Below are 57,671 nucleotides of genomic sequence, written 5' to 3'. Positions count from 1 at the left end.
AAGTTACGGGCGGTCGTCGGTTCGCACATGTCGATCTACACCGGTCGCGGCGACGACGGACAGACCGATCTCCGGGACATGACGCGCGTGTCGAAGGCCAGTGCCCGGATCGAAGCGTACGGGACCGTCGACGAACTCAACGCCCTGCTCGGGACCATCCGCCCGACCGGCTACGACGACGTCGACGAGCGCCTGCGGACGGTGCAGAACGACCTCCACGTCGTCCAGGCGGACTTCGCGAATCCCGACCCCGACGAGGACGACCCCGTCATCCGCTCCGAGCACGTCGAGACGATCGAAACCTGGATCGACGAGTACGACGAGGAACTCGAGCCGCTGATGTCGTTCATCTTGCCGACGGGAAGCGACACGGGGGCTCGGCTGCACCACGCGCGGACGGTGTGTCGGCGCGCCGAGCGACGGGCGGTCGCCCTCGCGAGCGAGGAACGGATCAACGAACAGGCTGTCCAGTACCTGAATCGGCTCTCTGACGGCCTGTTCACGATCGCTCGGGTCGTCAATATGCGCGACGGCGAACCCGAAGAAGCGCCGCAGTACTGACTTCTCTCCTACCGTACGTCGCTCTCGCGTCCCGATTCGTCAGAATCGAGGCCGACCGGCGATCGACCGAGCGCGGCGACACCCCGACGGCGGTAGGTTGAGCGCTGGACCGGCGCGAACGCGACGTCTGGTCGGTCATCAGCGACCGACCAACCCGCTCGTGTCGCGTCCAGCTCGATCGTCGGAGCGGATCTAACTGTCGGATGGGGGACACAAGACGTATCGTGCCTCGAACCTTCGGGTCCTCTCGAAATCCCTCGCTCGACCGCCGAGTATCCGACGGCGGTCGAATCGTCCGCCGACGCTCACCGAGACAGCCGCCAGTCCGATCAGCCGAATATTCTGTTGTCCACGAAAGGTCTATATTCGCCGGCGACCTACGGTCTGTGAGTCACACCCATGAACAAGCACTTCAGCGACAGCCTGTACTACCTCAAGCGCGCCGGCGAACACGCCCGACTCGGCCTTCGAGAGGCGCTCGATCGCGTCGAAACCCGCGTTCGAACGCTGACCGGCCGCGAGGCCGAACCCGAGACCCGACTCGACCGAATCCGCGGCGAACTGGAAGCGCTCGAGGCGCAAGTCGAGGGCCGAGCGAAGGCGGCGCTCGAGGAGGCGCGGACGTCGATCTCGGCGTACCGGCGCCGATCCGAGACGCCGATCGACCGATCGTGAAAGGAAGCCTTAAGTTGAACGCACGGAAAGATCACCCTGCGGGTTGGTGATCTAGTCCGGTTATGATACCTCCTTCACACGGAGGAAGTCGGCAGTTCAAATCTGCCCCAACCCACTACTTCTGTCGCGAGCAAATTCGCAAGCGACGGGATCGTGACGTTGGGCAGATTTGAACCCTGGAAGTCGCAGCTCGCGCAGCGAACATAGTTGGTGAGCAAGAACGTCTTCCTTCTTGACGAAGGTACGCCGTTTGATATCAGATATTATATGGTAACACCAACTTATAACCTAGTGGAATAATACACGGAATCCCTCTTCATGTTTTGATACTATCGGTTACCAATTTTAGAATAGAATAATGCGAAGCGCTGTAGCGGATGCGATCGCCTCCTCGCGGCGACGAGCCTGCGCCGATACTTCGGGAGACGGTTGTATCATGGCCGTCGGCGGTGCTGATGGGGACGATCGCGATCAGCGACGTCCCGACGAAACGGCCCCGTGAGATGCGGCGGGGACAACTCGAACTCCGCCGGAGTGCGATCCGGTTAGCGCGAAAAGAGCCCCTTGAGCCGATCGAGCAATCCCGTCGATCCGCCGGCGTCGGCTTCGTCCGCCGAACCGGTCGCGTCGGCGTCGATCGATCCCGCGAGCGGACCGGCGTCGTCGATCGACCCCGCAAGTGGGCCGGCGTCGTCACCGATATCGGCGCCCGTGGACGTCGGCGCGGAACCGGCCATGGACTGCGTCGCCTCGAGATCGTCGATCGAGAGGTCGATCTCGTCGACTTCGGGCGTTTCCTCGCGTCCTTCGCCCGTTTCTGCCGCTCGCACGTCCGCGCCGGTGACGGCGCCCCGGTCGATGCGAGCGGCGAGCGCGTCGTCGTCGATGGTCGTTTCCGCCTCGTCGGCAGCCGCTGCTTCCTCGTCGTCCAGATTCTGTGTCTCGGCGGTCGAGTTCGTCTCGTTGAGTGCGGCGGCCTGATCGTCGATCGACGCTGCAGACGACGTCGACTCGGACGCAGTCGATCGAGCGCCACCGGCGTCACTTTCGGGACCGTCGCCGGCCGGCGCCCCGTCCGGATCGTCGCGTTCGACTCCCGCCGTCGGTTCCGATTCGGACCCGCCTGCGTCGGCTGCGGAACCGCCGGAGGAAGCGGACGAGGAATCCGACGTCGGTCCGTCCTCGTCCGAGGGGTCCTCGGCGCCCGAGTCGTCGGAATCGCTCGGCGGTTGTGCGCTCGTCGTCGAGCCGTCTTCTTCGTTCCCGTCGGACGGCGTCTCGTCGAGCGAGTCGAGGATGTCGTCGACGCTCTTATTCGAGACGACTCGCCTGGGTCCGCCGCCCGGCTCGAGACTGTCCCCCTTCTCGGTCGATTCGCCGGACCCACCCGCAGATGATCGTCCGTCGCTCATGGTGAGTGAGTGTCGGTCCCGTACCCATAACGTTTCCCCCACGGTGACGTTCAGAGTATCTAACCGGACTCGGACGACGCGGACCGAACGCCGGGTTCGGACCCGGCCCGAAACGGTACGGCTCGGCGGCGATTAGTCGGAGGCGGCCGACTCGGCGGGAACCTCCTCGGCGAGTTCGGGCCTGGCGAGGACGACGTTGATCACGGCTCCCACGAGGATCAGGACGCCCGCGAAGTACAGCCACGTGACGAAGAGGAGGACGACGCCGACGGCGCCGTACGCCGCGTACTGTCCGGCGTTCGCCGCGTAAAGCTGGAATCCCAGCTGGAGGACGGTCCAGCCGATCGCGGCGAAGACCGCGCCGGGAAGGATCTCGCTCGCCGCGACCGGGATCGGCGGGAGGACGTAGTAGATCGGCAGGAAGACGAGTACGAGCCCGACGAGCAGGGCGACGCTACTCAACAGCCCGGTGAAGGGAATCGTCCCCGACGCAAGCCGAATGATCGCCCCGATCGCGATCATCAGCGCGAGCGCGGCCGCGCCAGCGAGGATCACGGTGATCCCGTCGCGGATCTCGTCGACCAGCGAGTCCTCGGCGACCTCGTCGTAGACCTCGTCGAACGCGAGGCTGAGGCCGCGAAACACCTTTAACGCACCCCACGCGGCGATCGCGAGCGCGACGATCGTCGCCTCGGTGCGACCGGCCTCGGTAGTGAGCGCCGCTCGGACCAGCTCTTCGCCCGCGGTCGGGAGGAAGTCGCCGGCGAGCAGGATGAGTCGCTCGGCGGCCGCCTCGCCGCCGACGAGGGAGCCGGCGACGAGCGCGAGCACCACCAGCGGGATCAGCGAAACGAACGCGTAGTACGCGAAGCCGGCGGCCAGAAACGTGACGTCGCGATCGCTCGCCGTCCGGTAGACGGCGGTCAGCGTGTCCGGAACCTCCATGGCGGTCTTAGGGCCTCCGCGACCAAATACCTGAAACGCCCTCGCAACCGGCGGAGGCGACGACTTGGACGGGGACGCGGTCCACTCGTGACAGGGGCGTTCACCACTCGTGACAGAAGTTGTGCGTCGCGTAGACGGCCCCGTCGTCCGCGATGTAGACGCCGACGCCGCCGCGGTCCCAGCCGTAGTCGGCGTGTTCCTCGAGGATCGCGGCCCGGTGGTCGGACGAGTTCATCCACTGGTCGACGAGTCCGACGGCGAGCGCCTCGGCCGTCCGGTACTCGACGGCGCCGTCACCGCCGGGTCGCTCGACGGGTCGGTCGACCCACGTCAGGGCGATGTTCTCGCCGTATCCCTGACAGTAGTTGTCGACGTCGGAGAACCGGTCGTAGGGTTCCTCGCCGTCGGGGTTCGTGTGCGCGAAGTAATCGCGTTGAGCCATGTCGGCGCTGTGGGCGCGGGAGACGGAGGCGACGGTGCCGTCCCACTCCAGGGGTCCGAGTCCGTGTTCGGCGCGGCGATCGTTGACTTCCGCGTGGACGAAGTCCTCGACCGTTACCGAGGAGACGGTTTCGACGTCGGTCACGTACGCCGATTCGCCGGGATCGGCCGGGTCCGTGACGTTGGGGTTCCGCTCGCCGGCCGGCGGGGGCTCCGAACTGGGTTCGGGCTGCGATCCGATTTCGACGTCGCCGATCTCGACGTCGCCGACGAACTGCGGGGCGACGAGGAGCGATCCGAGGACGATCGCACACACGAGCAACGCGGCGGCGAACACCCGGATCGCCGATCCGATGAGGGCCCGATCGCTGCGGTCGTCACCGTCCGAAGAGGCGTCGGGGCGGCCGATCATCAATCGGGAATATCATGCGATCGGATAAGGCTGGCGCGGTAGCTCGCAATCGCTGACACAGTTCGTGAATCGAGACTGTTCTCGAATCCTTACCGATCCGCGGTCGATTCCGATCCGAAGAGAGTCTCGTGGACGCCGATGACGAGGCCGGGGACGACGGCCATGAACAGGTGCTCCTCAAGCGGGATGCCGGCGACGTCGACCCCCGTTCGGAGTTTGATGTCGAAGACGCCGACGGCCAGCGTGTACCGGTCCCAGACGTAGGCGATCGGGTACAGCGCGAGTATCGTCACAGCCGCCTTCCGGAGGGCGTCGGCCCGCCGGAGCAAGAGAACGGCGACGGCTCCCCAGAACAGTTCCGTGGCGAGGTAGGTGTACCGGCCGAACACGCCGATGTCCGGTGCCATACGCCGGGTACGATGACGCCAGGGAAAAGCGCTTGGTCGGCGGAATCCGAGTATCCCGGGCGGTATCTTAAATACCTCGGCCGGCAAACAACCGGCCGTAGAGATGAATATCGCTGATATCGCCACCCAGGACTACATCGAAGTCGACGTCGGAACGCGCATGGGGAAGGTCCGTTCGACCTTCGAGAACGGCAACCCCAAGGGAATCATCGTCACGAACGATGAGGCGTACGAGGGCGTCATCAGCGAGCGGGAGGTCCTCCAATCGCACGTCGAGGACGACGCCAAAGTGGCGGCGCTGATCAAACCCAGTCGGAACTCGCCGGCTCCGAAGGTCGACCGCCAAGAGGATGTCCGGGAGACCGCGCGGGTGCTGATCGAGTCCAACACGAAGGTCGCGCCGGTGTTCGAACACGACGATCTCTGGGGCGTCATCACGGACGACGCGATCCTGGAGGCGGTTCTGGAGAACCTAGACACGCTCGACGTCGACGACATCTACACCGACGATCCGGTGACGATCCAGGAGGACGACGGGGTCGGCAAGGCGATCAACCATCTCCGGGAACACGGCATCTCCCGACTGCCGGTGCTCAACGAGAACGGCTACCTCACCGGCGTCGTGACGACCCACGACATCGCCGATTTCGTCATCCGCGAGAACCACTCGACGACGACGGGCGATCGGGTCGGCGACACCCAGCGACTGCTCGACGTGCCCGTCTACGACATCATGAACAGCCCGGTCGAGACGACGACGCTCGACGCCTCCGTGAAGGACGCCGTCGAGACGATGCTCGAGAAGGATTACGCGGGGCTGATGGTCACCCCCGAGGATGACGATCGGATCGTCATCGGCGTCGTCACCAAGACCGACGTCCTCCGGGCGCTGACCTACACCGAGGAGGACCACATGGACGTCCAGATCACGAACATCTCGCTGCTGGATACGATCACCCGCGAGTCGATCGTCGAGAGCATCCAGGACGTCTCGGACAAGTACCAGGACATGCAGGTGGTCCACGCCCACGTCCGCTTCAAGGAGCACCAGGAGAAGCTCCGCGGGACGCCGCTGATCCACTGCCAGATCCGCCTGCGGACCAACAAGGGCCAGGTCGCCGGCACCGGCGAGGGCTACGGCGCGGAGAACTCCTTCCGGGTGGCGCTGGACAAGCTCGAACGGAACGTCCTCGAGATGAAGGGCGTCACGAGCGACGAGGAGTACCGCGGCCAGCTCCTGCGAAAGCTCAACGAACTCTAGGGGCGATCTCTAAGCGTTCGGTTTTCCGAACGTCGACGCCGGAGCTGAGTCAGTACTACGGCAGTTCGTCGCCGCCTTCGAGCCCTGATCCCGTGATCCGGAACTGAACCGATTCGCCGACCGGCTTCGATCGGTGTTTTTCGAGCGTCGCGCGCCGGTTCCCGCCCCGGAAGCGGTCGATACGAACCACCGTGCCGGTCCAGTGTTCCAGGGTGTTCCCGCCGAGTGCGCGGGTCCGATCGGCGTCGGGATCCGAAAACACCTGGTTCGTCACCACGACGGCGAGGTCGTGCTTGCGCGACAGCGAGAGCAGGTGCGTTATCTGGCGAGCGACGCGGCGAAGGGCCTCGCCGTCGTCACTTTCGCCGGTGCGCTCGAGGCGGTAGAAGCCGGTCGCGCTGTCGAGGACGATCAGGTCGGCCCGTTGGGCGAACCCCTCGGCGTCCCGGACGGCCTCGGCCTGTTCCTCGAAATCGAGAGCCTCCTCGATGACGATTTGGGAGGCGATCGACTCGACGTCGGGTTCCTCGTCGTCAGCTTCCGCACCGTCGCTGTCATCCAGCGAGAGTTGACTCGCGCCGGCCGAGCCCTCGGCGCGAGCCGAGAGCAATTGCTGGAACCGATCGATCGAGACCCCCTCGGTGTCGATATAGACGGCGGTGCCGCCGTGGGCGGCCGCCTCGACCGCGCCCGAGAGTGCGAGATTGGTCTTGCCCGCCGCCGGCGGTCCGTACAACTGCGTGACGGTCCCGCGTTCGAATCCCCCGCCGAGTAACTCGTCGACCGGTTCACAGCCGGTCGGGATCGCCTCGTCGCTCACGGTTCCTCTTACACCGTGACGAGCAAAAAGGCCCCGAAACGGGATCGACGATCGCGGCTCGCGCTCCCCGACCGACACCGGACCCTCTGCGCGGGTCGCGTACGTTTATTCGCTCCCGCCGCGAAGGGCCGGGCGTGATCGTCGTCGCCACCGCAGACTTCGAAGTGTACCACGGCGTCGTCAACGAGCTGCGCGATCGCGGCACCGCGTTCACCACGATCGAGCCCGACGCGGCGCTGCCGGCGGAAACGTCGGTCGTCGTCACCGGCGAGGAATATGCCGACGAGTTCGCGGACGTGACGACGATCGTCGCCGATCCGGACGATCCGCGACGCGCCGTCGACCAGGCGCTGACGGCTGTGCGCGGCGGCGGCGGCCGGACGATCATCGGCGTCGATCCGGGTCGGAAACCCGGTATCGCCGTGCTGGCGGGCGAGATGGTCGTCGCCGCGTTCCAGGTCCCGCTGTCGGACGCCGTCGAGGTCATCCAGCGCGAGGCGAGCGAGGCCCCGTCGCCGGTCGTCCGGATCGGCGACGGCTCCCGCCTCGAGAGCGCGACACTGGTCAACGATCTCGAGGACGTTCGAGTCGAACTCGTCGACGAAACCGGGACGACCCCCTATCTCGGCACCGGATCGCGAGGGATGGGCGACGTCCTCGCCGCGGTCAACATCGCCCGTCTCGAAGGAGAAGTCGTCGACGCCCGAACGATCGAGCCGACCGACGGCGAGTTGCAGGTGATCAAGGATCGGTCCCGCGAGCAAAGCGAGACGAACCGGGCGATCGACGAACTGCTCGCCAGGCGGGTCGCGGCCGGCGAGTTGACGATCGAGGAAGCGCTGGCCGAACACCGCGGCCAAACCGGCGGTTCCGACGATGACGACTCCGAGCCGGCGGCTGACGAGCCGACCGACTAATCGGTTACTCGGCCGGAGCGGATCGCTCTTTGTCGAGACGGATCGCTACCAAGACGGCGGCGCCGCTCGTCGGCGATCGACCGCGCAGAAAATGATATGATTCGTCGACGCTTCGCGGTCACAGTCGACCGGAGTCGGTACGTCGGGAACGACGGGTCGGATTAGCTGCGTCGTGCGAGCATGGCCGCGGCGACCACCGCGACGAGCGCGACGCCGGCACCGAAGCCGGGCATCGATTCGTCGCCCGAGTTTCCGCCATCGTCGTCGCTCTGGGCCGCTTCGACGCTGTTGCCGTCGGTTCCGTTGGCTCCGTCGCTACTGTTAGTACCGTCTTCGCCGTCCGTGCCGTCTTCGCCGTCCGTGCCGTCCTCGCCGTCCGTGCCGTCCTCGATCGTGCCGTTGTTGACGGTCGTCGCGTTGGACTCCGTGATCTGGACGTTCTCGTTCTCCTGGATCGTCAGCTGGAGCGCGGACGCGTTGCCGTTGTCTTCGGCGACCGCGAGGGCGGTGTTCGATTCGAGGTTCAGCTGCGTGATGTTCTGGCTCTGTGCGACTTCCGCCGTCGAGTACTGATCGACGTCGTTCAGCTGTTCGTTCTGGCCGTCGTAGTCGAAGGCGACGGTATCGGTGCCCTCGATCGCGTCGCCGTTAACCGTCACGCCCGTCGTTTCGGTGATGACGGCGCCGCTGAGGTTCTGTCCTTCCTTGAGTCCTTTCTCCTCGAGCGACTTGTCGTGGGGGCTGAGATCGCCGAGGTAGACGTTCAGGGCCTGCGCCGAGGCGACCTGCGCGTTGATGTTCTCCTGGAAGGTCAGCTGAACCGCTTCAGCTTCGCTGCCGTTCGTGGCGATCGCCGCGGCCGTACTGTTGAGCTGAACGTTCGCCTGTTCGACGCTCTGGTACTGCGTGACGCTGGCTTCGGCGGCCTGTTCGAGGTCCGTCTCGCCGTCGTCTTTCTTCTTGTCGTGGTCCTTCTGATCGGCGCCCTGCGCTTTGACCTCCTGGTCGACGATGCTGGATTCGCCGTCCATGCTGGCGGTCGCGATGTTCATTCCCGGCGAGTCCAGCATGATGTTGATGGCCTCGGCGGTGCCGATCTGTTCGTTGAGGTTCGATTGTTCGGTCATCTGAACGGCCGTCGCGGTGGCGTTCTCGCCGACCGCGATCGCGACGGCGCCGCCCATTTCGTAGACGTTCGCCTGCTGGACTTCCTGGGCCTGTTCGACGGACGCGTTGGCGTTCTGGACAGCGCTCACGCCGTCGTGCTTCTTGTGTCGTTCGTGGTAGCTCTTGTTCGGATCGTTGTCGAGATCCTCCGCGTAGACGTTCGTCGCAACGGACGAGCCTTCCTGGAGGTTCTGGTTGGCCTGCTCGGTCACCTGGACGGCGGTCGCCGAGCTCTCGTTCTCCGCGAACGCGAAGGCGACGGTGCCCTGCTTGACGTTCGCCTGCTGGACTGCCTGGGCCTGGGAGACGGACGCCTGCGCCGTCTGCGCGACCGTCGTCTCGCCGTCATCATTAGCGACGCCCCAGCCGTTGAACTGCGGGTTATCGCTTTGGCCCATGACCACGTAGACGTCGCCGACGTCTTCGAACGACGTCTGGGCGTGGTTGCTGTTGTAGTTCTCGGCGTTCGCTTCGCCGGTCTGGGAGTTGGCGTTCCGCTGGTCCACGTCCTGGATGGCGGTCGCTTCGCCACCGCCGATTGCGACGGACACTGCCTCGCCCTGCTCGACGAGGTTCACCTGGCCGACGTCCTGGTACTGGATGACGTCCGAGACGCTGTCCTGCTGGGTCGCCATCGCGCTCGGGCTATCGGCTGATGCGCCCTCGGCGATCATTCCCTCTATTTCGTCTTGGGTGACGTCTCCTTCGACGCCGAACAGGAGGTAGAGATCCTCCCCGTCCTGGAGAGTGTGTACTTGTTTTGTCGGACCGGTACTACTGTTTGCGCCCACGGGGACAGCCATCCCAAGCATCGAGATGGCCACCATCGCGGCCACGAGAGCGGTCGTAAACTGTGATCGTCTGGTCATGGTCATTGTCGCAACGTCTTTGAAATGACCTGTGAGGGTCTTTCGTTGCTGAATGTTTGCGACGCAGACCGGTCTTCCCGGAAGAACGTCTTTGTTATCTGTCGGTTGCACCGAAGAAGAAGTCGCCTATCGATTTCGTGTGGCCTATTTATTCTCCGTAAGGGTCCGTTATCGCGGCGGATCGATCGCAAACAGTTCTCGATGCGCTACTCGTCCTCGAGCCGTCGAAAACCGCCCGACTGAACCGGTTTTAACCGGTCCGAAAACGGATTCAAATCACTTCTTGAGAGCGGTTTGGCATCGATTACTTCGGCGGTGGTCCAGTCGGCCGATCGGTTACGTTTCGCCGCGACGAGACGATCGCGAGGAACGCGCCTCGACGATCGATTCCCCCTCGGTAGGATTACCTTCGGGTGCCATTCGGACGACGGACCTCGCCGCGACTGTCGCCGGTGCCGACCGGGAGCCGATCGCCACCGAAACGCGATCGAATCGAGGTCGCCGACCGATACGCGATCGGCCAGGCGCCCCGGTCGACGCGCGATCGGGTCAGGGACGTGCTTTATTTGCCCGGTCGAATTACCCCCACCGACGGTTCGCACCGTCGAGCATCCGATGGCGCCCGCAATCGTGCACTTCCTCGTCGGCGCGGCGCTCGTCCTGCTGCTAGCGGCGCCGCTGGCGCTGCGCGGCGGCGCGTCCAGGCACCACCTGTGGTTCGTCGCGATCGGCGGTCTCTGGGGGATGAGCCCGGACTTCCACAAGATCGCGCCCGCCTTCCGCGCCGAATTGAATCGGGTTCACGGATCGCCCTGGGCCGACCTCTTCGCGTTCCATTACACGCTCGATCGGCCGCCGTTCGACACCAACCCGATCCAGAGCACCGCGGCGGCGGTCGCGCTCTTCGTCGTCGCCGTCTCCGTGTTCACGGCGGCGGATTCGATCGGCGCGCGGACGCGGCGCGGCACTCGATCCGGCCGGCACGCGCTCGCGGCGCGAGCGCTCGTCTCGAGTTACGCGATCGCGATCACGGGCGTCCTCGCGGGAGCCGTGGTCGGGGTCGCGTTCGCCCGGACCGGTCGAATCGACTCCCTGGCTGCGCTGTTCGGCCGCGAAACCAACGGCGTCGGCTGGGCCCTCCTACTGGCGCTCAGCTGGGCCGCGACCGCGGCGTTCGCCGCCCTCGTCGCGATCGTCGACGCGAGGCTGGGCGCGAGGAATCCGGTCTCGAGCGCGGTACTCGGGCTGTGCTTCGCCGTCGCCGCCTGGGCGGTCGGCGTCACGGTCGGCGTTCCCGTCTGGATGCGCGTGATGCTCGCCCGATCGCGACCGATCCCGTACGTCCACCGGGCGAGTTTCGTCGCGCTCGTCGGATTCGGCCTCGTCCTCGGCGTCGCCTATCCGATCGTCCGCAGACTCGTCGCGCCGCCGGACCGGGCGGGGTCGTAGCGATCGCCGCGCAGCGGAGACCGCGGCGTCGCGGTTACACCACTTCGACAGTCTCAAATACCCGATCGAAGACGTCTTCCTCGGTAAGTTCCTCGTCGAGGTACGCCTTCGCCCATTCGGACTCGACGTGCCAGTACACGTGGTCGCTATCGTCGTCCGAATCGACGCCCGTGACGTCCATTCGCTCCGTCTCGAGCCCGGCGTCCACGGTGTCGACGTACGTTCCGATGAGGTACGCCATCTCGTTGGTGAACCCCTCTTCGGACGTCGTGTTGGCGTAATACTCGACGACGAGTGCGTTGTCGGACAGCTCGACCGAACGAAGTTCCACGCCCCACTGCTGGACGTTCGTTTCGAAAAACACCAGGAGTTCCTCCTCCGATCGCGCTTGCTCTGCGGTGCCGTTGTCGCTCGTGGCGTCGATACTCGCCGGCTGGTCGGCGTCGGCCTCTCCGGAGTCGCCCGCGAGGTCCGCGGCTCCCATCCCGGCTCCGAGTACCGCTCCCCAAAGGGCGAAGACGTAGACGCCAGCGACGACGCCGGCTTGCATTCCGCCGCCGGAATCGACGCCGGGGAGTCCTGACAGTCGCGTCGCTGCGTCTCGATAGTTCGTCGCCACAGCTCCGACGGCGAGAAGCGGCGCTATCACGACGGCGATCGGGAGCAGGACGAGCGCGTATCCGATCCCCAGCGCCACGTTCCGGACGCGGTGGCCGGATCGCATTCCCGGGAGCTGTGCCACCCATGACATGCTCCCCACTGACGTCCCCCGACGTATTGTTAATGGTATTACTACACTTCGATAAGTCGGTCTTAGTGGCGGGCCCGCGTCGTGCGCCCATCGCGGACGTCGTCACGCCGATCGATTTTCGAACCGCGTCCTCCCGGCCGTGCCGGTTCGTCCACGCGGCGGTGGCGCCGATACTGAAACGAGAACGGGCGTCGGCGGCGAGAGAAAGCGAACGGGAGAGATCCGCCGGTCTCGCGCGGAAACGCCCGGTTTGCGATCGGTACGGTGCTCATATATAGTATGCTAGACCGGGTGACACAACGCGATGCTCACGCTCCGTGATACGCTGGATCGACCGACCGTGACCGGCCGGCCCGCACCGACGACGACCGACGCCGAAATCGGGACGGCACACGACGGTTCACTACGGGAGTTCGCGCCGGACCGCGGGACAGCTCTCCGATCGATCGCGGCCGACTCGACCGTTTCGAGAGGGTAGCGATGGTCGGATCGATCACGGCGACCGACGGCTCGGATCGACGCGCCTCGGTCGCGGGGCTCGCACTCGTCGTCGTCGCCGGGCTGGTGATCGGCGCGCTCGCCGGGCCGTCGATCGCCGCCGGAACCGCCGCGTCACCGTCGGCGTCCGGAGCGATCGCTCAGGGCAACGTCTCGGAAGCGGCCTACGACGAACCGGTCCCCACGGAGGGCGATCCGTACTTCGAGGAGGCCGCCGACGACGGAAGCTGGGTCAGTTACGTCAATCCGCGCGACGAGTATCGGGACCCGTATCTCGGCGAGGGCTCCGGGAAGATCTGCGTGACGCTGCTCAACGAGGCCGGCGAACCGATCGTCGGCGAGAGCGTCCCCAACACGAGCGTTACGATCGAGACGGGCGAGTCGCTGGCGTGGCACTCCCAGGCGGATCCGTTCGTCGTCGACTTCCCGCTGACCGAACACTACGTGCGCCCCTTCGACGGCGATCAGTTCGGGACGAGTTCCGACTATCCGCAGGGCGACGGCATCCTCGACGCACACTGCCTCGAGTGGCACGGCCTGCCGGAAAACGAAACCGTCGAGTTCGGCGAGGCGCAGGTCGAGGGCGAGCACGCCGACAAGATCAACGTCGTCGGCTACATCAAGCAACTTCCGGGCGGCGACGGCTGGGACACCGACGTCGATCCGATCGCCGACGCTGAGCCCTACGACGCCACGGAGGGCGGCTGGACCTACGAACCCAACGACTCGCACGGACAAACCGTCGTCGTGTTGCAACTCGAAGGGGGCGAAGGGGCAGGGGAGAGCCAATCGGACGACGGCGGCGGCGGGCTGCTTGACCCTGCGGGCGGAATCGGGTTCGGTACGGCGGCTGCGGTCGTCGCGCTAGCGATCGGTACCATGGCTTGGTATCGGCAGTATCGAGTGTAACGTCTTTCAAATTCGACAAGGGCGTTCCTGATGGGGGCAGTGATCGACACGGTATTGCGGAGGGCTATTTTGCTCAAGATGTCGTGTGAATGATCGCCTCCCTCTATCGAAGACGTTCTCTCTGTGAGCATGTGGCTGGCAGTTATGTCTGGTGACGATCAGTACGATAAAAATGATATAATATCTGTAAATTCATGAATACGGACGATAGATTATAAATATGTATTCCAATCGGGTATCCAGTAAGGGGATGAGATTTATACTTCTACTGCTCGACCAGCGATTATGGCATTGGTCAAACACTACTTCGAAAAAATAATTGAAACGATATATTCTGGATCGGCTAGAAATATAGCGGATCAAACGGGCCTTCATAGCAGTCTCTCAAACATCTATCACGGTCATCTCCGATCTTTTTTTCGGCGTATCGATTTACTTCGATTGCCGTTTCGGCACACCGAACGTATCGACGGAACCGAAGTCTCGTTCATGATCGATACCGAAGTCGAATACGCTCGGATGGACAGCGGTTTTGTCAGGGAAGAAAAACTAATCGGTCGATTTATAGAGCAGCTAGACGATAGCGACATCGTATGGGATATCGGTGCTAACATCGGGACGTACAGTTGTTTTGCCGCTTCAAACGTCCCGCGAGGTGCTGTTATTGCTTTTGAACCCCACCCGGAAAATGCGAGAAAAGTTAGAAAGAACGCGGCACTTAACGGTTACTCAAATATCTCCATTAAAAAAGTCGCGCTATCTGATTCGAACGGTCGTGTAGAACTGTCGCTCGAAAGCGAGAACGTTGGAACCGGTGGCCATACGCTAATACCGGAACAAAGCGATGAGACTGTACCCGTTGAGTCAGGAAACGAAATAGACGTTTCGCTGGTCCGGGGTGACGACCTCGTCGAACGGGACCTCGCCTCGCCAAACGCGATCAAAATCGATGTCGAGGGAGTAGAGGTAGCGGTTCTCAACGGTCTCTCAAAGACCTTGGCGAATCCGGATTGCAAATACGTCATCTGTGAGATACACAAAAACTACGGTGTAGACCCTGGCGAGGTAGAACGTATATTGGAATCGAACGATTTCGAGTGTGAAATACTGGATCCTCATTCAGTCGGAGTAGACTCCAGGGGGAAAGTCGTTTTTCTTGAGGCGCGTAAGGACTAGTGAACGGAGTTAGAACCGTCTTCTGAGACTCTCTCGAGTTCACCGGCGTCGGGGCGAGATGGCGCGTACCTCTTGTATCAGCTCATCGCACAGTATCCCATGCTTATTGGTCCGTCCGCGACATAGATGCGCCGTTACGGACCCAGTCTTTATCAGAATGTACATGGAGCAACGTGCCAATGGCCGACGCATCGGATCCTGCGGCAGTCGCCGAAGCAGCAGCGGCCTTCCGCGAGGAATACGAAGACGGTGATGCGATCCTCGACACCGTCCTCGACGTCGACGCCAAACACGATAGCTGGACCTTCGACGACGTACCGCTCGATTCGGGGACGTTCGGCGAGCTCGTCTCGCGCGGACTCGTGACGAAGGTCGACGGCGAGTATCGCGTTTCCAGTCGTCAGGGGGTGAAAGCGGGGCTCGCCGGCGAAGAGATCCCGGAGGATCGATCGACCGATCGATTCGAGTTTTCGATCCCGATCGCGTTCGACGCACGCGCGACGGCAGCGCTCGTGGGCGCCCTCGCGGTGCTGGTCGGAATGCGGCTGTTGAACTACCGATCGGTCTTTCGCGGAGGTGCCGTCGTTTCGCCGGGGAACGACCCGTACTACTACCGGTACTGGATGGAGAGGATGCTCGCCGAATCGGGCGGGATCACGGACGTGAGCGTTATCACGGATATGCCCGTGGAGGCGGCCGAACGGCGTCCGGTAACCCACGCCGCGAACTGGTTTTTCGCGGAGTTACTCGGCGGCGATCAGTGGGCGGCTGACATGGTCGCCGCCTGGTTGCCGATCGTCGCAACGGTCGTTCTCGGCGTCGTGGTCTACTGGCTCGCCGTGGTCGTTACCGACGACGTTCGCGTCGGTATCGCTTCGCTGCTCCTCTTGGCACTTACACCGGCACACGCCGCTTACACCGGCGTTGGCTTCCTCGAACATCGCCTGCACCAGTACCTCTGGCTCGGCGTGACGCTATTGACACTCGCCTGGCTCGCCGTCGATCTCGAACGGCGGTGGAACGGCGATTCGGCGGTGGAAGCGGTGACCGCCGGATACCTTCGGCATCCGTGGACGTGGATCGCTGCCGTCGTCCTTGGGATCGCCCTCTCCTTCTCGGCGCTTTCCTGGGGCGGATCGGTCCTGATGTTCATGCCCGTCGCAGCGTACGCGGGATTGAAAGTGGCGATCGACGTCCGTTCCGGGTTCCGGCCCGCGCTGGCTAACGCGCCGATTCTCGTCGGGTTGGTACTGAGCAGCGTACTCATCGCGCTTCTGCACGTCAGTTGGGGTTGGCACGAGGCGTTCACGGCAATTGTGCCCGTTCTGGTCGTGGGCGGTGCCGTCGTCACGATCGGTCTTGGAGAATTGTGGCGACGACTCGGCTGGCCGATTAGCGGATTGCTTATCCTCGAAAGTATCCTCGTGGGAGGGGGATTCGCGGCGTTTCGGTTTCTGCGTCCCGAGGAGTGGGCCCGGCTGCGAGCGGAGGCCGCCGACCTGTTCTTTCGGGAGGGCATTGCGGAGACGACCTCGTTGTTCACCCTCGACGACGCGATCGTCTTCGGCCCGTTAGCACAACTCGGTCTGACCTTCTATCTCGGGATCCTGGTCGTGGCGTGGGCCTGCTGGATCGCGTCTCGTCGGTACGAACCCGGATGGCTGTTGCTCTCGGTTTACGTCGTCTTCTGGCTCCTGCTGGCGACGTTACAGGGGCGGTTCGCAGCTCAACTGGCGATCCCGCTTTCCGTGTTCGGCGGAATGGGCTTCGTCTGGATACTCGCGTGGGCTGATCTCGCGCGGATTCCGGCGCCGTTGAGGGGGCGTGACGAGGACGAAGAGGATACGAGCGATCGGGCGGGTCGAGGTACGGTAACCGACGGCGGAACGCACTCCCGGAGTATCATCGTGCCGCGAAGCCGTTGGACGCTCGTCGCGATCGTCTGGATCGGGCTGTTGGTCTGTAGCGGCGGCCTGTTTTACACGCCGTCGTTAGTCGCGCAGACGGCTTACAGCGATTCGCAGTACGAAGCCGCGATGGCCATCGACGAGCACGCGACGGAGACCGGTCGAGAGTACCCGGAGAATTTCGTATTGAGTAAGTGGGGGGATAATCGGATGTACAACTACTTCGTCAGCGGAGAATCGAAGTCCTATTCGTACGCGATAAACAAGTTCGACGAATTCCAGGCCGACGGCGATCCGGACGAGTGGTACGAGGAATTCGAGCGGAACGGCGTCGGATACGTCGTCATGACGGATTCGGACAGCGAGTACTCGGAACCGAGCGCACAGGCGCGGCTTCACGACGACTACGGCGCTGGCGGTGACGACGCCGACCCGCTCAAGCACTATCAGGCGATCTATCTCGACGAGGATACGACGGCGTTCGCCGTCGTCCCCGGCGCGACGATCGTGACGACCGGCGAACCGGGCGAAACGATGACCGTCAAAACCGAAGCGACGGTTTCGGGGGAGACGGTTACGTACGAGCGGGAAGTCACCGTCGATGAAGACGGGACGCTGGAAGTGACGGTCCCGTATCCCGGCAAGTACACGGTTGGCGATCGGGAAATCGACGTTCCGACGGCGGCGGTCGAAAACGGATCGCGGGTCGAATCCTCCTAACCGGTTCTCACGCGCCGGATCCGCGAAAAATCGGAAGCGGACGCTCCGCTCGCATCTCTCCCGTTTCTAGTTGATTGATTTCTGTCTGATTGTGGCATTTACATCACATTATATTTTACAAAAACGAACCTCCACCACTGAATACGAAATATGTTATATCATCAGCGGTTGCCTCAAACGATGTATGTTAACCGGATGGCAGTATCGCACAGTAAGCTCCCTCGGAGTGATTCTACTGACGATCTGCGCGGTGCTCGTTGTAAATCACCAGTTCTCGCAATCTATTTTCACGACGTACGTCCCCTTGTTCAACCGTCTCGACGTCACCGTTTTATCCGGGAGATCGTTATACTGGGCGATCACGTTGAGCGCGATCGCGATCGCAGGCGTCCTGTTCCCGCTGTACAAACCGCAACCGCGGCGGATACTCGACACCGTATTTCTGGCGCAAAAGCGCGTCCTCGTCGGTGGGTTCGCGCTTGCGACGTTGGGCTATTTTCGCTGGTCGTATCGACTTCCGCGAGCGACGCTCACGATGACGATCGGGGTGTTGTCGATCGCGATTCCCGTCTGGTTCGTCTGGATTCGCCACCGGCCGGTCGAAGATCCCGGTCGAACGCTCGTCGTCGGCGACGACCTCGGGCAGATCGAACAGATCATCCCGTCGATCGAGGTGCCGGTTCTCGGCTATCTCTGTCCGTCCGTGGTGAGCGTTCGCGGTGAGTCCACCTTCGCAGAAACTGCGTCACACGACGGCATCATCGCCCACGATGGCGGCGTCAAATCGTGGGGCGGAGTCGACGCGTTGACCCGCTTGGGCGGTTTGTCACGACTCGAGGACGCGCTCGTCGAGTACGACGTCGACACGGTGGTATTAGCGTTTCGTCAGGCCGATCGAGCGGAATTTTTCGGCGCGCTCGACACCTGCCACGAACACGGAGTCGACGCCAAGGTCCACCGGGAGTACACCGACAGCGTGCTGGTCTCCGAGGGAGACGTGGACGAAATCGTCGACGTCGATCTCGAACCGTGGGACCCGCTCGATCACCTGTTCAAACGGGCGTTCGATTTCGCGTTTGCGCTCGTCGGACTCGTCGCGTCCGTCCCGCTGATGATCGCGATCACCGTCGCGATCAAGCTCGACAGTCACGGCCCGGTGCTGTACAGCCAGGACCGGACGACCGGCTTCGGCGAGACCTTTCCCGTATACAAGTTCCGATCGATGGTTCCCGAGGGCGAGTCGGTGACACCGACCGGGGATGAAAAGAACGATCGGATCACGCGCGTGGGCTGCGCGTTACGGAGGACTCACCTCGACGAGTTGCCGCAGCTGTGGTCGATTTTGGCCGGTAATATGAGCGTGGTCGGCCCGCGAGCGGCTTGGACCGAGGAGGAAGTGTTGCTCGAGGAGGATGCACCGGCGTGGCGGAAACGCTGGTTCGTGAAGCCCGGCCTAACCGGGCTCGCACAGATAAACGACGCGAAGAGCACCGATCCCGAAGAAAAGTTACGATACGATCTCGAGTACATTCGGCAGCAGTCGTTCTGGTTCGATCTGAAGATCGTGATCCGCCAGGTCTGGAAAATCGTCATATCCGTTTTAAAATAAGACGGCTAGTTGCCAGAGCGACCGTACGATGCGCGGACCTCCACTCCCCCGCACCTGTACGCACAGCGATGCGGGATTCAGGATTTGTGATACGCCGCGTGTAGATCGAACATGCTTTCTGCAAGGGAGAACTCGACGGGATCATCACGGGGAGAGGCGGATGAAGCCTCTGGAGAATGTACGATTACTTACCGGGTAGAGGGGTTTATACGCTTATTTGCGTAACAGCCCGTTACACGGTGGAAATCGACGGTGACGCTCACTAGACGGTCGCTCACGTCGTGGCGATGATCTACATCCTACCGACTATTGCCTCCGTACGCGCAAAGTAATCAGGCGTGATCACGCTGCAACGGTTCTTCACGAAGGTGAAGCGATCCGATTACTAAGTGAATCCCCCAAACATCACCTTCGAGGAGGAGCACTGGGTCAATACCCAGTTCAGGGAGTCGAGGCCGAAAAACGACTAGAGAGTATGTCTGACACCAACGATATCGACGTCGATCTCACCTGGCGGGAGAAAGGCGCGTCGCTGTATCGCGTTGCAAAGTTCCAACCTCGATTTGCCATCTTCGTTATCGGGCTGAGTGTCGTGGCCGCGTTGCTCGAGGGATTCGGGCTCAGTTTCATAATGCCGATCGTCGAAATCGCTCAAACTGATACACCGAAAAAAGACGCCAGCGGGCTGCTTGAGCTCTTTTTGGGCATCTACCAATTTCTCGGAGTTCCGTTCACACTCGGGTATCTGGTGACCGGTGTTGCAACCGTGATGGCCGTTCGATTCACACTATCGTTCGTTGTCGGCTGGTTTAAAGCATCGATCGTAACGAGATACGTCAAGCACCTGCAGGAGACCGCGTTCGACAACGCCCTCGACGCCGAGATCGCCTATTTCGACGAGGAAGGGTCCGACGACATCATGAACGCGATCGTCACTCAGGCTGAATACGCTGGACGAGTGATCAAATACGTGTTAAACTGTATTGAACAAGGGCTGCTCGCGCTGGTGTACGTCTCACTCGCGCTGTTCGTGTCACCGTTGCTTACGATCTTCACAGCTATTTTCCTCGGCGGAGCGACCGTCCTGTTTCGATACGTCCTCGACACTGGGTACGCACTCGGCGACGAAGTCGCCGAGGCCAAAGAAGGGATTCAGTCGCGCGCACAGGCCGGTACACAGGGCGTCCGAGAGGTGAAATTGTTCGGGATGTCCGACGAACTGCGCTCAGGATTCAGCGAGTCGGTAACGCGGTTCGAGCAGTACCGGATCAAACTGTTACGAAACAGCGAAGCGATCACGAACTTTTACCAGCTGACCACGGCGATCACGGTGTTCGTACTCATCTATTTCGGGCTGACGTTTTCCTCGATGACTCTAGCTGAACTGGGCGTGTTTCTATTCGCGATGTTCAAACTCGGGCCCAAGGTGAGTACCCTCAACACGGCAGTCTACCAGGTTGAGGGCGAACTCCCTCACCTCGTCCGTACCCAGGAGTTCATCGACGAGCTCCAGCGCAACAGCGAGTCGAACGCCGGTTCGAAACCGGTCCCGACGCCGATCGAACGGACGGAGTTTCGTGACGTCCATTTCAGCTACAATTCGAACGATGAACCGGTGCTTCGCGGCGTTTCATTCAGCCTCGATCGTGGCGAGTTCGTCGCGTTCGTTGGTCCGTCCGGCGCGGGGAAATCAACGATCGCGTCGCTGCTCGCGCGGATGTACGAACCGGACCGGGGCGGGATTCGAGTGCACGACGTTCCGATAACCGAATTCAGCGTCGACGAGTGGCGTTCGAGGGTGTCGATCGTTCGGCAGGACCCTCACATCTTCAACGATACGCTCCGACGGAACTTGACGATCGGTAACCGGGACGCAACGCGGGCGGAGATCGATCGCGTGTGCGAGGTCGCGCGGGTGACTGAATTCTTCGACGAGTTGCCGAACGGATACGAGACGGTCCTCGGCGATCAGGGCGTGAAACTGTCCGGCGGGCAACGACAGCGAGTCGCGATTGCCCGCGCTCTCCTGAAGGAGTCCGATCTTCTGATCCTCGACGAGGCAACGAGCGATCTGGATACCTCACTCGAGAAGCAAGTACACGACGGAATCGAGTCGATGGAACGGGAGTACGCTATGCTCGTAATCGCTCACCGCCTCTCGACCGTTACGAATGCCGATCGGATCTATACGATGGAGAGCGGCGAAATCGTCGAAGCCGGTAATCACGAGGAACTCGTGACGCGAGACGGGAAGTACTCCAATCTGTACTCGTTACAATCGTAATGCGTTCGAGATTAACGGTAAAATCACGGGATAGATCGATCATACTATGAACGTCTTGATGGTGACAAATGGTAAGTACGAACCCGATATTCGAGTCAGACGAGAAGCTGAAGGGCTCGTAACGGCAGGTCACGACGTACACGTTGTTTGTCGAGGACAGTACGACGAGAAATGCTGCTACTCGTTAAATGACGTCGCTGTCACTAGAGTTTGTGCAAATTCGAAAGTCGTCCACCACGCTGCAGAGCGAGTGTACGCGGCAACCTGGTATCACCCTATTTGGTTGCGAGAACTGGAGCGGATACTCAGCAACAAACATTTCGATACGATCTATTATCACGATATAGAACATGCGAAACTTGCGACGATGTTCGCGAACCAATACGATCTTTCTATCGTTGCAGATCTACACGAAATGTATCCGGAAGCGGTCAAGCTATGGAGAGAAGGGCTCTCGTTTCGAGATCGGCTGAACTCGAAAATCCTCTTGACTCCACCGTGGCGATACCAGCGTCTCGAACGATACGCCGTTAAACGGACAGACGCACTCATCACCATTAGTGAAGAACTCCTAAATTATTTCGCTGCTAGATACAACCGTCGTAATCTCACTTCCGGAGTAGTCCGAAACGTCCCCGATCTAGAGCGCTTGGATAGTATGGATGTAACTCCCCTCGACTACGACGCTGACTATGTCATTTCGTACATCGGCGGTTTCACGCCCCAGCGAGGGATCGAAACGTTGATCCAAGCGCTGCCCTCGATACTCGAGGAGATCCCCGACACGAAACTCCTCCTCGTTGGCGATGGAAACGATGAATACGTCGAATCACTTCGACGTCTTGTCCGGAGACGGGAGGTTAGCGACGCGGTCGAATTTACGGGCTGGGTCGATTTTGAGAAGGTGCCCGCCTACTACGAGGCATCCACGGTCACTGTGATCCCGTATCACCGGCGAAAAGCCTCGCAATACGCTCTCCCGAATAAATTGTTTCAGGCGATGGCGTTTCAAACGCCGATCCTTGCGACCGATCTGCCAACTATGCGTAGAATTCTCGCCGAGACCGGCGCCGGCACGACGACCGCGGAAACCCCCGGTGCGATCGCTACCGAACTCAAAAGACTGGTGACGCAACCGAAGATACTGTCCGAAATGGGAGAAAACGGCCGTCAAGCCGTCGAAAAGCGATTCAATATACGGGCCGAGTTGGAAACCGTTCTTACTATCGTGGAGAACAGTGACTCCGAACAATAATGCCAGAGAGTCACATGTATAAGGACGATCGAGTGTGTCACATCGATCTTCTGAATACGCGTGTGTACTTGAGTTGCTCTACGTGTTCTAAAGCGCATTCTACGAGAAGTATTCACCAATGTAACCCATCATGCAGAGTGGGTTGCTTACCGAAACCGGGGTACTAACTTTGTGGTATCGTTCCTAACTACTGATGTGAATCAGATTCGAATCCTTCTTATCACCTACAACTATCCGCCCGGCGGCGGGGTCGGTTCGATACGCGCGTCCAAATTCGCGAAGTATCTCCCGGATCAATGGAATATACACGTTCTTACTGCGGCCGATAATATCGGACCAAACACCGACATATCGATCGACGACGGCGGAAACGTAACGGTCCACGAGGTGTCGGAATTTCTGCCGAACTCGCCGAAAGAATTCAATAAGATACGATGGGTTCCGCCTCTGTGTTGGAAGATAAGGCAACTCCACGAGAGATACAGCTTCGATGCCATTTGGCACACGGCAGGACCGTTTCTCCCGCTTCTATCGACAGTGGTTATAACGTCCTCCGTAGAGGTCCCCTATCTCGTCGATTTCCGAGACGCGTGGACGCTCCAGCCGTACAGGCCGAAACGAACAGTCTTCGGACAGATGCACGATGTCGTTTCGACGAGCGCCGAACCGAGAATTCTTCGACGGGCAACTGCTGTGACGACCGCAACGAGCGGCATTACGCGAGCGTATCAAAATCGGTATCCGGAGTTATCTTCGAAGTTCAAGACGGTGGAGAACGGATACGATCCGGACGATTTCCCGGACGTCGACGTCGAACAACCGAACCGATTTACGATCGTCTACGTCGGTAAGTTCGGCCACTACAGGGACGTAGCTCCGTTCCTCCGCGCGCTCGCCGACATTAAAACTGAAACCGGAGTTCAGTTCGTTCACGTCGGGGAACCCGAGCAGGACGTCGTCTCGACCGTCGCGGAGTTCGGACTCGCCGATCAGTTTACGTGTACCGGGTTCGTCGATCGATCCGCCGTCGCTCGACACATCCACAGGGCCGACCTCGGACTGGCGGTCTCGGGCGGCTCCCCCCAAGAGATGACGACCAAAATTTTCGATTACATCGCGTGCGAAACGCCGATCCTTGCGTGCGGGCCATCGGCCGGGGCGATGGCGGAAGTCGTCTCACAGTTCGACCACGGCTACGTCACCGAGAACGAATTCCCGGCCATCGAGGCAGCGTTGTCGGATATTGTCGCCACGGATCCACGGTCGCTTGGAGAGGGGCCGTACGCCGAATACACGAGAGAACAAGCCGGAGAAAAGCTCGCGGAAATCGTACTCGAGGCGGTGTAAGTTGGCGAGGGGGTAGAGTCGGCCGGGTGCAATCGTCTCGCTCCGTACGGATACCCCCTAGTGCTCCGCCTGTATCTGGAGCGCCGAAACCGCAAGACCAAGGACGATCCAAAATAGCGGCATGAGAAACGCGTTGCTCGGACCCAACCCTGCGATCGGTAACGTAATGACAGCAGTGGCGCCCATCAAATGGACCGGCTGTCGCAGTGCTGCCGATCGGCACAGTCTACTGACTAGACCCCCGTAAAAGGCGAGAAATATCGTGAGGCCTATGATACCGGTATCGGTTAGTAGGGCGCCGTACCAACTGTGCGGAGAGCCGACGCCGTTTGTCCTGATGGGCGATCGTCCGATAACGGTGTAGCTCGAACCAAGACCGTTCCCAGTCAGCCCACCGCTATACGCGGCCGCCTTCTGCAACTGCCAACGGATCCAAAGGGACGAACTCGCCGTCGAAGCGGGGTTCGGTACGAGAGCGAAAATCAGCACGGCGAAGATCCCTATAAGCGGCGCTGCGGCCTGGCCAAAACGGGTCGGGAATCGACCTGCAACGTACCGAAGACGATCCGAATAGACGAAACCGACGACGACGAACCCCGCAACCGCGAACCCGAGTATCGACGCTCGAGCCCCGAGATGAATCGTGAGCGAAAATCCGGTTATCCACATCGCCAACCAAAATAGACGCGTAGTTGTCTTTCTGGCCGTAAAACCGAGGACCAACGCGGGGATCAGCGAAAGAACTAAGAAGAACGACATGTCATTCACATTTGTGAACCAAGCGGTAACGTAACTATCGTAGGGTGGCCGATTCGGTAACTGGTGGACTTGACTCAGACTCGCATGCCAGCCGGTCGTATATTCGAATGCAGCGACCACAAACGAAACGAGCCCTAATGAGCATACCGTCATCCAGCCGTAATATACCCATTTCCGAGTCGTGAGTGTAAGGATGATGCCGAAAAATACGGTGAAGCACGCACTGAATATTACCGCTCCACGGAGGACGTATCCCGCCGGGAACACGGAGATAGATGTCAATACACCGACTATGGCAAAACCCAATAGATAGAGGACACTGTGTGGGAGGAAAATGTCGTATCCTCTATATATGAACAGTAGCGATACCGACCCGGCGTAAAAGGGGAGAAGTAGGCGGAAGGGGAAGAGATTTACGTTCATCACCGATATTCCGGGCAAAATGGGGCCGAGAACGGCGAGAACCAGTAAAAGGATCGTCGCAGATCGTACCCATGTAGGGAGCGAACGAGACGTCGGTTCGACGGTTCGGTGCGAATTCATATATATCATCAGTTTGTCACTCAGCGGAGGGCAGGGTATCACCTCGTGAAACGCGCCGCTATAATTACTTTTTTATCGTTTTAGGAGTCATTCATCGCATCATACAGCGCCTACTTTTACTGCGCGATCGATCCCTCTTCGTACATGGATATCCTCTTCGTTTCGCATCTCTTCCCGACGCCCGCGGATCCGACGAACGGAATCTTCGTCGAGCGACAGGCGACCGCGCTCTCGGCGCGAGGACACACCGTCCGCGTAATCTCTCCCGTCCCCTACGTCCCCGATGCGGTGTCGCGAGTGCTAAACCGTTCGTCGTCACGGTCTATCCCCCGGACCGATCGTTACGGGGACGTTTCGGTTATCTATCCACGGTACCTCTCGCTCCCGCGGCCCGAAACGATGCCGATAGTCGCCTACTCCGTTCGGCGGGCGCTACGGAAGCGACGTGAGTTATTCACGTCCGCCGACCTCATCAACGCTCACGTTGCCGTTCCTGATGGCTTCGCCGCCGCCCCGCTTGCCCGAAATCTCGAGATTCCGCTAGTGACGACGATTCACGGTGCCGATCTGCAGCGATCAATTCACCGACCGTTGGTCGCACCGCAGGTCAAAACCGTGATAGATGCGTCCGAAAAGACGATCTTAAATAGTTACAAGCTACGTCGCATCTTCGTACAGGAGTTCGACGCGACGAACGATATCGAAGTCGTCCACAACGGCATACCTATCAAACGGATCTCGGACGCGGAACCGTACGAATCGTCGGAAACGCCTTTCAGGATAATAAGCGTGGGAAATTTGATCGAAACGAAAGGGCACCGTTACGTTCTCGACGCTATCTCGACGCTCGACGTCGACGTCGACTATCTGATCGTCGGAGATGGACCGCTTAGAGAAGAACTCGAAGCGCATGCGATCGAACTCGGCGTCCGCGACGCCGTTACGTTCACGGGGTCGGTTCCCAACGAGGACGTATTCGGGTACCTCAAGTCCGCAGATGTGTTCGTCCTTCCGAGTTACGAAGAAGCGTTCGGGGTCGCCTATCTCGAGGCGATGGCCTGCGGGCTTCCAGTCATCGGCTGTGAAGGTGAAGGGCCATCGGATTACATCACGGACCGCCGGACCGGATTCCTGGTACCGCCGCGCGACCAGGATGCGCTATCGGACGTCCTCCGAAACCTTCGACGCGATACGGAGCTGAGACGGCGAGTCGGAGATCGTGCGCGACGAACCGCGTTCAATGCGTTCAGTTGGAAGCGAAACGCGATATCGATAGAGCGGATTTTTCGCGAGGTGATCGAGCGCGGAGAATAGCGCCCGGTCAGTCGAGGTATCCGAGGTCGCGGAGATGAGCCTCGGCAGCGCCGCGTTCACGTGTTGCGGCCACGGCTCGTTCGTCGACGGCACCGCCTCGGTTGACCAGTTCTTCGTGTAACGATTCGTATTCTACAGGAACATCGATCGGCGAGGACGTAGCGCTCGTAGCGTGGATAACGTCCTCCGACCGATCGCCGACGGTTGTGCAAAGTACTTGATCTGTTGACTTCCGTCTCGCGCCGAAGTACTTCTGACCGGCGGCCGATCGAATTCCGCGGAAGGTTGTGATCGAACCGTCGTCGTGTTCCTCCCACTCGGAGACCATCATCGCCCGCTCACGGCGCAGATCAGCGGGATCTATACTCGTCGTTCGGGACACCTCCGCAGCCTCTAAGAGAAAGCGTTTGAGATCGAGCAGACTTACCTGCTCGTCGTAGTTTGCTGCGGACCAGCGCGGGTGTCCGATGATCAGCGGGACGTGAACGATATCCTCCCAGAACGCCGGCGGGACGTGACCGAGCATGTCTCGTTCGTCGCGATTTAGAATTTCCCCGTGGTCGGCCGTAACGACGAGTACGTCCGAAGTCGGATCGTAGTGGCCCCGGTTTTCAAGCGTCGATATCAAGGCAGTCAACTCGTCGTGAATGTACTCGCAACACGCTGCGTACGCCGTTTGTACGTCCTCGAGTTCCGACTCAGTTAGGTCGTCGCCGTTGGACTTGATCGCGTTCCGGGTGAATTCTCCCAACTCGCTTCGGGAACGACGGTCGTTGAATCGGCGGCGATCCAGATACTCGCTCGGGGGTTGATACGGATGGTGCGTATCCATGTAGTGAATCCAACAGAATAGCGGAGAGTTCGATCGGCGTTCTTCGAGCCACGTGAGCACCCGTTCGTTCAGCTCGTTCGCCGTTCTGTAGAAAGAATCACTCATACCTGCGACGTTCTGCATCGGCTGTACAACGTTGAAGTAAACCGTTTCGAAGAAACCGAACGCGGGCTCAAGCGGACCGTCTTTGACTCGGTTCGCGACGCGTTTTTTTCGGCTCGGCCGTCCGAGATTCCCGGCGTTGAATCCGCGGTCGTAATTATATTCCGTGCCGAAGAGGTAGTTGTCCGTCCACAACGCGCAGTCGTATCCCGCTTTCGTGAATTCCTCTGCGACGGGCGTTGGCCCACCGGACTTCGGGAGCCCCCACGCTGAAATTTCATCCGTGTGAGATCCGGTAACCAGCGCGGGCATCGACGAACTCGTAAAGGATGCCGGTGCGATCGCATCGGTGAAGTTCACGCCGTCGAGACGGTTTGCGAGCTGACGGCTACTCTGCTCGAAGCGCGAATACGGGAGCGAATCGATAGATAAAACGAATACGTTGGGCTGGTCGGGCATAGTCCGTTACTCACGCCCCAGACCAAGATAGCTACAGGGTACCTTTTCAGCAAGTGACAACTAGACGCAGAACTGAGTACTAGCACACCCCGACGATAAACAAGAGGGCCACGAGCTACTCTGTGTAGTACAACAATGGACGCAGTTCACCTGACGACCGCTCACGATCCGGTTGACACTCGAATATTCGATAAAGAAGCAACGAGTCTACTAGAGGCGGGTTTCAGCGTCGGGATTATGGCTCACAATCCCCCCCAAAGGGCGCAAAACGGGGTTACGTTCTACGACCTCGGAACTACCTCATCTCGCCTGGACCGATGGCAAAGTATCTCCCAAGTCGCACGGCGAGCGAAAGAGATAGATGCATCCATTTATCACTTTCACGATCCGGAACTAATCCCGGTAGGCGTGTACCTCTCATCAGTCACGGACAGCGCAGTAATATACGATGTACACGAAGATTTTGGTCACATTGTCACGATCAGGCCGTGGATCCCGAAACCGCTTGAACTGCCCCTCTCACACGGAATACCGCGGTTTGAGCAGATCGCCGCTAAGTGGTTTGACGGGGTCGTCGCCGTCTCCCAGGGAATCGCAGCGCCGTTTTCGGACACTGATACTCGTGTAATAGTTGCGCATAACTTTCCAAAAACAAAATCTCTTCCAACGATCAACGATCCGATCGAGCGTAAGGCCGAACACGTGCTTTGTTACGTTGGCGGACTCGAGCAGGATCGCGGAATCTATCGAATGATAACTCTGCTCAATACGCTGGTTAATCGCGGTATGGATGTTGAATTATGGCTGCTCGGTTCCTGGTCGCCTGCCGTCGATCAAGTGCGAGTACGACGTCACATTCGTCACTTCGATCTCGAGTCACACATTCGGTTCCCAGGACATCTAACATATAGCGAGATGTTTCAGTATCTCTACTCAGCTGACGTCGGACTCGCACTATTGGACACGGAACACTATCGAAACGGCGTCCCTACGAAACTTTTCGAATATTTGTATGCGGGATTGCCAATAGTGGCGACTCCCATCGAAGCTGTTGACCAATACATTCCAGACGAATACTGTTACACCGTATCACAGGAAGATACCGTCGCTGCCGCAGATGCCGTCGAAGAAGCAGTGAGGAGCGATTTCGATGTGACAGCAATGCAATCACTTGTCGAGGACAAATACAGCTGGGAAGCAGAAGCAGAATCGCTCGTCGCCCTCTACGAAGAACTACTGTGAGCGGGAAGGGTGGAGGGAACTGACCGATTGTTACTGAGCAGTTCCACCCCGTATGGTTTAGCAGTGACAGATGCCGTTGAAGGACCCTCACGGGCGCCTCAAATCCCGTCCGGGAACCAACGAGAACGTTCCTGCCCACTTCGACGGTTTCGGGCCGCTCCATTTCTTCTCGGAGCGGGAGACACAGTACGTTCGGAAAAAACGACTCCTTCCGCACGCTGCCCGATTGGTGCGACGATCGCTGCGTTCTCTTGGAGCGTGATGAAGTCGAGGTACTCGACGGGATCGATAACCGCCAGTTCCCGTTCGTCTCGTCAGTATCGCACGCGCGTCGAGACGATCGCGCGACACTGCAAAGCCGTTGATGAGCTGTGACCGCACCGACGACGGAAAAAGGTCTCGTACACGACCTGGCGGTACTCGGCCAGGTAGACCGCCTGTACCCAGCGCGATAACGAAATTCAGTAATCGATTTTTTATCCCCCTGAACATACGATTAAATCGAAGATCATCTGGCGACTTTATACCGCGCGCCGACACCAGAACTGACGCTAAATGAATAATGAATGAACTGACCACGATCGGGTATTCTTACGCCGAAGATTCGGCGGCGCCGGTGATCGGGGCGAACGCAACCGTTCGATCGGGGACGATCATATACGACGACGTCGTGATCGGAGATCGGTTCTCGACGGGCCACTACGCGCTTGTTCGAGAGCGGACCGAAATCGGTGACGACGTCCTCGTCGGGACGAGGACCGTTATCGACGGGGAGACGACGATCGGGTCGAGCGTCAGCCTTCAAACCGGCGGTTACGTTCCGTCGGGGACGGCCGTCGGTGATAACGTATTCGTCGGGCCACACGCGGTGCTCACGAACGATCCGTACCCGATCCGGCGCGAAACGGAGCTCACCGGGCCGACCCTCGAAGATCACGTCTCTATCGGCGCCGCTGCAACGGTGCTCCCGGATGTGACGGTCGGTACCGGCTCTTTCGTGGCCGCGGGGGCGGTCGTCGTCGACGACGTCCCTCCGGACACGTTAGCCACCGGCGTTCCGGCGGAGAACCGATCGCTACCGGAGTCACTTCGAACGAGGAACGATATCTGATGATTCCAATCGCAGACCCAGCGATAAGTGACGATGCGCGAGCCCGCGTCGAGAACGTTATCGACAGCGGAATACTCGCGGACGGATCGGAGGTACGGGAGTTCGAAGCGGAGTTCTCCGACTACTGCGGGGTCGATCACGGCGTCGCGACAGCGAACGGGACGGCCGCCCTTCACGCGGCCCTCGAGGCGGTCGGTATCGGCGACAGCGACGCCGTTCTGACGACGCCGTTTTCGTTTATCGCGACCGCCAACGCGATCCGGTTCGCCGGAGCTGAACCGGTCTTTGCCGACATCGATCCCGGGACGTACAATATGGATCCCCGCGACGCCGAGGCGATCGCTCGAGAACGGGATATCGATGCGATCGTTCCGGTCCACCTCTACGGACTGCCGGCCGAGATGGAGGCGATCTGTGAACTCGCCGCAGAACTCGACGTGCCGGTTATCGAGGACGCGGCCCAGGCACACGGTGCGACGTACGATGGTGAACGCGTCGGCGCAATCGGGGACGTCGCCTGCTTCTCGTTTTACCCGACGAAGAACATGACCACGGGAGAGGGCGGAATGGTCGTCACCGATCGCGAAGCTATCGCCGAATCGGCCCGCCGATTTATCGATCACGGTCGGACGAAGACGCACGAGCACGCGTCTCTCGGACACAACTTCCGGATGACGAATATTGCCGCCGCGATCGGCCGTGCGCAGTTCGAGCGACTCCCCGAGTTCGTCGAAACGCGTCGAGCGAACGCCGCGCGTCTGAACGCCGGCCTCGAATCCACCTCGGTGACCGCGCCGATCGAGCCGGCTCGGACGACCCACGTCTACAACCAGTATACGATCCGCTGCGATAATCGAGAGAGACTCGAGACACACCTGGAAAACCACGGCATCGACACCGGCGTCTACTACCCGACATGCATACACAACCAACCGGCATACGACCGGATCGACGCGACGGTACCGAACGCGGAGGAGGCCGCGAGGGAAGTCCTTTCGCTGCCAGTTCATCCGAACGTTTCGGAGAACGAACTCGAGCGTATCGTCGAGGTGATCAGCGATCATGACTCATGAACGGATCGACGTCGGCGTGATCGGCGTCGGCACGATGGGGCAACACCACGCGCGAGTGTACAACGAGATTCCCGGCGCAAACCTCGTCGGCGTCTCCGACCTCGATGAGGCTCGGGCGCGCGACGTCGCAAGCAAGTACGACACGGAAGCGCTGGATCGCGACGCGCTGTTAGCGGCCGCGGACGCCGTTTCCGTAGTCGTGCCCACCCGCTGTCACTACGAGATGATCGCGACGTGTCTCGACGCCGACGTCGCCACCTTGGTCGAGAAACCGGTCATCGAAGATCTCAGTCGGGCCGACGAGTTGCGATCGCGAGTGGCGTCGGCCGAGGTGCCCGTTCAAGTCGGGCACATCGAGCGATTCAACCCGGCGGTGAGCGAACTCGAACGGATCATCCGCGATCTCTCGATCGTGAGCCTTCGAGCGCAACGGCTCGGCCCGCCGATAACGCGGGAACTCGGGGACAATATCGTGTACGATTTGATGATTCACGATATCGACGTGCTGCTGTCGCTTATCCGGTCCGAGCCCGTCGAAATAGCAGCGACCGGTGTCCGCGGAAACAGACACAGCTCCGCGCTGGTCGAGTTCGATAACGGCGTAATGGCGTCGTTGACGGCGAGTCGAAAAACCCAGCGAAAGGTCCGAACGCTCGAGATCACCGCGGAAGAGTGTTTTATCGAACTCGACTACCTCGACAAGTCGATCGAGATCTACCGAAATTCGGTGCCGGAGTACATCGAGCGGAACGGGGACGTCCGGTTTAAACACGAGAGCATTATCGAACGGCCGACGGTCCCGAACGTCGAACCGTTGCGGAGGGAACTCGAATCGTTCCTCGAGGTGACTGCCACAAACGGGACGCCAGACGTGTCGGTCCAGGACGGTCTGAACGCGCTCTCGGTCGCCTTGGAGATCGAAGCGAAAACCGCAGAATCGGCGACGTCGGAACTGGCCAATCTGGGTGATGACTGATACGACAACGCGGACGCGCGTCGGGGCGCTGTACGGGACAGCGGTTGACGAGAGCGTTCAACGACGGTCGTTCACGAACGGAAACGTTCCCGTGGCGGTCTACGGGCTCGGTAAAATGGGGCTGCCGTTAGCGGCAGTGTTCGCGGACGTCGGGGGTAACGTCGTCGGGGTGGACGTCGATCCTAACGTCGTCGAGACTGTCGAGAACGGCGGCTGTCCCGTCGACCGCGAGCCCGGGCTCCGGCAACTCGTCCGCGACCTCGTCTCGACGGGCGCGCTTCGAGCGACGGCGGATCCGCGCCGCGCCGCTCGCGAGGCGTCGATCCACGTCGTCATCGTCCCGACGCCGATCACCAGCGACGACGAACCGGACTTAGCAATGCTTGATACCGCGATCGCCGACATCGCAACCGGTCTCGACGAGGGCGATCTCGTCCTGCTTGAGTGTACGGTCCCTCCGGGAACGACGGGCCGTCGCGTCTCGAATCTACTCGAAGCGGAGTCGGGCCTTTCGCGCGGCGACTTCGGCGTCGCCTTCTGTCCCGAACGAACGTCCTCCGGACGCGCCTTGAAGGATATTCGAGGCGCCTACCCGAAAGTCGTCGGCGGCGTCGATACGGAAAGTAGCCGGGCGGCCGCGGTAGTCTACGACGAGATAAACTCGAAGGGAGTCCTCGCGGTCTCCGACGCGACGACCGCCGAAGCGGTCAAAGTGTTCGAAGGCGTTTACAGGGACGTCAACATCGCGCTGGCGAACGAACTGGCTCGCTTCGCCGACGAACTCGAAATCGACGTTCTCGAGGCGATCGAGATCGCGAACACCCAACCATTTTGCGAAATTCACGACCCTGGCCCGGGAGTCGGGGGCCACTGTATTCCGTACTACCCATACTTTCTGATAGAACCGTTCGAGACGCCCGCTCCGTTACTCACAACGGCTCGCGAAGTGAACGACTCGATGCCGGAGTTCGCGGTCGGAAAGGTGCACCGCGGACTCGAAGCGGAAGGGATCGCGATCGAGGACGCGACCGTGCTCGTCCTCGGGTTAACCTACCGCCCCGGAGTCGAGGAAACCCGCGCGTCGCCGTCGATTCCGATTTCGAACCGGCTGGCGGAATTAGGCGCCGACGTGTACGGCGTCGACCCGCTGCTCGATAGCGTCGAAGAATTCGCCGTCGAATCGGTTGCGCTCGAGGGGATCTATCACCTCGATCTCGACGCCGTCGTAGTGGTAACGCCTCACGAGGAGTTCGACGGTATTCGGTGGTCGGAGTTGGTCGACGACGGCGGGGTCGCGATCGTCGTCGACGGAAGACGATCGCTCGAGTCGAACGAGATCCCGACCCGCGTGTACACGATCGGCCGAGGGATCGAGGAGCGATCCCCGTCGGAGTAACGGCGTTGGACCCGCTCGTGGGCAGTACAGGGTGATCGGACGCGTTCACGCGGCCAGCGATTCCAGGTTCCGTCGGTACTCGCGGGCGATGGTTTCCCACGAGTAGTTCTCCAGAACGTAGGCCCGACTGTTCTGCGCACACCGGTCGTACAGGGCTTCGTCTTCCCGGAACCGCTCGACTGCGGCAGCCAACTCCTCGCCGTCTTCCGGTTTGAACACGATCCCCGTATCGCTGTCTTCGATGATGCGTTCGGCCTCTCCGCGAACGCCGAGCGCGATCGGCGTCCCGCTCGCCAGCGATTCGAATATTTTCGACGGAATCGCCGATCGGAACAGGCTCCGATCTTTCAGGTGAACTACCGACACGTCGGTTACCCTGAGGAAATCCGGGACTTCCCGTTTCGGTCGCCGACCGATAAACAGGACGTTGTCGAGGTTCCGCTCCGACGCCTCCCGTTGGAGACGGTCCGCGTGAGCGCCGAACCCGACGAACACGAATAATAGGTCTTCGGCGGGGTCTGTTCCCCCATCGAATCGTTCCGCGGCGTCGAGCACGACGTCGAGACCGTGAGCGCGACCGAGCGTCCCGATATACGAAACGACGAACCGATCCGCTAATCTCTCCCGGAGTTCCGCGGAAATGTGCCACGAGTCATCGGATCGATCGAAGAACGACGGATCGACGCCGTTCGGATGCACCCAAATATCGTCCGTGTCGACTCCCGTTGACTCGATCCCCGGGACGAAGCCGCGGGAAACCACGGCGATCCGGTCCGCGCGCAGATAGAGGAACGTGACGAGGATATCGAGACCGGTGATGAGAGCGTCGTTATCGAGATCGCTCACAGCTGCGATGCTCTCCGGCCAGAGATCGCGAACCTCGAATACGAATTTAGCGCGGCGAAGGCGAGACACTATCCAGCCGATTACGCCGGTGAACGGTTGCGGTGAGGTGGCGACTACTACGTCCGGATCGAAACGACGAAGGCCGACAACGATCCCGATGAGCATGAACCACACGAACTTTAGCGAACGCCGCACGAACCCCTCGTTGGACGCGGGTATTGTCTTCGTCGTATAAACGGTTACACCGTCGCGTTCCGTTCGAGTGATCCAATCGTTATCGTACCCGTCGTACACTTCTCCCTCGGGGTAATCAGGGGCGCTAGTGAGAACCGAGACGTCGTGTCCGTCCTGCGCCCACCGTTTGGACAATTCACCTACTCGAGTCGGCGCAGCCCCGGTTTCCGGGGGATAATACTGAGTGATAAATAATATGGATAGTGTCTCATTCGATCGGTCCATCATCCCTCCCGTGACGAGCGACGGTCTTATTGTTAGGCATGGTATCTGATCACTATCAGTACCCCGTATGTTCTTTTACGTTTTTTGCTCGTCGTCCCGTCCTTCCCGCAGTTCGGGCGGTAGAAATGCCGATAGAAGCGTCCGTCCGAGATGAGTGTCTAATAGCTCGTCCGCACGCCGTCGCGACCGAAAACCGATGGCGGCGATTCCGGCGACCAGCAGGTGCCCGACGACGACCGCGTCCGAAGACTGGCCCGTCCCGCTCAGGAGCGAGACGAACGCTACCGAAAGGATGAGCCCGCATACCGCTTGGAGCGGATAGTTTCGTCCGATCGATGTAAGCCATTTCGAGCCGCGTACGACACTCGACGTAGACGTATCGACGCGAAGTCGATCGAAAATCCGATCCGCGATGCGGATGCTGAGCCCGCCGATCCGCGCCTCGCTGAGATCGATAACGATCGGTTCCGCGTCCGGTTCCGTCGTGAGCCACCGATAGCTGAACGAGGAGACGACGTATCGGTTGAGTCGCCGCCCGACGGTCGTTAGCCGTGCATGGTTTACCGCTCCTCGGAGCCCTCCCGTAACCGGCCATATCCGTACGATCGCGGAGCGAGCGATAGCCGCACGAACTCGATTGCTCCCCTCGCTAACCAGACGCGCGACGATCGATCGGTCCCGTGCGGCGTCGAACATACGTCGTATATCCTCGCGTCTCTACTCTATTCGCACGACCTCACCTTCCACGGTCATCGTCTCGAAGTTGAGATCGAGCATCGTCCCTACTTTGAGCGGTGTGCCTCTGAAATAGACGCCAGCCTCGGTCTCCGTCGTTCGCAATTCGACGGTTAGCGTCACGTCCTCGTTTCGGGGATGTTCTCGTTCGTAAATCTGCCCGTCGTCGCTCTCGAGCACGACCGCGGCCGGTTCGCTCTCGATCGACTCGATCGTCGCGATCGTTTCGCCGCGGACGGTCTCTGACAGTCCTTCCTCGAGACCGTCCACGACGGCCGTCGAGACGTTTCGAAGTTCGACGTCGACGGTGGTAGCCGTTTCTTCGATCGGGAGGGTCGAATTGTCCGTCCCGAGGTCCGTCACCGTTCCGTTCGTGGCGTACGCGTCCATATCGAGCCTGAGATCGCTTCCGAGTCGAAGCGGTTCATCGCCGACTCGAAACGCTTGCCGTCCTCCGGTCTCGCGGAGTTCGCCGTTGATCTCCGCTCGAATCAGTATACTCGGCCCGGAGAGGGTCGGCGTAATATGGACGTCCGTCACCGTGACGTTGCCGGTGGAGCCGCCGGCCACCGCGACGTCTCCTTCCTCGATTCGGTCAGCGACGTAGTCTGGTTGCTTCCCGAGGTCGATGGTCGCGTATCTCGTCGCCGGTTCGCCGCTCGGTTCCGCTCCCGGATCGTCGCCACCGCTCATAACGACGACGAACCCCGCGATGATCACGGCGAGCAGCAGGACGACTGCGAGTGCGTCGATGACGTTGACGACGCCGAGGAGATTGCCGTTTTCATCGATCAGTTTCATGGTTCGAACGGACGGGGGACGGGACGCAGCCCAGTTTCTCGGTACCGCTTGTTACCGAATCGTCCGCGGTGTCGACCTCGAGTAGCGGTTGTGGGGCGGGTGAACGGGCCGAACGGCGGCTCGAAACGGCGGTCTCGAATCGGGTCCTCGTATACCGGGTTGCAGTGAGCACCGTGAACCCGTTCGACGATCGCGAGCGGGTTTGAGGGGCCGCTGCGAGTCCAACCGGTTGCATAGCACAGGCCACATTGTTGGGTAGTAAATAAGTTCCCCTCGCTCGCAACCCAGAAATAATCCGCCGACCGACGAACAGTTCATTACCGGCCGCGAATCCGGCGGTATCCGACCGTCACACGCTCTTGGCGAGATTCCCCGGCTTATCGATCGACCTAGCCGCTTCGCGATCCAGTAGGATACCAGTTGTAGCTGAACGTTCGCGTCGCGAGGCACGAGCACCGGCGTTCGATCGGTCATGAGCGCCAGCGGTCCGTGTTTCGACTCGCCGGATTCACTCGGCGTGTTCGGAGGTAACCTCTCGTGCGCGAATCGTCCAGAAGCAACCGTGCCTGATCCGGTACGTTCCGCGACGTTCTGATGAACTTACGGGAGCGCTCGCCGACGAGCGCGCTCGAATGCATCGATAGTCCGATCTGTCGTGAGGCGAACATATTCGTCGCGGCGACGTAAACCAGTACTAGCGGCCTCGTTCGCGATCCGTAACTACCGTTCGTCGTCGAGCCATCTGGGCGCGGTGAGCGTGCCGAGCCGCACTCGATATCGAACAGGTACGTTTTCAACGGACCGTATCCGTAACGCCCGCGACGTCGAGGCGGTGGCCGGCCGTTCCGTTTCTGTACCGTTTCATCTCGGGTCACTCGCCCGATAACCGTCTCGAAACTGTCCGGGGGATTTATTGATCGACACCGCGATCCGAATCTATCGTCGAGGACTAATTTTCCGTCCTGAAAGACGCGGCCAACGGTCAGTAGTGCATACCGACGGGACGATCGCGACCGGAGCGTTCGGAGTCGAGTTGCGAGTAGACGCATCTAGCGTTCAGCATATTGTAGATCTCTACTAGATCAGCGGTTTCGGAGATGCAGTACGGGGTCTAGAGAAAGAAGGGAACGGCAACGGAACACATAGTGATACTGTAACGACAGTGGGGAAATACGCACGAAATATGGACATTCACACTCCACGACCAAGCGTTAGCCTTCGGGCGTCTAATCCCGTAATTCCCGCGAAACCGTTTGGCGGGTATAAGTCGGACCCAGTGATGAGAATCGACCGGGCAACGCATCACCAACACGGCACGATCCGCGGTGAGCGGTTGGTGTGATGCGTGGCCCGAAACAGTATCAGAAACTATGAAACTGCAACGGAGCCTCGCAATCACACTGACGGTAGCGCTGTTCGGTGGTCTCTTGTTCATGGGAGCCGCCGGATCGGCTGCGGCACAGGTCAACATCAACGTCGGCGACATCGATCAGGACGCCGATTCCAACGCAACTACGACCGTCGACGTCGACCAGAGCAACGACAACGCGCAGGTAGGCGTCTCCAACGCGAACGCTGATGCGGGTGCGATCTCGGTCGGTAACCACGGCGGTCACACCAAAGACAAGGGTGCTGCTCCTGCCTTCGCCGGTGCCGAAGCCAACTCTGCGGTGCTGCAGGATCAGAACGTCATTCAGGATAACGACGCTGACGTGACCGCGGTCTCGTTCTCCAACGCCGAAAACGAGATCGAATTCGACATCACTGAGGGCGCGTAACCGCTATCCGTAGCGGTTTTCAGCGATTTTTATTATTCGACGCGTTGGCACGCCGACTACGGGAACGACTACGCCGGATCCTCTTCGATGCTACGTCCGCGCTCCGAATCCCGCGGTCGGAACCCGCAGTCGCCGATCGGACGCGGAGTGGAATCCGGCGAGCGGGACGAAGTTTCGGCGCGTCGGCGAGCGTCCGATCGGAGTCGAGTGTCGAGCTCGGAGTGAAACGACGAACCGACGCCCACAGTTCGTACGGCTCCGCCCGCGGTCCGATACGTTCGGCCGCTCGACGCAGCCCGTCGAGAAGTCATTGATGGTTCGCTCGGTGGACCGTTCGACACGGATCGAATCGGACGACCGCCCGGCGCGCTATCTCGTCGAGCGTCCGGTTCGCGCAACGATGGGATTCGATCGGTCGTCGCTCGCGAATCGACGAGACGCGATCGCGCGCTCGTTGCGCGCTTCCGGAAGATGTCAGTCTGGAAGTCCGAGACGATCGGATCGATCCGACCGCGTTGCCGGGTCGAAACCGGTTTCAGGTGGTAGCTAACGGGCGGATACACCGGTTCGAACGGGTCTCCGGGGCGAGCAAACGGTTCTCCCCTATCGATGGAGGCGGTCAGTAACTCACTGTTCCGTCGGGACACATCAGCGTACAGTACGCCTCGTGGTGCGTGACTGTCCGCTTATCACGACTAAAAAAGCGTTTCACGCCCTAATCCGCTGCTTTTCTCGAAACTGTTTGCCGGGTATAAGTGGAACGCAGTGATGAGCCTCGACTGGGCATTGCGTCACATGCGTTTAAAGTCCGTAATGTGTCACCCCTCCATACTCGACTGTCGCGCGTTGGGGGAGGGACCGTGTGACGCGCCGCCCGAAAACAACTCGCCGTGATTCACCATGGAATTCAAACGAACGCTTGCGATTACGCTCACAGTAGCGCTGTTCGGCGGGCTCCTGTTCATGGGGGCCGCCGGAAGCGCCGCAGCACAGGTTAGCATCAACGTCGGCGACATCGATCAGGACGCCGATTCCGACGCGACCACGACTGTTAACGTCGACCAGAGCAACGAAAACGCGCAGGTAGGCGTCTCCAGCGCGAACGCTGACGCGGGCTCGATCGGTGTCGGCGGCTCTGGTGCCGCTGCTGCTGAGGCGAACTCCGCAGTGCTTCAGAACCAGGACGTCACGCAGAGTAACAACGCCGACGTGACCGCGGTCTCGTTCTCCGAAGCCGAGAACGAGATCGAATTCGACATCACTGAGGGCGCGTAACCGCTATCCGTAGCGGTTTCCGGCAGTTTTTCTTTCGGGTACCCCGCGACAGTACAGCGGCTGCGACGGGTGTCCGCTGAGGCCGCTACCGCTGTTACTGTCAGCCCAATATCCAATATATCACGGACAGTTGCAGTATCGAGATCGAGTCGAAAGACGCGATCGGCGCCGCGAATCGGCCGTCAACGGTCGGTACTGAACGGGAGCCGCTCTTCGGCCCGGATTCGGGCCGATTACCGGCGATCGGTCCACGCCGCCTCCGCGCGCGCGAGGATCGTTCGAACGGGAGCGCCCGCGGCCTGCGCGACGCGCGCGGCGTCGTCGTACTCCGCGCTCACGTCGTAGATCTCTCCGCCGGCGTCGCTGGCGATCTTGACCGTCACGTCGTAGCGATCGCCGTCCACCTCCAGCGTGACGGTCTCGAACGATCGCTCAGCGATCCAACGATGGGTCGCCCCCGCGTCTCGAACGCCGAGCGTGCCGGTCTCCTCGGCCAGCCGCCGGGCCACGCGCTCCCGATCCTCGGGCTTGCAGACGACTTTCACGAGGTGACCCGGCCGGGACTTCTTCATCGCGACGGGAAGGACCGACACGTCTCTCGCGCCCGCGTCCGCGAGGGACTCCTGAAGGCCGCCGAGTACTTCGGGCGTCGCGTCGTCGAGGTTGGTCTCGAGGACCGCGATATCGTCTCTCGCGAGTTCGCTCCCGCCGTCGCCGACCAGGACGCGCAGGACGTTCGGGTGGGGATCGAGGTCGTAGCCGCCGGCGCCGTACCCCGCGCCGTCGAGGTCGATCGAGGGAAGCGATTCGACGCCGTCGGCGTAGTAGCCGAGGATCGCCGCCCCGGTCGGCGTCAGGAGTTCCCGGTCGAGGGGACCGCCGCGAAGCGAGAAGTCCGATCGCGAGGCGACCTCGACGACGGCGGGCGTCGGCACGGGGTACTCGCCGTGGCTCATCGAGACGGTTCCGCCGCCGGTCGAAAGCGGCGTCGTGACGATCCGATCGGGATCGAGGTCGTGGACTAGCAGGACGGCCCCGACGACGTCCGCGATCGCGTCGTCGGCGCCGACCTCGTGAAAGTGGATGTCGTCGAGGGATTCGCCGTGGACGTCGGCTTCGGCCTCGCCGAGCAATTCGAAGATCGCGAGCGCGTCCCGTTCGATCGCCGGATCGAGGGCCATCGCGTCGACGATCTCGCGGACCTCGAGATAGCTCCGGTGCGGGCCGTGACCCTCGGCGTGGACGTGCTCGTTTGCTCCGTGCTGGTGATCGTGATTGTGGTGGTCGTGATGATGGTGATCGTGGCGATCGCCGTGCTCGTGGTCGTGATCCTCGTGTTCGTGACCGTTCTCTCCGTGCTGGTGATCGGGTTCTCGGTCGCGATCGCGGCCGTCCGATCGATCGGCGTCGGCGAGGAGGACGTCGACGGCGGTCGCGGAGATCCCGCTTTTGACCGCCTCGTCGATCCGGTATTCGATATCGAGTGCCGTCGTAACGGGATCGAGAACGTCGGGGTCCGCGCCGGCGTCGAGCAGGGCGGCGAGGATCATATCACCGCTGGCTCCCATTCGACCGTCGAAGGCGAGTGTCGTCATACGTATGGGAGAGCGGTGGAACGGCAAAAAGCCACGTCACTCCCGATCGGACGACTAGCCGCGACAAAACCGACCGATGCCGGTACAGCTATGTAGCTGCCTCCCTCATTCTGATATGGTATCATATAACACAGTGATTGGCGCTAGCAAAAGATCTATCCGGCACCGAATCGGAGTGACTGACATCGCCGTCCATCCCGAATCATGAACGAAGTCCAACTGGAGGTTGCGAAGGCATACCCGAACGACTCGGGTCGTGGTATCGCCCGACTCGACCCGGACACGCTGCTCCACCTGAAGCTGAGTCCGGGCGACATCATCGAGATCGAAGGTGCAGACACCACCGCCGCGAAGGTGTGGCGAGCGGATCGGCAAGACTGGAACACGGACACCGTCAGAATCGACGGCTTCACGCGCCAGAACGCGGACGTCGGCATCGGCGAGCGGGTCACCATCCGCAAGGCCGAGGCGACGAAAGCCGACAAACTGGTCCTCGCGCCGCCGGAGGAGGCGTCGGTCCAGTTCGGCTCGGACGCCGCCGGCATGGTCAAACGCCAGATCTTGAAGCGGCCGGTCGTCGGCCGCGACATCGTCCCCGTCATGTCCTCGACGAACCACCCGTTCATGCGATCGCCGGGCCAGGCCATCCCGCTGATCGCCGTCGAGACCGATCCCGAGGGCGTCGTCCTCATCACCGAGGATACCGACGTCGAACTCCGCGAGGAGCCCATCTCCGGCTTTGAGAAGACCGGCGGCGGGATCACCTACGAGGACATCGGCGGCCTCCAGGGCGAGATTCAGCGGGTCCGGGAGATGGTCGAACTCCCGATGAAGCACCCGCAGATCTTCAAGAAACTGGGAATCGAGCCCCCGCAGGGCGTCCTCCTGCACGGCCCGCCGGGCACCGGGAAGACCCTCCTCGCGAAGGCGGTCGCCAACGAGACCTCGGCAAGTTTCTTCTCGATCGCCGGGCCGGAGATCATCTCGAAGTACTACGGCGAGTCCGAACAGCAACTCCGGGAGATCTTCGAGGACGCGAGCGAGGAGTCGCCCTCCATCATCTTCATCGACGAGCTCGACTCGATCGCTCCGAAGCGGGAGGACGTCACCGGCGAAGTCGAGCGCCGCGTCGTCGCGCAGCTGCTGACGATGATGGACGGCCTCGAGGCCCGCGGCCAGGTGATCGTCATCGCCGCGACCAACCGCGTCGACAGCGTCGACCCCGCGCTTCGCCGTCCGGGCCGGTTCGACCGCGAGATCGAGATCGGCGTCCCGGACGAGATGGGCCGCGAGGAGATACTCCAGATCCACACGCGCGGCATGCCGCTGTCCGACGACGTCAACCTCGGCCACCTCGCCGACGAGACCCACGGCTTCGTCGGCGCGGACATCGAGAGTTTGACCAAGGAGGCGGCGATGAAGGCGCTGCGCCGGTACCTCCCCGAGATCGATCTCGACGAGGAGGACATCCCGCCGAGCCTGATCGATCGGATGATCGTCAAGCGCGAGGACTTCCGCGGCGCCCTCAACGAAGTGGAGCCGTCGGCGATGCGGGAGGTGCTCGTCGAGCTCCCCAAGATCTCCTGGGACGACGTCGGCGGCCTCCGCGACGCCCAGGAACAGGTCGAGGAGTCGGTCGAGTGGCCGCTGAACAACCCCGAACGGTTCGATCGGCTCGGGATCGATCCACCGGCCGGCGTCCTGCTGTACGGGCCGCCAGGTACCGGGAAGACCCTGATGGCGAAGGCGGTCGCCAACGAGACCAACGCCAACTTCATCTCGGTTCGTGGGCCGCAACTGCTCTCGAAGTGGGTCGGCGAGTCCGAGAAGGCTATCCGGCAGACCTTCCGCAAGGCGCGGCAGGTTTCGCCGACGGTGATCTTCTTCGACGAACTCGACGCGCTCGCGCCGGGCCGGGGTAACGAAACCGGCTCGAACGTCTCCGAGCGGGTCGTCAACCAGCTGCTGACGGAACTGGACGGGCTCGAGGAGATGGAGAACGTGATGGTCATCGGCGCGACCAACCGGCCGGACATGATCGATCCGGCCCTGTTGCGATCGGGTCGATTCGATCGGCTCGTCATGATCGGCGAACCCGACATGGACGGCCGCGAGCAGATCCTCGAGATCCACACCCAGAACACGCCGCTGGCCGCGGACGTCAATCTCCGGGAGGTCGCCGAGATCACCGACGGCTACGTCGGCAGCGATCTCGAGTCGATCGCCCGCGAGGCCGCGATCGAGGCGCTGCGCGAGGACCACGAGGCCGACGTCGTCGAGATGCGCCACTTCCGCAAGGCCATGGAGAACGTCCGCCCGACGATCACCGACGACATCCTCGACTACTACGAGCGGATCGAAGAGGAGTTTCAGGGTGGTACCACCGGACCGGACCCGACGGGCCGCCGCGGCAGCCGGATCGGCTTCCAGTAACCGGACGCAAAACGGCGATGCCCGATTTTTATCCGATTCATGTCACTGTCGGTTTTCGGCACCTTCAGGGCGGCGTATACCACGCTGAGTTGGCACCGAAGCGTTCGTCCGCCGTTACACAGCTCGCCGACGCCGAACGGACCGTGGCTCCGTCCGCCGATTGTCGTCGACCGAGTCGAGCCGTATTGTTCCCCTAACGGAGGACGATTTTCGGTAGGAGCCGCTGTCAGCCGGCGTTATCGCGTCTTTCCACCGATCTCTCTCCGCTCACAGCTGTTCGATGGCTGATAGGCCGCCGTTCGTTCAGTTCGCGCCTTATTCGTGTGAATTAGTACCAAACGATCGAAACGGTCGGGGCGATATATGTGTCCCACCGTGAAATCGTGGCGCGGGTCAGTCGTTCCATGTCGAAGTCCCCTGCTGTCCACGATCGGCAATCCGCGGCGCCAGACGAGTCCCACAAGAGCACCGGCGACCGAGGCGTCCTCGAACGCACCGTCCCCTCACTCGCAACCCCGATCCGGCGCACGGGATTCTGGGCGGCGATCGTCCTGCCGTTCCTGTACGTCCCGCTGCTCGCGACCGGGCTGTCGAGCTCGAGCGAAACCATGACCTTTCTCGCCCTACTCGCCGTGAATCTCGTCGCCCTCTACGTCGGGCACGCGCACAGACGCTGACGATCGCCGCCCCCGGGCGGCCCCGATTCGGCGACCGGACACCGTTACTCGCCCGAGTACTGTCGGCGAACGTGACCGAACTCCTCGCGGAGCGCCCGCCGTTTCACGAGAACGAACCCGACGGCGATGAGCAGGAAGCCGAACACGGTCGTCGCGTCGACGACCTCGTCCAGGAGGAGCCAGCCCATGACGGCGGCGAAGATCGGCGCGACGTAGGAGACCATGTTGATCTCGACGGCGCCGAGCCGTTCGAGCAGGTCGAAGTACAGCAGGAAGCCGAACGCGCTGGCCACGAGCGCGAGATAGCCCAGCGCGACGAGGGCCTCCGGACGAGCCCACGTCGCCGGCTCGATCGGTTCGCCGAGGCCGAGACTCGCGGCGTGCATCGCGAGCGCGCCGCCGAGCATCGACCACGCTTCCATCGTCTCGATCGGGAGCGAGGCGTCGATCCGTCGGGTGAGAACGCTCCCGAACGCGAACGAGGCGGCCGCACAAAAGACGAACAGCTTCGCCACCACGTCCGCCGCCAACAGGTTCGACGGATCGGGCTGTGCGATGACCGCGACGCCGGCCAGTCCGACGACGACGCCCGCGACGCCGACGGCCGAGAGCGCGTCGCTGGGAACCAGCGCGCGGGCAAAGCCGGTCGTCAGCACCGGCGAGAGGCTCACCAGGATCGCCGCGGCCGCGGCCGTCGTGTTCTGCTGGCCGACGAACAGGAACGCGTGGTACGCCGCGATCAGGAACACGGCCCCAACACCGACGACGGCCCACTCGGCTCCGCCTCGGGGGATCCAGTCGTCGACCGCGTACGCCGCGTAGGCGAGCATAAGGACGCCGGCGACGTCGTAGCGCAACGCCGCGAACAGCACCGGCGGAAAGTACTCGAGGCCGGCGCTGATCGCGACGAACGCCGTCCCCCACACCGCAGCGAGCGTCAGGAAGAGTGCGAGATTCCGGTATCGACTCACAGTGGTGCTCGTCGGAGTCGGCTCCTATGCGTTTCGATTCGACGTTCCTCGCGACGCGACGAGGGCGACGATCGAGAACCGGCGAGCGCTCGGACGGGGATGCGATCGAAAACGAGTCCGCACCGCGAAGAAACTGCTCGGGCGCGAGCCGAATCAGAGAGGCGGTCGCTGTCGGAGTTCCGGGACCTCTTCGGTCTGTTTGAACTGCTCCAGCAGCGGCCTGATATCGTCGAATCCCTCCGCGAGAACGACGTCTCCGCTTCGCAGGTCGTACTCGATGATGTCGTAATCCGCGAGTCGCGGGAGATGGTTGTGGACCATCGTGACGTACACTAACTGTCGGGCGTCTTTCCCGACCTGCGATACGGGCACGTCTCGCTCCCAGGCTGCAATCTGCCCCGTGAAGTCTTCGAGGTTCGCAGACTCAGTTTCTGCCAGCAGGTAGAGGAGGTATCGGCGTTCGGACTCCGCGAGCAGCGAACATGCCGCCTCCATTCGTGTGGCATTCGCCCGGTTCATACACCCTCCAGGCACCCACGGGTATTACACCCGTTGCCTAAAGAGATTGGATCGTGGCTGATCTCCCGGCGCCGTCCGGGCGCGGACGGCCGCGCCGGCTCTCGATCGAAACTGGCTCCGTTCGGCGGGTTACGGTCCGGATGCGAGCACCTCGACGATCGCGCTCGTGAGCATCAATCCCCCGCCGAACCCGCCGACCCTCGCCATCGCGCGCCGGGACTTCGCCTCCGTCCAGTCGGTGTTCGTGTCGAGGTGATTTTGCATCGTTTCGATTCCCCGGCCAGCCATCACCGATCCCGACCAGCCGAGCAAGCCGATGCCGAGCGCGAGCGCCCCGATCGCGAAGGCGAGTTCCGTCGCCCGGGTCGGCGTCGTTCCGGTTACGACCAGCGCGGCAATGGCGAGGGCGGCGACGCCACCGCCGACGGCGAGCGCGTCGACGACGAGTCGGACCCGGCGCATCGGTCCCGTCACTCGACCGTATCCTGCATCCGCGGGTCGAGCGCATCGCGCATCCCGTCGCCGAGCAGGTTGAACCCGAGGACGGTAATGGCGAGGAACAGCCCCGGGAAGAAGGACATCCACCACTTCCCGGTGAGCAGGCCGTTCTTGACGCCGTTCGAGAGCATCAGCCCCCACGACGGCGTCCCTGCCTGGGCTCCGAACCCGAGAAACGACAGCGCGGCCAGGTCGATAATGGCGAGTCCGAAGTTCAGCGTCGACTGGACGGTGATCGGAGCGAGCGTGTTCGGCAGGATGTGCCTGAAGAGGACGCGCGGATCTCTCGCCCCGAGCGCGACGGTCGCGTCGATGTACTCGTCTTCGAGTACCTTCAGCGCCGCTCCGCGGACGACGCGCGCGAACCGCGGCGTGTACACCAGTATCAACGCGATGACCGCTTTCCAGAGGCCGGCCCCGAAGATAGCCACGAGCGCCAGCGCCAGCAGGAGGGAGGGAAACGCCAACAGAACGTCCATCGTCCGCATGATGACGTTGTCGACCCAGTCCCCGTAGTACGCGGCAACGATTCCCAGCACGACGCCCGCGGCGGTCGAAGCCCCGACCGTGATCGTCCCGAGCTTCAGCGCGATCCACGCGCCGTACAGCGTCCTCGTGAAGATGTCTCGCGCGGAGGCGTCGGTCCCGAAGAGGCCGGTCGACTCGGCGCCGCCCGCCCAGTACGGCGGAGCGCGGCTCGGAATCGTCCCGCCGAGACGCGAACTCGCCAGGGCGTCGACGTCGTAGAACACCCGTGCGTAGATGGCGACGAGAAACATTCCGCAGATGATCGTAAGCCCCAGGAGGGCGAGTCGGTTCGAGAGCAGTTCCGAGAGGAACGGCGAGTTCCGCAGCCGATCGAGGGAGCTTCGGGTCTCGGTCTTGGGTGTCGCTGTGTCAGTACTCATGTTATTGCTGGATACGTGGGTCGAGGTAGCTGTACGTGAGGTCGACGCCGAGGTTGACGAGGGTGAACAGTAACGCAAACGTCAGCACGATACCCTGGACGACCGGGTAATCGCTGTCGCTGATCGCCTCGACGAGGGTCGTCCCGACGCCGCCGATTCCGAACACCGTCTCGGTCAACACCGCGCCGCCGAGCAGGGTCCCGAACTGGATCCCGATGACGGTCACGACCGGGATGAAGGCGTTCCGGAACCCGTGTTTTAGAACGGTGATCTTCGTGCCCTGTCCTTTCGCGCGAGCCGTCCGGATGTAGTCCTGTCTGATGACCTCGAGCATCGACGAGCGCATCATCCGGGAGATGAGCGCCATCGAGTAGACGCCGATGGTCACCGACGGCAGGAACATGTGGTGGACGGCCGACAGCCACGCGTCCAGTCGCCCGAGCAACAGCGTGTCGAGGAGGATAATCCCCGTCAACGGGAGCTCCTTCCCGAACAGACTCCAGGTGTCCGGGAGGAAGATCGTCGATCCGATGCGGCTCCCGGCCGGAAAGAGACCGAGGTAGGCGGAAAAAAGCAGGATGAGCAGCGGACCGGACCAGTAGATCGGAACCGAGATTCCGGTGAGCGCACCGATACGGGTGAGGTGGTCCGTAAGCGAGTCCTGCTTGACCGCCGAGAGCACGCCCAGCGGGATGCCCAGCATGATCCCGATCGCCTGGCCGTACAGCGCCAGTTCGATCGTCACGGGGAACCGCGTGGTGATGACTTGCCGAACCGGGTTCCCCTGGGAGACCTTGTACGATTCGCCGAACTCGAACTGCGCGGCGTCGAGCAGGAATCGCCCGTACTGGACGTACAACGGATCGTTCAGCCCGAGACTTTCACGCACCGCCTCGACCTGCGACGCCGGCGCTCGCTGCCCGACGATGAGGCGAGCCGGATCACCCGGCGAGAGGTGGAGGATGGCAAACACCAGCGACGCCACCCCGAACAACACCGGGACGAGCAACAACAGCCGCTTCACGACGTACCGCTTCGAAACCATAGTGTGAGTTTATATGAACGTATTGCGGACCGGATAAAGCGCTTATTATCCGGCGGTATCGACACCGGTCAGTTCAGCGAGACCTGGTTGAGGAACGGGCCGCCGACGGAACTGATCGTATACGAGTCTTCGGCGACTGCCTCGTTCGCGGCGCGCAGCGTCTGTGCGTAGTCGATGAACACCCACGGCGCTTCCTCGCGGACCAACTCGCTCGCCTGGTGATAGAGTTCCTCCCGCGCGGCGTCGTCGTAGGTCGCCTGCGCCTCGCGGACCAGTTCCATGTAGTCGGTGTTGGCCCACGCGGACACGTTGAGGGGGCTGTACCCCTCGGTGTCGAAGCTGACCCAGTCCTGGTCCTCGGGAACGGCTTCCAGATCGACTTTCGGGTCGAGCAGGACGTACATGAAGTTGTCCGGATCGGCGTTGTCCGTGTACCAGCCGAGGAAACACGCGTCGTGGCGGCCCTGATCGGTGTAGTCGAGGTACGAACTGAAATCCGAGAACTGATTGATCTCGACGCTCATCCCGATGTCCTCGAGGTCGGATTTGACCTGGTTCGCCGTCTCGACGGGACTGGGGTTGTATCCGCGGGGGTTCGAGAACGTAGCGAGTTCGAAACTGAGGCCGGTCGCGCCGGCCTCTTCCAACAGCGACTCCGCTTCCTCCTTGTCTTGTGAGTACGGGTCGAGATCGTCGTTGTGCCCCAGCACGTCCGGCGGGAGCGGCTGACTGGATTGGCTGGCGAACCCTTCGTAGATGTCGTTGACGATCGCCTCGGTGTTGACCGCCATGCTGACGGCCTGGCGGACGCGCCTGTCACGGAACTCCTCGACGCGCGCCATGTTGAACGCCATGTACCCGGTGTTGATGCCGCTCTTCGAGAGCAACTGCGCCGTCTCCGCGTCGTCGGCCTGCTGGGAGGACTGGGAGTCGAGGTTGTCGGTGATGTGAGAGTCACCGTTGATCACGTCCTGGACGCGCGTGGAGTTCTGCCCGATGGTCTTGAACACGACCTCGTCGACGTTCGGACCGTCGCCCCAGAAGTCGTCGTTAGCGGAGAGACGGACGCGCTCGTTCCCGTTATCGAGGTCCTCGAACGTGAACGCCCCGGTGCCCTTCGGATCAGTACCCAGGTCCGTCTGGTCGCCGAGCGACTCGATCTGCTTTTTCGAGAGGATCGCCGCGGCGAACATCGCCAGGTTGCGCAGGAACGGCGCGTACTGCTGGGTCAGCTCGATCGAGAGTTCGTAATCGGACTCGACCTCGACGCTTTCGACCCAGTTCCCGAACGTGAACGGCCCGTACCCGGATCGGTTCTCCTCACCCAGGTAGTGTTCGTAGTCCTCGTCGATGAACCGGCGGATGGTCGCGCGGACGTCCTCCGCCGTGAGCTCCTCGCCGTTGTGGAAGGTCACGCCCTCGCGGAGCGTTATCGACGCCGTCGTCCCATCGAGATTATACTCCGTCGCCAACCCGTCCACGAGCTGGCCGCCGCTGCCCGGCTCGAACTTGACGAGTTGGTCGAAGATCTGGTTCGTGACTTTCGCGACCTCGCCGCTCGTCGTCTGCTGCGGGTCGTAGTTCTCGGGGTGATCACCGCGAGCGTAGACGAGCGTCCCGCCGCCGTCGCTACCGGTCAGAGACCCGATACACCCCGATACCATCGTGGTTGCGACAGTCGTTCCTCCTGCAACTTTCAAAAAGTTTCGACGATCGATATCGCGTGGCATGCCCCGTGGGTTGCTGTAGAATAATTATAAATATACCGGTGAGCGTCTCGCGGGAAGGAAACTCAGCCGCTACCTGTCATATAGATGGCAAGACACGCGGTGTCGTCCCTCGCCCGCGCTGGGTTCATCGCGTTCACACGGGCTCTCGAGCCGTTCGCGCAGCAGTTCCGACGCCGCGTCCCAGTCGCCGGCGACGACGCGTTCGCAAGCTTGCCTGACAATGTCGCCGACCTCGCCCGTCGGCCGCTCCTCGAACTCCCGATCGAGCAGGCGCTCGACGGTGTCCGTCGATGTTCCGCCGTCGGGAGTCGCGACGGCCGTTGCTTCGTCCGTGTCGGACGCGGCCTTGCGGACCACGGCCACCTGGAGGTCGCGGTTCTCGACGCGCTCGCGGAAGTCCATCGCCGCCCGGTAGCTCTCCTGGTCGGTCTCTAAGTCGGCGGGCGGGATGACTTTCGGACATCGGGTCCGGAAGCTACATCCCGAGGGTGGATCGATCGGACTGGGGACGTCTCCTTTAAGGATGATTCGTCCGTCGGTCTCCGCAAGCGGGTCCGGCTGTGGGATCGACGACAGCAGCGCCTGCGTGTAGGGGTGTTGTGGGTTCTCGAACAGGTCGGCCGTCGGCGCCGTCTCGACGATCTCTCCGAGGTACATGACCGCGACGCGGTCGCAGATGTGGCGGACGACGCTCAGATCGTGTGCGATAAACAGATACGTCAGTCCGAACTCCTCCTGGAGGTCCTCCAGGAGGTTCAGGATCTGGGCCTGGACGGAGACGTCGAGCGCCGATACCGGTTCGTCCGCGACGATGAAGTCGGGATCGACCGCAAGCGCCCGAGCGATGCCGACGCGCTGTCGCTGGCCGCCGGACAGTTCGTGGGGATAGCGATCGATCTGGTCCCGCGAGAGCCCGACGGCGTCGACGAGGTCGAAAACGCGTTCTCGCCGGATCCGATCGCGCGACCAGGCGACCGACACGGACACGTCGACCGACGCGTCCCGTTCCGCGACGGACGCCTCCAGCCCGGCCGGGACGTCGACTTCGACGGGGCGATCGCCACCCTCCGACTCCGGCCGACGCACCGTCACCGGAACGCGGGCGGTGTCGTCCTCCGCGCCGACGATCACGTCCACGTCGTCGTCGAGGTCGACGGTCACGTCGTGGCCGGTTTCGTTCACGACGTCGGCGACGGGCTCGACGCCCGGGTCGGACTCCGGCAGGCCGTGGACCGTCAGCGGTTCGCGTATCGTCTGTCCGATCGTCATCCGCGGATCCAGCGACGAGAGCGGGTCCTGGAAGATCATCTGGAGGTCCCGCCGGTTCTCGCGGAGGTCGTCGCCGTCGATCGCGGTCAGGTCGTCGCCGGAGAAGACGACGGTACCGTCGGTCGGCTCGAGTAACCTGAGGATCGTCCGCCCGGTCGTCGATTTCCCGCAACCGGACTCGCCGACGAGCCCCAGGGTCTCGCCTTCGTAGATGTCGAACGAGACGCCGTCGACGGCTTTGATCGTCTGGGATTCCGTCGTAAGCCACTTGTCGAGCAGATCGTCCGCCTTGGAGAAGTGCTTGCGGAGGCCGTCGACGCGCATCAGCGGCTCGCCGCTGAACGTCTTCGACTCGGCTGACACCTGCGACGCGTCGCTCCCGTACTCGCTCTCGTCGAACGAGTCGAGGACGCACTTGGCGGCGTGATCGATGTCGTCCGGCCCGTGTTGGCGGTACGGAATCTCTCCGGCGGTACACTCCGCCGACGCCCACGGACACCGCGGGGCGAAGTGACAGCCGTCGGGCATGTCGATGAGACCGGGGACGTTCCCCTCGATGGGGTAGAGACGATCGGAGTCGTCCCTGGGAATCGACTCCAGCAGGGCGTACGTGTACGGGTGGGACGGGTCGTGAAAGATCTCCTCGACCGGCCCCTCCTCGACGATCTCTCCGGCGTACATGACGGCGACGCGATCGCAGGTCTCCGCGACGACGCCGAGGTCGTGCGTGATGAACAGCACGGACATATCGAACTCCTCCTGTAACTCGTTGATGAGATCGAGGATCTGGGCCTGGATGGTGACGTCGAGCGCGGTCGTCGGCTCGTCGGCGATGAGCAACTGGGGCCGACACGCGAGCGCGATAGCGATGAGCACGCGCTGACGCATCCCCCCGGAGAACTCGTGGGGGTACTCGTCCAAGCGCGTCTCGGGTTCAGGGATACCGACCGCGTCGAGGATCTCGACGACGTCGTCGACCACCTCGTTCGAGATGTCCCTGCCCGGGAACGCCTCGCGGACCGCGTTGACCCACGAGTCCGCCCGCTTGCCGCCGTACCGGTGCAACTGGAGGCTCTCGGCGACCTGGTCGCCGACGGTCATCGCGGGGTTGAGCGAGGTCATCGGATCCTGGAAGATCATGCTCATCTCCCCGCCGCGGATGTCGCGCATCGCCGTTTCCGGCGCGTTCGCCAGATCGACGGCGCCGTCGGTGACGAACCGGTCGGCGCGCTCGGGATACTTCTCGGTCAGGCGATCGGCGAGGTCGGCGTCCCGGAGCAACAATTCGCCGTCGACCACTTCACCCGGATCGTCGACGAGTTGCATCGCGGAGAGCGCAGTGACGCTCTTTCCGGATCCGCTCTCGCCGACCAGGCCGACGGTTTCGCCCCGCTCGACAGTGAGGTCGATCCCGTCGACCGCCTTTACCACGCCACGTTCCGTCCGAAACTGCGTCCGAAGGTCGGAAATCGACAGAAGATCGGGCATTACCCAGTCAGGTGTGCTCACGAATAATAACGTTTCGTATGTCAAGATCCGGATGTGATCGACGGCCGGCGGCGCGCGGAACCGATCTCCGAGCGGAAGGATTTTTGTCGGTGGCTCCCCCGGCCGAGAGTATGGACGAGTTCGAGGACGCCGAGGCGGTCGAGACCGTCGCGAACCGCGTCACGCCCGCGTGGGATCGGGTCGTGGAGGACATGGAGGCGACCGCCGACGCGTATCGGGAGGACGGCTGGGATGCGATCGAGTGCCACCCCGGCGACGTCACCGCCGTCGGTGACGGGGACGTCCAGCGCGACGACGCCCGCACCGGCGTCGACGTCCTCGTTCCCGACGACGAGTTCGATCGAGCCGCCGCGGCCGTCGACGGGCCGGGCGAGTTCGACGAGGTCAACGTGTTCCGAGCCGAGGAGAACGGCATCGTCTTCTTCGTCGCCGCACTGGAGAACGGCGTCGCCGAAACCGTCATCCTCGTTCCGGGGTACTACGGCGTTCGGCGTTCCGGATCGTTCCTGGAGACGGTCGAACGCGAGGATGAACTCCGCCTGCACGTCCGGCCGCTCGACCAGCGCCGAGTGCTCACGTTCACACAGCGCGATCCAGGTCCGTTCATCCCGTCCCGCGGCTAAGCACCCGGGAAACGCGGGCCGCCGGCGACGTGTGCGAACTACCCGCCGAAGTAGTCCCCGGTGATGTGATCGAGCGGGTCACTCGCCCCCGGGACTTCGACAGCGCAATCGCGAACTCGCCGCCGTCCCTCGCATCGTCTCCGAGGTGGCCACCGACCGCCACCACCGATGTCGCATCCAGGGTCGTCAATACGATCGACGGGTCGACCGGTGCGGACCGCCGTCGGTTGGACTATGTTATCGTGGACAGAACAATTAAGTTCCGCAGCGGCTAATGATACGCCATGGCCGCTCACGGCCGGCCCGCCCTGCGGGACTTGTTCGACGAGTCGCCCACGCCGCACATCGCCCATCCCCCTCGCACTCATCACCGTGACTTCTACGTCGCCACCGACGGATCATTCCGCGAGTCTGGCGGCGGACTGGGCGCTGTGATCGAAACGCGCGACGGCACCCGCGTCGCTCGCGCCGCGATACCGGACGCGCCCCCGGATAACAACGTCGCCGAGTATCGGGCGCTCCACCTCGGCCTCGACGTACTCGCGGCGCGCGCACCGCGGGACGCGACCGTCGGCGTCCTCGTCGATCACGACGCACTCGCCAGCAACGTCAACAACACCGTCCTCGCGGCGACCCACCCGCGGGGAAAACCGCTGAAACCGATCTCCGTCCCGCCCGCGACGCAATACCACTGGCGCGGGATCCAGGCGCGGCTCAGCGGCTTCGACGAGGTCCGCGCCGCCCAGATCGACAGCGACCAGAACCCCGCCCATCCGCTGGCGAACGCGCCGACGCGGTACGAACACGTCAACCGTGAACCCGATCGGTGCGTCCTCCCCGAACCGCCCGAACCCACGCGGTCCGCGGAGTTTCCGCCGCCGTCGCGAGCCGATCGGAACGGCAGCGGTCGCGCGTCAGATTAGGACGACCTCTCCGTTTTCGTCGGTAACGATACGGTATGCGAGCAGAGATGCGTGTAGATCACGCGTTCTCGGCGCTCCGACCGCCGACCTCGCGAATCGTGGGAATCGAGCGAGCCAGGGACTATCGTAGCGTTCCTGTCGATACCTGCTGACCGCACACATCCGATCACGAGCTTCAATCGGAACCGCTAGCGTTATTTCATCGCTCCAGAGAGTCGTCGTCGATGAGTCTTCGCGTGGCCGTCGCCGCGCCGTTCGTCCAGAACGGCACCCGGCGCCTTCGGGAGAACGAGTTCGTCGTCGCGCTCTCGCTCGATCGAGACTGGTTCTCGCCCGACCAGTCACAGCGGCTGATCGACGTCGCCACCCGCGAGTCGTTACTCGAACGCGACGGCGGCGAACTCGTCCTCGGGTTCGACCCGTCCGACGTGACGGTTCCGGACGAGTTCGTTCCCGACGACGAGTTGCTTCGCGAGCGATCGGCCTTCGAGCGCGTGCTCGACGCGCTCGTCGCCGAGGGGATCGAGAAGCAGGCGGCCGTCGGCGCGATCAACCGGTTGCAGGGCGAACTGGGGCTGACGATCGAGGCCGCGGCGGTGGTCTACGCTCGCCGGCAGGGAATCGACGTGTCGGACCTCGCTCCGATCGCCCGATCGGCGCTGACCGAAGACGGTTAAGCCCCGGCGCGCGGAGCGATCGACATGGTCGACGAACGGATCACCGACGGTCGTCGGATCGCCGAACTGCTCGCGTCGGAACTCGAGGGCCGCGAGGACGGCGGCCTCGATCGGATCGCCGTGACAAACGCCGATCGCGACGTCGAACCGACGGCCGACGGGGAGCGGGCGTACGACGTCGCGCGAGCCGACGGGACGGCGAACGGAAACGAAGCACGCCTCGCTCGCGTGTTCGTCCACGACGATCGCGCTCGCGTCGAGTTCGACGACGGCCAAGACGCCGCCGTGGATGCGGCGGCGGACGCCGGACTGCGGGTCCGACCGAAAGCGACCAGCCCCCCGAAAACGCTGGTGTTCGTCGAAAGCGGCGCGGAAGTCAAGCGGGCGACGGACGCGTTCCAGGCGGTCATCGGCGCAGTAGTAGGTGACGACCAGGATCGCCGCTGACCTGCCGCTCACTCCGCGGTTCCCTCGTCCCTCCCGTCGATCGCCCCGACGAGCCGCGGCACCGCCGTCGCCACGTCGGATTGGTCGACGTGGGCGATCGCTCGCGGATCGGGGTCGGGGCCGTCCTCGAGCAGCACCTGGATCGCGTCCATGCCGGCGTTCGTCGCGCCGGAAACGTCGGCGTCGACCTCGTCGCCGACGTAGACCGCGTCCTCGGAGGCGACGCCCAGCTCGGCGGCGATCGCCCGGAACGCTCGCGGATCCGGCTTGCCGGCCGCGAGTTCGCCGGTGACGAGGGTGGCGTCGAAGGCGTCCTCCCAGCCGAGCGTCGACAGTTTGTCCCGCTGGGCGCGAACGGGGCCGTTGGTCAGCAGGCCGACGCGGTACGATTCGCGGAGGTCCGCGAGCATTCCCTCGACGCCCGGCAGCGGTTCGAGCGCCGCCGCGATCGCCTCCCGATACGCGGTCGCGAGCGCAGCCGGGTCGGCGTCGGCATCGCGGTCGGCCAGCAGTTCCGCGAAGATCGGTTCGCGGCTCTCTCCGGTGAGGTGGCGGCGGTGGGCGTCGAGATACTCCGCCCGGGTGAGCGCGGGCGCACCGACGGCGGCGACGGCTTCGGAGAGGAGGGTCGCCCGGTCCCGGGCCGGGACCGCAAGCGTGTAATCGAGATCGAAGACGACCGCCTGTGGCATAACCGCTAGAGGGGGCTCGAGGCGTTTGAAGCTACCCCTTCGGTCGAACCGCCGGCGATCGGGCGATCCTTCGCGCCGACGTCTCGGTAACTCGCCGGCCCGAGTCCCCTCGAAAACGTAACAGATCGTCGACTTCGCGTAGCCGATGTCGCGGCGCGTGCGATCAGTCGGCGAGGCCCTCGATCAGAAACTCCGCCGACGCGAGGTTCGTCGCCAGCGCCGTGTCGTGGACGTCGCAGATCCGCAGCAGCGCCGAAATGTCGGGCTCGTGGGGCTGGGCCCGCAGCGGATCGCGCAGGAAGACGATCCCGTCGAGTCTGTCTTCCGCGACTTCCGCGCCGATCTGGAGGTCGCCGCCGTGGGGTCCCGACTCCTTGCGTTCGATCTCGAGATCGGTGGCGTCCATCAGGCGCCCACCGGTCGTCCCGGTCGCGATCAACTCGTACTCGCGCAACTGCTCCTCGTGGGTCCGTGCGAACTCGATCAATTCCGGTTTCCGCTCGTCGTGGGCGATGAGCGCAACGCGCGTCATACCGAACGGTTGGCCCCCGCGAAAATAACGCTAGCCCACGGACCGCGGTCCGCGTCGGGCCAAGCTATTTCGACGTCGGTCGGGTAGACCGGACGCGATGGGCTTCGATCCCGACGCGGTCGAGACGATCGCGTTCGACTCCTACGGAACGCTCGTGGACGTCTCCGCCGTCGCCGACCCCCTCTCGGCGCACGTCGACGGGTACGATCCCGAACTCGTCGCGGCGCTCTGGCGAGAGCGATCGCTCGCGTACGCGATGGTCGGCAACGCGATCGGCGAGTACGACGCGTTCTACGAGATGAATCGCCGCGCGCTGCGATTCGTCCTCGAGACGATCGGCGCCGACGTCGAGGAGGACGAGCGGGAGGAGATCCTCTCGACGTACCACGACCTGCCGGTCTTCGACGACGTTCGCGACGGCCTCGAGCGCCTCAGCGAGCACGGCTACGACTGCTACGTCGTCTCGAACGGCAACGAAGAGATGCTCGAGTCGATGGTCGAGAACGCCGACCTCGGCGACCTGCTCGCGGGGACGATCAGCGCCGACGAGATCGAGCAGTTCAAACCCCAGTCCGCGCTCTACCGCCACGCCGCCGACGAGATCGGCATGCCGATCGAGCGGATCGCCTTCGTCGCCGCGGGTTGGTGGGACGTGCCGGGCGCGATCGACGCCGGCATGCAGGGCGTCTGGATCGATCGGCAGGACGCGCTCTGGGGCCCCTACGAGCTCGAGCCGGATCTGACGATCGAGCGCGTCGGCGAGCTGGCGGACGAACTCGAGGGGAGCTGAACCCCGGCGCGCCGGTTCGTCCGCCTGACTGCGATCGCGTCCGCCGATCGGTACGGGGCGCGAGCCGACCGGTAGTCCGCCAGTACTAATAGGGGATCGACGTCAACCGGCGTGCGAGCACCGGCGGGCGACGCCGGACCCGCGATCGAACCGCCGTCACCACTGGATATGGACAGAGACCTCGGATTCACCCGCGCGGTACGAGACGCGCTTCCGGAATGGACCGTCCCGGTCTTCGACGCGGTGGCGCTCCTCGGAGACGAGTTCGTCCTCGCGTTCGTCTTGGTCGCGATCGCTGCGATCGACGCGTACCGATCCGTAAAGCGGGGCGACGAGCGCC

48 protein-coding genes and 1 tRNA gene (1 of these 49 only partly in view) are annotated in these 57,671 nt (G+C 62.3%); 29 read left to right on the top strand and 20 right to left on the bottom strand.

Going from position 1 to position 57,671, the window contains the following annotated elements:
* Nucleotides 1-27 precede the first annotated feature (27 nt).
* From MUH00_RS00855 to MUH00_RS00845, 3 genes are all read left to right on the top strand, one after another.
* Nucleotides 28-561 (top strand): cob(I)yrinic acid a,c-diamide adenosyltransferase, encoded by a 534-nt coding sequence (locus MUH00_RS00855; protein WP_247001731.1) that lies wholly within the window; start codon nt 28-30, stop codon nt 559-561.
* Nucleotides 562-960: 399 nt separating this feature from the next.
* The gene (locus tag MUH00_RS00850; protein WP_247001729.1) at nt 961-1,236 is read left to right on the top strand and encodes a DUF7553 family protein; all 276 of its coding nucleotides are present in this window, start codon (nt 961-963) and stop codon (nt 1,234-1,236) included.
* A gap of 40 nt (nt 1,237-1,276) precedes the next feature.
* Nucleotides 1,277-1,351, top strand: a tRNA-Val gene (locus tag MUH00_RS00845).
* 430 nt (nt 1,352-1,781) lie between these two features.
* On the opposite strand, the gene MUH00_RS00840 is transcribed toward MUH00_RS00845, so the two are convergent.
* From MUH00_RS00840 to MUH00_RS00825, 4 genes are all read right to left on the bottom strand, one after another.
* Nucleotides 1,782-2,648: a hypothetical protein gene (locus MUH00_RS00840; RefSeq protein WP_247001727.1), complete on the bottom strand. Its 867-nt coding sequence runs from the start codon at nt 2,646-2,648 to the stop codon at nt 1,782-1,784.
* A 132-nt stretch (nt 2,649-2,780) separates the two neighbouring features.
* A complete protein-coding gene (locus MUH00_RS00835) occupies nt 2,781-3,593 on the bottom strand; it encodes a YihY/virulence factor BrkB family protein (protein ID WP_247001725.1) in 813 nt (270 codons plus the stop codon).
* 100 nt (nt 3,594-3,693) lie between these two features.
* Nucleotides 3,694-4,446: a CAP domain-containing protein gene (locus MUH00_RS00830; RefSeq protein ID WP_247001723.1), complete on the bottom strand. Its 753-nt coding sequence runs from the start codon at nt 4,444-4,446 to the stop codon at nt 3,694-3,696.
* An 89-nt stretch (nt 4,447-4,535) separates the two neighbouring features.
* The gene (locus tag MUH00_RS00825) at nt 4,536-4,853 is read right to left on the bottom strand and encodes a lycopene cyclase domain-containing protein (protein ID WP_247001721.1); all 318 of its coding nucleotides are present in this window, start codon (nt 4,851-4,853) and stop codon (nt 4,536-4,538) included.
* Between the two features lie 103 nt (nt 4,854-4,956).
* Here MUH00_RS00825 and MUH00_RS00820 point away from each other — a divergent pair, with 103 nt between their 5' ends.
* Nucleotides 4,957-6,114 carry a CBS domain-containing protein gene (locus tag MUH00_RS00820; protein WP_247001719.1) on the top strand — a complete coding sequence of 386 codons (1,158 nt, stop codon included), beginning with the start codon at nt 4,957-4,959 and terminating at the stop codon, nt 6,112-6,114.
* A gap of 55 nt (nt 6,115-6,169) precedes the next feature.
* Here MUH00_RS00820 and MUH00_RS00815 read toward each other — a convergent pair whose 3' ends face one another.
* The gene (locus tag MUH00_RS00815) at nt 6,170-6,934 is read right to left on the bottom strand and encodes an AAA family ATPase (RefSeq protein ID WP_247001717.1); all 765 of its coding nucleotides are present in this window, start codon (nt 6,932-6,934) and stop codon (nt 6,170-6,172) included.
* A gap of 134 nt (nt 6,935-7,068) precedes the next feature.
* Between MUH00_RS00815 and MUH00_RS00810 the strand changes: the two genes are divergently transcribed.
* On the top strand, nt 7,069-7,851 hold the full coding sequence (locus MUH00_RS00810) for a hypothetical protein (protein WP_247001715.1): 783 nt from the start codon (nt 7,069-7,071) through the stop codon (nt 7,849-7,851).
* Between the two features lie 161 nt (nt 7,852-8,012).
* Here the strand turns inward: MUH00_RS00810 and MUH00_RS00805 are convergent, their stop codons facing one another.
* Nucleotides 8,013-9,887 (bottom strand): PGF-CTERM sorting domain-containing protein, encoded by a 1,875-nt coding sequence (locus MUH00_RS00805; RefSeq protein ID WP_247001714.1) that lies wholly within the window; start codon nt 9,885-9,887, stop codon nt 8,013-8,015.
* A 615-nt stretch (nt 9,888-10,502) separates the two neighbouring features.
* Between MUH00_RS00805 and MUH00_RS00800 the strand changes: the two genes are divergently transcribed.
* A complete protein-coding gene (locus MUH00_RS00800; protein ID WP_247001712.1) occupies nt 10,503-11,336 on the top strand; it encodes a hypothetical protein in 834 nt (277 codons plus the stop codon).
* Nucleotides 11,337-11,370: 34 nt separating this feature from the next.
* Here MUH00_RS00800 and MUH00_RS00795 read toward each other — a convergent pair whose 3' ends face one another.
* Nucleotides 11,371-12,087, bottom strand: a complete 717-nt coding sequence (locus tag MUH00_RS00795) for a DUF8159 domain-containing protein (protein WP_247001710.1) — start codon at nt 12,085-12,087, stop codon at nt 11,371-11,373.
* A gap of 480 nt (nt 12,088-12,567) precedes the next feature.
* Between MUH00_RS00795 and MUH00_RS00790 the strand changes: the two genes are divergently transcribed.
* The 8 genes from MUH00_RS00790 to MUH00_RS23060 all read left to right on the top strand — a co-directional run bounded on the left by MUH00_RS00790 (nt 12,568) and on the right by MUH00_RS23060 (nt 26,408).
* A complete protein-coding gene (locus MUH00_RS00790; RefSeq protein ID WP_247001708.1) occupies nt 12,568-13,494 on the top strand; it encodes a PGF-CTERM sorting domain-containing protein in 927 nt (308 codons plus the stop codon).
* Between the two features lie 489 nt (nt 13,495-13,983).
* Nucleotides 13,984-14,670 carry an FkbM family methyltransferase gene (locus MUH00_RS00785; protein WP_247001706.1) on the top strand — a complete coding sequence of 229 codons (687 nt, stop codon included), beginning with the start codon at nt 13,984-13,986 and terminating at the stop codon, nt 14,668-14,670.
* 179 nt (nt 14,671-14,849) lie between these two features.
* Complete coding sequence (locus tag MUH00_RS00780) at nt 14,850-17,297, top strand: MFS transporter (protein ID WP_247001705.1); 2,448 nt, start codon at nt 14,850-14,852, stop codon at nt 17,295-17,297.
* A gap of 184 nt (nt 17,298-17,481) precedes the next feature.
* On the top strand, nt 17,482-18,906 hold the full coding sequence (locus MUH00_RS00775) for a sugar transferase (protein ID WP_247001703.1): 1,425 nt from the start codon (nt 17,482-17,484) through the stop codon (nt 18,904-18,906).
* 475 nt (nt 18,907-19,381) lie between these two features.
* On the top strand, nt 19,382-21,190 hold the full coding sequence (locus MUH00_RS00770; protein ID WP_247001702.1) for an ABC transporter ATP-binding protein: 1,809 nt from the start codon (nt 19,382-19,384) through the stop codon (nt 21,188-21,190).
* 46 nt (nt 21,191-21,236) lie between these two features.
* Nucleotides 21,237-22,445, top strand: a complete 1,209-nt coding sequence (locus MUH00_RS00765) for a glycosyltransferase family 4 protein (RefSeq protein ID WP_247001700.1) — start codon at nt 21,237-21,239, stop codon at nt 22,443-22,445.
* A 195-nt stretch (nt 22,446-22,640) separates the two neighbouring features.
* On the top strand, nt 22,641-23,792 hold the full coding sequence (locus MUH00_RS00760; protein ID WP_247001698.1) for a glycosyltransferase: 1,152 nt from the start codon (nt 22,641-22,643) through the stop codon (nt 23,790-23,792).
* Nucleotides 23,793-25,238: 1,446 nt separating this feature from the next.
* On the top strand, nt 25,239-26,408 hold the full coding sequence (locus tag MUH00_RS23060) for a glycosyltransferase (protein WP_345780920.1): 1,170 nt from the start codon (nt 25,239-25,241) through the stop codon (nt 26,406-26,408).
* A 7-nt stretch (nt 26,409-26,415) separates the two neighbouring features.
* On the opposite strand, the gene MUH00_RS00750 is transcribed toward MUH00_RS23060, so the two are convergent.
* Nucleotides 26,416-27,801 (bottom strand): sulfatase-like hydrolase/transferase, encoded by a 1,386-nt coding sequence (locus MUH00_RS00750; protein WP_247001694.1) that lies wholly within the window; start codon nt 27,799-27,801, stop codon nt 26,416-26,418.
* Nucleotides 27,802-27,936: 135 nt separating this feature from the next.
* On the opposite strand from MUH00_RS00750, the gene MUH00_RS00745 reads away from it, so the two are divergent.
* The 5 genes from MUH00_RS00745 to MUH00_RS00725 all read left to right on the top strand — a co-directional run bounded on the left by MUH00_RS00745 (nt 27,937) and on the right by MUH00_RS00725 (nt 33,599).
* Entirely contained in the window at nt 27,937-29,043 is a 1,107-nt protein-coding gene (locus MUH00_RS00745; protein WP_247001692.1) for a glycosyltransferase family 4 protein, read from the top strand.
* Nucleotides 29,044-29,605: 562 nt separating this feature from the next.
* Entirely contained in the window at nt 29,606-30,154 is a 549-nt protein-coding gene (locus MUH00_RS00740) for an acyltransferase (RefSeq protein WP_247001690.1), read from the top strand.
* On the top strand, nt 30,154-31,227 hold the full coding sequence (locus MUH00_RS00735; protein ID WP_247001688.1) for a DegT/DnrJ/EryC1/StrS family aminotransferase: 1,074 nt from the start codon (nt 30,154-30,156) through the stop codon (nt 31,225-31,227). The genes MUH00_RS00740 and MUH00_RS00735 overlap by 1 nt, the downstream gene beginning before the upstream one ends.
* Nucleotides 31,217-32,203 carry a Gfo/Idh/MocA family protein gene (locus MUH00_RS00730; RefSeq protein WP_247001686.1) on the top strand — a complete coding sequence of 329 codons (987 nt, stop codon included), beginning with the start codon at nt 31,217-31,219 and terminating at the stop codon, nt 32,201-32,203. The genes MUH00_RS00735 and MUH00_RS00730 overlap by 11 nt, the downstream gene beginning before the upstream one ends.
* A complete protein-coding gene (locus MUH00_RS00725) occupies nt 32,196-33,599 on the top strand; it encodes a nucleotide sugar dehydrogenase (RefSeq protein WP_247001684.1) in 1,404 nt (467 codons plus the stop codon). Before MUH00_RS00730 ends, MUH00_RS00725 begins: the two co-directional genes overlap by 8 nt.
* A gap of 45 nt (nt 33,600-33,644) precedes the next feature.
* Here MUH00_RS00725 and MUH00_RS00720 read toward each other — a convergent pair whose 3' ends face one another.
* Nucleotides 33,645-34,904 (bottom strand): glycosyltransferase family 4 protein, encoded by a 1,260-nt coding sequence (locus tag MUH00_RS00720; protein WP_247001682.1) that lies wholly within the window; start codon nt 34,902-34,904, stop codon nt 33,645-33,647.
* 717 nt (nt 34,905-35,621) lie between these two features.
* Nucleotides 35,622-36,440 carry a DUF4330 family protein gene (locus MUH00_RS00715; RefSeq protein ID WP_247001681.1) on the bottom strand — a complete coding sequence of 273 codons (819 nt, stop codon included), beginning with the start codon at nt 36,438-36,440 and terminating at the stop codon, nt 35,622-35,624.
* Nucleotides 36,441-37,810: 1,370 nt separating this feature from the next.
* Between MUH00_RS00715 and MUH00_RS00710 the strand changes: the two genes are divergently transcribed.
* Together MUH00_RS00710 and MUH00_RS00705 are read left to right on the top strand one after the other, a co-directional pair.
* Nucleotides 37,811-38,218, top strand: coding sequence for a hypothetical protein (locus tag MUH00_RS00710; protein WP_247001679.1), 408 nt, complete (start codon nt 37,811-37,813; stop codon nt 38,216-38,218).
* Between the two features lie 900 nt (nt 38,219-39,118).
* Nucleotides 39,119-39,493, top strand: a complete 375-nt coding sequence (locus MUH00_RS00705) for a hypothetical protein (RefSeq protein WP_247001677.1) — start codon at nt 39,119-39,121, stop codon at nt 39,491-39,493.
* 233 nt (nt 39,494-39,726) lie between these two features.
* Here the strand turns inward: MUH00_RS00705 and larC are convergent, their stop codons facing one another.
* A complete protein-coding gene (gene larC, locus MUH00_RS00700; protein WP_247001675.1) occupies nt 39,727-41,088 on the bottom strand; it encodes a nickel pincer cofactor biosynthesis protein LarC in 1,362 nt (453 codons plus the stop codon).
* Between the two features lie 204 nt (nt 41,089-41,292).
* On the opposite strand from larC, the gene MUH00_RS00695 reads away from it, so the two are divergent.
* Together MUH00_RS00695 and MUH00_RS00690 are read left to right on the top strand one after the other, a co-directional pair.
* Nucleotides 41,293-43,521 carry a CDC48 family AAA ATPase gene (locus MUH00_RS00695; RefSeq protein WP_247001673.1) on the top strand — a complete coding sequence of 743 codons (2,229 nt, stop codon included), beginning with the start codon at nt 41,293-41,295 and terminating at the stop codon, nt 43,519-43,521.
* Nucleotides 43,522-43,925: 404 nt separating this feature from the next.
* Nucleotides 43,926-44,198, top strand: a complete 273-nt coding sequence (locus tag MUH00_RS00690; RefSeq protein ID WP_247001671.1) for a DUF8028 family protein — start codon at nt 43,926-43,928, stop codon at nt 44,196-44,198.
* A 44-nt stretch (nt 44,199-44,242) separates the two neighbouring features.
* On the opposite strand, the gene MUH00_RS00685 is transcribed toward MUH00_RS00690, so the two are convergent.
* The 7 genes from MUH00_RS00685 to MUH00_RS22945 form a co-directional block, all read right to left on the bottom strand.
* The gene (locus MUH00_RS00685) at nt 44,243-45,169 is read right to left on the bottom strand and encodes a DMT family transporter (protein WP_247001669.1); all 927 of its coding nucleotides are present in this window, start codon (nt 45,167-45,169) and stop codon (nt 44,243-44,245) included.
* A gap of 153 nt (nt 45,170-45,322) precedes the next feature.
* On the bottom strand, nt 45,323-45,688 hold the full coding sequence (locus MUH00_RS00680; protein ID WP_247001667.1) for a DUF7344 domain-containing protein: 366 nt from the start codon (nt 45,686-45,688) through the stop codon (nt 45,323-45,325).
* Nucleotides 45,689-45,817: 129 nt separating this feature from the next.
* Nucleotides 45,818-46,150 carry a DUF7268 family protein gene (locus tag MUH00_RS00675; RefSeq protein WP_247001665.1) on the bottom strand — a complete coding sequence of 111 codons (333 nt, stop codon included), beginning with the start codon at nt 46,148-46,150 and terminating at the stop codon, nt 45,818-45,820.
* A gap of 8 nt (nt 46,151-46,158) precedes the next feature.
* The gene (locus MUH00_RS00670) at nt 46,159-47,094 is read right to left on the bottom strand and encodes an ABC transporter permease (RefSeq protein WP_247001664.1); all 936 of its coding nucleotides are present in this window, start codon (nt 47,092-47,094) and stop codon (nt 46,159-46,161) included.
* A gap of 1 nt (nt 47,095) precedes the next feature.
* Nucleotides 47,096-48,139 carry an ABC transporter permease gene (locus tag MUH00_RS00665; protein WP_247001662.1) on the bottom strand — a complete coding sequence of 348 codons (1,044 nt, stop codon included), beginning with the start codon at nt 48,137-48,139 and terminating at the stop codon, nt 47,096-47,098.
* A 68-nt stretch (nt 48,140-48,207) separates the two neighbouring features.
* Nucleotides 48,208-49,803, bottom strand: coding sequence for an ABC transporter substrate-binding protein (locus MUH00_RS00660; RefSeq protein ID WP_425603030.1), 1,596 nt, complete (start codon nt 49,801-49,803; stop codon nt 48,208-48,210).
* A 135-nt stretch (nt 49,804-49,938) separates the two neighbouring features.
* Nucleotides 49,939-52,626, bottom strand: a complete 2,688-nt coding sequence (locus tag MUH00_RS22945) for an ABC transporter ATP-binding protein (RefSeq protein WP_321576084.1) — start codon at nt 52,624-52,626, stop codon at nt 49,939-49,941.
* A 131-nt stretch (nt 52,627-52,757) separates the two neighbouring features.
* Between MUH00_RS22945 and MUH00_RS00645 the strand changes: the two genes are divergently transcribed.
* The 4 genes from MUH00_RS00645 to MUH00_RS00630 all read left to right on the top strand — a co-directional run bounded on the left by MUH00_RS00645 (nt 52,758) and on the right by MUH00_RS00630 (nt 55,317).
* On the top strand, nt 52,758-53,270 hold the full coding sequence (locus MUH00_RS00645) for a DUF7529 family protein (protein ID WP_247001658.1): 513 nt from the start codon (nt 52,758-52,760) through the stop codon (nt 53,268-53,270).
* A gap of 284 nt (nt 53,271-53,554) precedes the next feature.
* Nucleotides 53,555-54,193 carry a ribonuclease H family protein gene (locus MUH00_RS00640; protein ID WP_247001656.1) on the top strand — a complete coding sequence of 213 codons (639 nt, stop codon included), beginning with the start codon at nt 53,555-53,557 and terminating at the stop codon, nt 54,191-54,193.
* A gap of 224 nt (nt 54,194-54,417) precedes the next feature.
* Nucleotides 54,418-54,870 (top strand): DUF2240 family protein, encoded by a 453-nt coding sequence (locus MUH00_RS00635; RefSeq protein WP_247001654.1) that lies wholly within the window; start codon nt 54,418-54,420, stop codon nt 54,868-54,870.
* Between the two features lie 24 nt (nt 54,871-54,894).
* On the top strand, nt 54,895-55,317 hold the full coding sequence (locus MUH00_RS00630; RefSeq protein ID WP_247001652.1) for a DUF7993 family protein: 423 nt from the start codon (nt 54,895-54,897) through the stop codon (nt 55,315-55,317).
* Between the two features lie 8 nt (nt 55,318-55,325).
* On the opposite strand, the gene MUH00_RS00625 is transcribed toward MUH00_RS00630, so the two are convergent.
* Complete coding sequence (locus tag MUH00_RS00625; RefSeq protein ID WP_247001651.1) at nt 55,326-56,009, bottom strand: HAD family hydrolase; 684 nt, start codon at nt 56,007-56,009, stop codon at nt 55,326-55,328.
* Between the two features lie 163 nt (nt 56,010-56,172).
* Nucleotides 56,173-56,541: a methylglyoxal synthase gene (locus MUH00_RS00620; protein ID WP_247001649.1), complete on the bottom strand. Its 369-nt coding sequence runs from the start codon at nt 56,539-56,541 to the stop codon at nt 56,173-56,175.
* A gap of 97 nt (nt 56,542-56,638) precedes the next feature.
* Here MUH00_RS00620 and MUH00_RS00615 point away from each other — a divergent pair, with 97 nt between their 5' ends.
* Together MUH00_RS00615 and MUH00_RS00610 are read left to right on the top strand one after the other, a co-directional pair.
* Complete coding sequence (locus MUH00_RS00615; protein ID WP_247001647.1) at nt 56,639-57,331, top strand: haloacid dehalogenase type II; 693 nt, start codon at nt 56,639-56,641, stop codon at nt 57,329-57,331.
* Nucleotides 57,332-57,499: 168 nt separating this feature from the next.
* Nucleotides 57,500-57,671, top strand: the start of a protein-coding gene (locus MUH00_RS00610; RefSeq protein WP_247001645.1) for a phosphatase PAP2 family protein. Its footprint extends 530 nt past the window's final position; the window shows 172 of its 702 coding nt (coding positions 1-172); it begins with the start codon at nt 57,500-57,502; its stop codon lies off the right edge, out of view.

This window comes from Halosolutus gelatinilyticus, assembly GCF_023028105.1.
Taxonomy (GTDB): domain Archaea; phylum Halobacteriota; class Halobacteria; order Halobacteriales; family Natrialbaceae; genus Halosolutus; species Halosolutus gelatinilyticus.
Note: the sequence above shows the minus strand (reverse complement) of the source record. Positions and strands in the feature narration are given on the sequence as shown.

What these genes read in the sequence shown, in the direction of transcription:
- MUH00_RS00855 (WP_247001731.1), top strand. Translation starts at nt 28, where the DNA reads ATGTCGATCTACACCGGTCGCGGCGACGACGGACAGACCGATCTCCGG.
- MUH00_RS00850 (WP_247001729.1), top strand. Translation starts at nt 961, where the DNA reads ATGAACAAGCACTTCAGCGACAGCCTGTACTACCTCAAGCGCGCCGGC.
- MUH00_RS00840 (WP_247001727.1), bottom strand. Translation starts at nt 2,648, where the DNA reads ATGAGCGACGGACGATCATCTGCGGGTGGGTCCGGCGAATCGACCGAG.
- MUH00_RS00835 (WP_247001725.1), bottom strand. Translation starts at nt 3,593, where the DNA reads ATGGAGGTTCCGGACACGCTGACCGCCGTCTACCGGACGGCGAGCGAT.
- MUH00_RS00830 (WP_247001723.1), bottom strand. Translation starts at nt 4,446, where the DNA reads ATGATCGGCCGCCCCGACGCCTCTTCGGACGGTGACGACCGCAGCGAT.
- MUH00_RS00825 (WP_247001721.1), bottom strand. Translation starts at nt 4,853, where the DNA reads ATGGCACCGGACATCGGCGTGTTCGGCCGGTACACCTACCTCGCCACG.
- MUH00_RS00820 (WP_247001719.1), top strand. Translation starts at nt 4,957, where the DNA reads ATGAATATCGCTGATATCGCCACCCAGGACTACATCGAAGTCGACGTC.
- MUH00_RS00805 (WP_247001714.1), bottom strand. Translation starts at nt 9,887, where the DNA reads ATGACCAGACGATCACAGTTTACGACCGCTCTCGTGGCCGCGATGGTG.
- MUH00_RS00800 (WP_247001712.1), top strand. Translation starts at nt 10,503, where the DNA reads ATGGCGCCCGCAATCGTGCACTTCCTCGTCGGCGCGGCGCTCGTCCTG.
- MUH00_RS00795 (WP_247001710.1), bottom strand. Translation starts at nt 12,087, where the DNA reads ATGTCATGGGTGGCACAGCTCCCGGGAATGCGATCCGGCCACCGCGTC.
- MUH00_RS00790 (WP_247001708.1), top strand. Translation starts at nt 12,568, where the DNA reads ATGGTCGGATCGATCACGGCGACCGACGGCTCGGATCGACGCGCCTCG.
- MUH00_RS00785 (WP_247001706.1), top strand. Translation starts at nt 13,984, where the DNA reads ATGATCGATACCGAAGTCGAATACGCTCGGATGGACAGCGGTTTTGTC.
- MUH00_RS00780 (WP_247001705.1), top strand. Translation starts at nt 14,850, where the DNA reads ATGGCCGACGCATCGGATCCTGCGGCAGTCGCCGAAGCAGCAGCGGCC.
- MUH00_RS00775 (WP_247001703.1), top strand. Translation starts at nt 17,482, where the DNA reads ATGTTAACCGGATGGCAGTATCGCACAGTAAGCTCCCTCGGAGTGATT.
- MUH00_RS00770 (WP_247001702.1), top strand. Translation starts at nt 19,382, where the DNA reads ATGTCTGACACCAACGATATCGACGTCGATCTCACCTGGCGGGAGAAA.
- MUH00_RS00765 (WP_247001700.1), top strand. Translation starts at nt 21,237, where the DNA reads ATGAACGTCTTGATGGTGACAAATGGTAAGTACGAACCCGATATTCGA.
- MUH00_RS23060 (WP_345780920.1), top strand. Translation starts at nt 25,239, where the DNA reads ATGGATATCCTCTTCGTTTCGCATCTCTTCCCGACGCCCGCGGATCCG.
- MUH00_RS00750 (WP_247001694.1), bottom strand. Translation starts at nt 27,801, where the DNA reads ATGCCCGACCAGCCCAACGTATTCGTTTTATCTATCGATTCGCTCCCG.
- MUH00_RS00745 (WP_247001692.1), top strand. Translation starts at nt 27,937, where the DNA reads ATGGACGCAGTTCACCTGACGACCGCTCACGATCCGGTTGACACTCGA.
- MUH00_RS00740 (WP_247001690.1), top strand. Translation starts at nt 29,606, where the DNA reads ATGAATGAACTGACCACGATCGGGTATTCTTACGCCGAAGATTCGGCG.
- MUH00_RS00735 (WP_247001688.1), top strand. Translation starts at nt 30,154, where the DNA reads ATGATTCCAATCGCAGACCCAGCGATAAGTGACGATGCGCGAGCCCGC.
- MUH00_RS00730 (WP_247001686.1), top strand. Translation starts at nt 31,217, where the DNA reads ATGACTCATGAACGGATCGACGTCGGCGTGATCGGCGTCGGCACGATG.
- MUH00_RS00725 (WP_247001684.1), top strand. Translation starts at nt 32,196, where the DNA reads ATGACTGATACGACAACGCGGACGCGCGTCGGGGCGCTGTACGGGACA.
- MUH00_RS00720 (WP_247001682.1), bottom strand. Translation starts at nt 34,904, where the DNA reads ATGGACCGATCGAATGAGACACTATCCATATTATTTATCACTCAGTAT.
- MUH00_RS00715 (WP_247001681.1), bottom strand. Translation starts at nt 36,440, where the DNA reads ATGAAACTGATCGATGAAAACGGCAATCTCCTCGGCGTCGTCAACGTC.
- MUH00_RS00710 (WP_247001679.1), top strand. Translation starts at nt 37,811, where the DNA reads ATGAAACTGCAACGGAGCCTCGCAATCACACTGACGGTAGCGCTGTTC.
- MUH00_RS00705 (WP_247001677.1), top strand. Translation starts at nt 39,119, where the DNA reads ATGGAATTCAAACGAACGCTTGCGATTACGCTCACAGTAGCGCTGTTC.
- larC (WP_247001675.1), bottom strand. Translation starts at nt 41,088, where the DNA reads ATGACGACACTCGCCTTCGACGGTCGAATGGGAGCCAGCGGTGATATG.
- MUH00_RS00695 (WP_247001673.1), top strand. Translation starts at nt 41,293, where the DNA reads ATGAACGAAGTCCAACTGGAGGTTGCGAAGGCATACCCGAACGACTCG.
- MUH00_RS00690 (WP_247001671.1), top strand. Translation starts at nt 43,926, where the DNA reads ATGTCGAAGTCCCCTGCTGTCCACGATCGGCAATCCGCGGCGCCAGAC.
- MUH00_RS00680 (WP_247001667.1), bottom strand. Translation starts at nt 45,688, where the DNA reads ATGAACCGGGCGAATGCCACACGAATGGAGGCGGCATGTTCGCTGCTC.
- MUH00_RS00675 (WP_247001665.1), bottom strand. Translation starts at nt 46,150, where the DNA reads ATGCGCCGGGTCCGACTCGTCGTCGACGCGCTCGCCGTCGGCGGTGGC.
- MUH00_RS00670 (WP_247001664.1), bottom strand. Translation starts at nt 47,094, where the DNA reads ATGAGTACTGACACAGCGACACCCAAGACCGAGACCCGAAGCTCCCTC.
- MUH00_RS00665 (WP_247001662.1), bottom strand. Translation starts at nt 48,139, where the DNA reads ATGGTTTCGAAGCGGTACGTCGTGAAGCGGCTGTTGTTGCTCGTCCCG.
- MUH00_RS00660 (WP_425603030.1), bottom strand. Translation starts at nt 49,803, where the DNA reads ATGGTATCGGGGTGTATCGGGTCTCTGACCGGTAGCGACGGCGGCGGG.
- MUH00_RS22945 (WP_321576084.1), bottom strand. Translation starts at nt 52,626, where the DNA reads ATGCCCGATCTTCTGTCGATTTCCGACCTTCGGACGCAGTTTCGGACG.
- MUH00_RS00645 (WP_247001658.1), top strand. Translation starts at nt 52,758, where the DNA reads ATGGACGAGTTCGAGGACGCCGAGGCGGTCGAGACCGTCGCGAACCGC.
- MUH00_RS00640 (WP_247001656.1), top strand. Translation starts at nt 53,555, where the DNA reads ATGGCCGCTCACGGCCGGCCCGCCCTGCGGGACTTGTTCGACGAGTCG.
- MUH00_RS00635 (WP_247001654.1), top strand. Translation starts at nt 54,418, where the DNA reads ATGAGTCTTCGCGTGGCCGTCGCCGCGCCGTTCGTCCAGAACGGCACC.
- MUH00_RS00630 (WP_247001652.1), top strand. Translation starts at nt 54,895, where the DNA reads ATGGTCGACGAACGGATCACCGACGGTCGTCGGATCGCCGAACTGCTC.
- MUH00_RS00625 (WP_247001651.1), bottom strand. Translation starts at nt 56,009, where the DNA reads ATGCCACAGGCGGTCGTCTTCGATCTCGATTACACGCTTGCGGTCCCG.
- MUH00_RS00620 (WP_247001649.1), bottom strand. Translation starts at nt 56,541, where the DNA reads ATGACGCGCGTTGCGCTCATCGCCCACGACGAGCGGAAACCGGAATTG.
- MUH00_RS00615 (WP_247001647.1), top strand. Translation starts at nt 56,639, where the DNA reads ATGGGCTTCGATCCCGACGCGGTCGAGACGATCGCGTTCGACTCCTAC.